Below are 57,671 nucleotides of genomic sequence, written 5' to 3'. Positions count from 1 at the left end.
CTTTGATTTCATGGACAACGGGCTGGGAAACTTCAGTTATGAAAATGATAGTGATGTACTTAATCAGAGAATACGGTGGCAATTAGAGGAATTCTCAGGTTTTTACTTTTTGAATATCCATATGGTGATGGAATATAAAATACTGTTAGTAGAATGGAACGAAAGTTTTATAAAAGGAATGATGGTTAATTCTGGAAAATTAGAAAGTGTGATCTTTGAAAAAGAGAACTGGGACATTCCCAAAAAGTATGAAAAAGAGAGGTTGTTGGTAGGGGATTGGGAACTGCAGAATTATAAACCTTCAGTTATTTATTCCAGACCTCCATTGTCTATATCTATTAGGTCCGAAAAAGAATCTCTTCCTTTTGTTTTAAAACACGTCTGTACTAATAAAGAAAGTAGTGAAAATGGATTTTTGAAGCTAAGCAAAAACACTATGGTCTTACTGTTGGAGAAAACACCTGCCCAAGAGCCTTTATGGTTTGAGATCATAGAGTTGACCCGACATAAGCTTTCATTGAGCATATCAGGAGACAGTTATATATATCGAAGAGTAGCGAATTGATAATAATTGCACTCGCAAGGACATGAAAAGTTATACTAGGAAGTAGTAGCAGAAGAGCCCGGATATTATTTTATCCCGGTACCGAGAGTCCGGCACCGTCGGAAGCGTTTCCTAAGAAAAGATCGGGACAAGCTTTTGATGATTTTAGCGTGGAGTTGTTTTGGGGTTGATCCGCAGGATCAGTTTGCCTCGCCATATTTAGCCATGGAGGGCAGAACGTTAAAAAATCCCTCCAGTGACGAGATTTAGTGAGGAGCTAGCCTGCGGGGCAGGCCGGTGATGATGGATCCGGACGGGGAGATAGCATTTCTGGCTGCCATTGCAATCGGCGCAGCCCTAGGTGGGGCAGGATATACGGCCAGTGTAGGCTTTAGTAAAGGTGGGTTTGAAAACTGGAATTGGGGGCAGTTTGGCAAATCCCTTGCAATAGGTGCAGTATCCGGCGCAGCAACCGCTGGAATTGGATCAGCTGTTGGAGGATTTGGGGGAACCGCGGGCTCTTTTGGAGGCAAGGTACTTAATGAAGTAGGAAGGGCAATGCTTCATGGACAAGCAAATTTGATGGTTGGGACCGCCTTTGGTCAAAGTCCTTCACTTTCAATGTATGCAGCAGGGGCCTTCGGTTCATTAACGGGATCGGCATTGCATAATGCTGGTCCGTTTGGTCAAATTGGGGGGTCAGCCCTGGCGGGAGGGGTTGCATCAAAAATGTCCGGGGGAGATTTTTGGAGAGGTGCAGCTGTTGGGGCGACTGTGGCTGGGTTGAATCACTTGCATACGTCCTATAAAAGGTACCTTTTTGAACGGTACGATGGAATAGAACATCCCGGAGTCCTAAACTTGAAAAATGCCGGAAGAAATAAAGTTGCTGTTCATTTATTAAAAGGTATAAAACATCATATGGTTAATGGAACAGATATAGATCTTAATGGATTATTTGACTGCTTAAGTTCAGAATGTTTGGGAATTGGAGGGACACATCTATTGTCTAGGGTAAATCAAGGTGCTGTAAATTCATTTTTTGGGCCAAGCGGTGACCAGTTTGCATCTTTTTCAATTGGTGATAGAAACGTAAAGATGTTGTATGAAATCCCATTTCATGGGTCAATCAAAGGGTTGGTTTTTCCACACCACAATTATCAAACTAAGACATTCGAAAATGGAAATTGGGGAATAAGGTGGGGTGGACCGAGTGGTTTATTTTTGAATTTTAGGAACCAAACTAAATTTATGAGTAACTGGATTTTTGGAAGATGAGAGCAATTATATTTATGCTAATGGTATTTATCCTCTGTTTTTGTTCGAGTAAAACAGAATTAAATGATGAGGAAAAGTTGATTTTTGACGCTATGAAAGACTATCAACTTATCGGAGAAAATGGAAAGGTCGCTTCTTTAATAGATCTTACGTCGGAATTTGAAGAAATTTTAATTGAAAGGAAATATCTTGATTCTGTATCAAAGGAATCTTATTATGAGTTTTATTTAAAATACGTGGTAGGAGATTATTATATAGATATGAAGGAAATATACAAAAATAATAATATATTTATAAGCATGACTTATCCCTCTAACCTGAGTAGAGGTTGGTATATTTTCGATGAAGTTCTGAAGTTACAAAATGGCAATGAACTTGAACGTTCTACCATAAGTAAACTACACCCAGTTTTAGAACAGATGCTTCTTTCAAATGTAATCGAGCCAGATCTTTTCAAAGCATATTTAGAAGCAGTAAATGACAGTGATTTTGAAAAGAAGAATATTTATAGGGTGCCACTTTTGGTTTTAATATATGATAGTTTAGTATGGAAAGAGTAAGATTTTACTAATTTAAAATAAGCTTTAGCCGCTAGAATTGGTGTAAAGGCCTGGCCACGGGATCCAAATCACGGAGGCAGGGCAACAGTACCGAGTGGATCAACAGCGTGACCTATTATGACAACTACTACCAGCCCATACAGACCATCTCCACCCATCAGCTGACGGGCACCGTAAAGACATCCTCCCTGTACGCCTTCTCCGGAGAGGTGGAGAAGACGGTGAATACCTATACCTACACCGGCAACCAGCTTACGGCCGTGGCCGATGCAGCTCCGACTGGGTGTAGAATCCTCTACACCCTCCTATTTCTAAGTTCCTTTAAAGTCGAAATCCCTTATTTGCCATTTGCAATGGCTTACTAAAGAACGTCTTAGTAAACAAAAGTCCGCCATTTTGAACTCCGTCTGGCTTAGTTTTGCAAAGGCATGCTAACCAAACATCCGTTAACAAATTAAGGTCATTTTTTTCATTGGTGATTTGTATGCAAATAAACTATTTTCAGCTATGGGAGAGGCTTACCAACCCCGAGCTATCGGGGGAGATCAGGAAATCGAGCACGAGGAAATCGTCCCCCGCGGAGATGATTGATTTAGCGAGATTCAATCTGGCCTTTAAAAATAAATATTAACAGATTAAAACCACGCGATTGAACTTTACCGCACTGAAATGATTGAAACTAGAATGAATTATATTCACGAGAATCCGGAAAGGGCAGGAATAGTGGAAATACCTGAAGACTATATATGTTCAAGCGCAAGGAATTATGCTGGGTTATTGGTTTGATAGCCGTCGATTATTGGTAATTCCGTGCTTTTCCAATTGCAAATTGGAATTAATAGAAGGGTGTAGTTGCAAACTACACCTAGCCCGAGGGTTTCAACCCGTGGCTTGACAACGAAGCCCCGTAAGCATATTTTGGCCGCTACCCTGTCAATACCGCCAACCAGTTCCCGCCAAAACCCCTTACTGCCCCAACTGGGTGTAGAATCCTATACACCCTGATATTCCTAAGCTCCTTTGCAGTCTCAATCCGTTCAATGCCATTTGCAATGGCCTACTAAAGAACGACTTAGAAATCTAACACCTTGTTTTTCTAGGCGGTACCTAACATAGAGTCCTACACCACCGCCATCTTCTACGACGAAGAAGCCCGGGTAATCCAGACACTTTCCCAGCACCAGCTTGACGTAGAGGTACAGGCCGACAAGATCGGAGGAACTGAAGCCTGCGCAACAGAAACACCATCCGCTGGGGTAAACGTAACTTAACTAAACATAAAAATCGTTAACTTTAGGAAACAAATAGAAAATCAGAATGGATATCCAATCAATCAAAGTCGACCTTATCCACTGGCTCACGGAGCTGCAGGACCGAACAATACTGGAACAGTTGCAGGCTTTCAAAAATCGGCAAGAGGAAGGCATAAGCGATGCCCACAAAGCATTGTTGGATGAGCGGATAGCTTTCTATCAAAAGGATCCGGACAGCGTATTGGACTTGGATGATGTAATGAAAGATCTTGAAAAGGAGCTATGAGCTACAAAATAAAGCTTCTCCACGAGGCTCGTTTGGATATCAAGGAAATCATAGCATGGTATAATGAAGAAAAGCGGGGATTGGGCAAACGGTTTTTTGAATCTTTGAAATCAAGGCTTAATTATATCCGAAAGTATCCAATGCATTGTCAGGTTGGCTATCTGGATGTAAGAAACATATTGGTAGACAATTTCCATACCAGGTACATTTCCGGATAGAGGAATTGGATAAATCGATCATTGTTTTTGCGGTCACGCATACCAATAGGAATCCCAGAGTCTGGAAAAACAAGAAATGAACTCTACCCGAATACGCCCGAAACCCGAAAGATCTCACCGCTTACTGTTGGGTGAGAGCCCCCGACTGGCTGTAGAATCGGCTACACCCTTTTATTCCTAACCTCCTGTGCAGTCGTAATCCCTTTTTCAATGGCTTACTAAAAAACGTCTTAGTAGACGAAGACCAGCAATTTCTATATCCATCTGGATTAGGTTCGAAAAGGCAGGCTAACCAAAAATCCGTCAACAAAATACAGTCCTATTATTCAATTTGTACATGCTACGCGGATAACCTATGCTAGATTAGGCAGTCTGATAGCCGTGGATTATTGGAATCCAAGCATACTATTGTTACCCACCAGTCTGATTATTAACTAAAAGAGGCTGTTTCATCACCTGAAACAGCCTCCTCGGAAGAGCGGATAACAATTGCTTTATTATAAGGAAGCCAAATTCGTCTTTGCCAGCTCAAAATCAGGACTTTTCTGTAAGGCTTCCTCGAAGGCTACCTTCGCTTCGTTATTACTGCCTTGATCTTTGTAAATCAACCCTTTTAAGTTTAATGCAGCCGCAATCATACTTACTTCCTGGGATTGATTATTCTCCGTAGGAAAGGTGAGATTCTGCTCCCCGGCCTTGTTATTCTTGATAAGCATATTGACAGAATTCATCGCCTCGTCGTACTTCTTCAACGTATACTGTAAGTAGGAAGTCTTGTACAGGCTGAACAGGTCTCCGGATAGCAAGTGTAGGCTCTCGAAATGCGGCAGGGCTCGCTCCAAAGCACCTACCTGCTCCAATGAGTAGGCGGCAATCTCCAACGCCGAGATGTTTTTACTATCGCGCTCAAGCATGTCCATGGCCACCAACGCGGATGAACTGTATTGCTCCATTTCAAAGTACAGGGACGCTAGCGTCTCAGGATACCGAAGGTTCCTGGGATTTCGTTCCATCAGTTCATACAGCTTCACTTTGGCTACGTTGATATCGTTGTATCGTAGCGCCATCTGGTAAATCTTCTCGTCTGCTTGGTTTCTAAGTCGGTTACTCTCAGATACTTCAGCAGGCGCTGTGGCAGAGGTCTCCTGTGCCCAAACTCCGCCTGTAATGATTAATTGTACAACTAAAATCAGAACGCTTTTTCTCATGATTACGATTAGTTATTTTCAGCTCGTTTTAATCCCTTGGCCTCTGCCAATTGGTACATTAACTCCAATGCTTGGTTTTTATTGTTTTGAATCTTACCGTCAAGAATAGCCTCCTTGATTTCCTCCTTGATCTCTCCTACTACCTTGGAGGGTCGAAGACCAAAAATAGACATAATTTCATCACCTGAAACAGGTGGCTGAAAATTTCTTAATTGATCCTTTTCTTCTACCTCGGCAAGCTTGGATTCTACTTTGTCAAAGTTGGCCAGAAAACGCTTTACCTTGGTATTGTTTTTGGACGTAACATCCGCCCTACATAGTTTCATCAGATCGTCAATGTCCTCTCCTGCTTCAAACAGCACGCGCCGCAGAGCAGAATCCGTTACTTCATCCTTCACCAAGGCTATAGGCCTGAGATGAAGTCGGACGAGCTTTTGCACGTATTTCATCCGATCGTCCATGGGTAGCTTCAGCCTGCGGAAGATACCGGGAGTCATCCTTGCCCCCTTATCTTCGTGTCCATGAAACGTCCAACCCACCTTTTTGTTAAAGCGTTTGGTAGCGGGCTTGGCAATATCGTGCATAATCGCTGCCCAGCGTAACCAAAGGTTATCGGAAACAGCAGCTACATTGTCCAAAACCTGTAGGGTATGGTAAAAGTTATCTTTATGGGATTTATCTCCGACGGAATCCACTCCCTGAAGTTCCACCATTTCCGGAAAAAACTCCTGCAAGAGCCCACTGACAAACAGCAATTTGAAACCGTAGGAGGGCTTTGGCGTCAGGATGATCTTATTCAACTCATCGATAATCCGCTCTCCAGATATAATCGATAGCCTATGAGCGTTGTGCATGATCCCGTCAAAAGTATCCGGTTCTATGTCGTAGGTAAGCTGCGTAGCAAATCTCACCGCTCGCATCATGCGGAGTGGATCGTCTGAAAAAGTGATGTTTGGATCCGTGGGGGTACGGATAATTTTTCGCTTCATGTCTCTCAACCCATCAAAGGGGTCAATAAGTGTCCCGAACGTCTTTTCGTTTACGCTTATGGCCAGGGCATTGATGGTCAGGTCACGGCGCTCCTGATCCTCCTGCAAAGTACCGGCTTCCACCACCGGCTTGCGTGAATCAGACCGGTAGGACTCCTTACGGGCTCCAACAAACTCTACCTCCCAATCTTCCACTTTGATCATCGCCGTACCAAAATTCTTGAAGACCGTTACGGGTACCTGATCTCCATAGGTTTTGGCAACCTTTTTGGCAAGGGAGATGCCGTCACCTATACAGACGAAATCAATATCTTTGCAAGGCCTTTCGAGAATCAAATCCCGTACATACCCCCCAACCACATAGGTTTCCAATCCCAGCGAGTCCGCACATTGGCCTACTCGGTTAAAAATCTCCAACCCCTGTAGTCTGTCTTTATAATTCATTTAGCTCAAATCCATTTTACCTGTCCCTCTGCGGATAGGTACAGTTGCTTCACCGACTTGCCGAATAGCGGCAAAGGATGGGGCAACTCCCAAACCTTGCCTTCGCTTAGATCAGGCAAACATACCACTATTTCACCTATTGACCGTAAACTATTCTTCCAAAAGGGATCTTTCAGTACAGCAAATTTAATGATTTCACCTGAAAAGGAGTCTTTCATGACTAGGCGGTTTACGTCGGTATGAAAAATCACCGGGTCTTCTGCCCACTCCACAATGTCTAAGGAAACCTCAGAAAAAGGCTTCGCTATTGTCCTCAATTGGAAGAGGTCGTACAATAAAAATACAGCATTTTCGGAAACGGGCGCCTTCACGGCACTCAACTTACTAAGGCATAGGATATTGCCCCCTGAAATAAGGAGAGAGACTGTACCCAATTCTTTGATTTGCTTGATCCAGGATTCGATAATGAATGGTTTTTTGCACAAAGAAAAAGGATTTTACGGGTTTTTAAAATAAATTCAGGTTATTAACCAATCCAATGGAACTCCCTAGCTGGGGAATCCATCCCAAACCAGCCTTGTCGTATGTCCACAAATTTCAAGCAACTGATATCTCCCCTAGGTATCTTACTTATAACCAACCTGTTTGCTATTTCTTCCTGCACAGAAGAACGGAAGTATCCTGAGCTGGCAGATAAAGTAACGGTCATTCGCGATCAGCAGGGAATAAACCATATTTATGCCGAAAACGAACAGGATCTGTTTTTTGCACAGGGCTATCTAGCGGCCAAAGACCGACTGTTTCAGTTTGAATTATGGAGACGACAGGCCACCGGTACCCTGGCAGAAGTATTTGGCGAACGAGAGCTAGCACGTGACATCGGTGTACGTCTGTTTCGGTTTAGAGGCGACAAACAGCTGGAACTAAACCACTACCATCCCCGTGGCGAAGAAATAGTGGATGCCTTTGTACAGGGTATCAATACGTACATCGAGGAAGCCTTGCAAGATCCAGAGGACTTGCCTGTGGAGTTTACCATGTTGGGAATCAAACCCGAAAAATGGACCTGGGAGGTAGTCATTTCCAGGCACCAGGGTCTATTGCAGAATGTGCAGCAGGAACTTAACTACTCCCGAATCGTGAGTCTCATTGGACCTGAAAAAACCAAAGAACTATTTCACTTTCACCCCTTCGATCCCGACCTGAGCATTCCTCCTACCATACCACAGGAACTATTGTTTAAGGACCTCATTGCCCCCTACACGGCATTTAGAAGTCCGGTTAAATTCCGTCGGGAAGATATAGCCCCCCCTTACCGCTTGGATCACCCTGAAGATACGCTAGCTTCTGCCGCATTCGACCTGGAGCAACTGGTACTGGAATCTGCCGATGCAGCTTCCCTAGGCAGCAACAATTGGGTAGTCGATGGAACGCTATCGGACAGTGGATTTCCTATCATGGCCAACGACCCCCATCGGGCACAGGCAGTCCCCTCACTGCGGTATTGGGTAGGACTTCACGCGCCCGGCTGGGATGTGGTGGGAGGTGGAGAACCGGAAATTCCAGGTGTCTCGATCGGACACAATGGCGTGGGTGCTTGGGGACTTACCATCTTTCAAACCGATATGGAAGATCTGCGCGTATACGATATTGACCCCAAAAACCCCTATACCTACCGCTACCAAAACCAGTGGATGGCCATGGAGCGGGTCACCGATACCCTTCGGATCAAAAACCAAAAAGATACGGTGGTGCACCATTACTATACTGTCCATGGCCCGGTGACATTTATCGATGAAACACTCCAAAAGGCCGTGGCAGTAGAATGCGCCTGGCTGCACACAGGTGGGGCTCCTTACCTTGCCAGCCTGAGGATGGCCCAGGCACAAACCTGGGAAGAATTCAGAGACGCCTGCACCTATAACCACGTACCTGCTGAAAACATGGTCTGGGCCGACAAGAATGGTACCATTGGCTGGCAGGCAACCGGAATTGCTCCGATTCGAACCACCCACTCGGGATTGGTCGTTAGCCTTGGAAATGGAATGGCCGACTGGGAAGGTTTTTTACCCATGCTGGAAAGGCCCCACAAAGAGAATCCAGCTAGTGGCTTTATTGCCACCGCAAATGAAAACCAAGTGGATGATACCTATCCGTACCCTGAGGCCCTTGGTTATACCTGGGCGGACGCATTCAGAGGGGACCGTATCCGTGAGGTATTGGGGAGTGGGAGAAAATTCACTCCAGAGGACATGGGAGCCCTGCAGAACGATTACCTTTCGCTCCCGGCAAGCGTCTTGGTACCGATCCTTGACACCATGAAACTGGAGGATGCCTCGTTAATTCGGGCAAAACAACTGTTGACCGATTGGGATTGTGTGCTATCCCCAGAGTCTGTCGCCGCAGGGGTGTATGTGATGTGGGAGCGAAAAATCAGAACCAAAGTAGCGGATTTGTTAATCCCCGGAGAGGTTAAACCTTACCTATCTGAACTGCCGATGACCAAAACCCTGACTTGGATCAAAGAGCAAAGCCCTACACTTACCGAACGGATGACTACATCGGATTTACTTACGACTTCTCTGGTGGCAGCGTTGGAAGAATTGGAAAGACGCTTTGGAAAAGAATGGAATGCATGGAATTATGGACAAAAAGACTACAAACATGCGCTGATCCGACATCCGTTGGGAACGGTGGTGTCGGAAGAGTGGCAGAAGAAGTTAGAAGTAGGGCCGGTTCCACGTGGTGGGTACAGTTTTACGCCTGGCGCCAATGCCTATGGCGACAACAATACCACGGGAGCATCTTTCCGCATCGTGGTGGATACCGGTGATTTTGAAAAGACGTTGGGTGCCAATAACCCAGGTCAGTCCGGTCGATTTGACAGCCCATTTTACAAAAACCTATTTGAGCTTTGGTGGCAGGATCAGTTTTTCCCTGTACCATACGCCAGGTCTCAGGTGGAAAAGCAAGCCTTTAGCAAGGAGGTATTGTATTGAAAAAGTGTAGGACATGATTGTTTGATCGGTACCCCTAGTATCAAGAAGTCAATAGAGGAAACCCATACCAAATACGCAAACAGGACCTTTGGAAACGATAACCTTCTCTTCTTCTCTCATGGATTTTCACAGTACACTGTGGAGATTTCATATACCTGTACCTGATCCAATTGCCAATTCCTATATGGAAGGGGACAACCGCCGGGTACTGGTTTGGGTGGAAAATTCGCCCAAGTTACATCTGGCACTGATGAAGCACAGTGACTATTGGTTTGTGTTGATTAACAAAGCCTTGGTTACCTCGCTTTCCATTCGTGAAGGACAGACTCTCCAAGTTCGTATGGAAAAGGACCGATCCACCTATGGGCATGAGATGCCGGTTGAGCTCCAAGAGATTCTGCACCAGGACGAAGCTGCCCATGCCTATTTCCATGCGCTGACCATGGGCAAACAACGCGCACTCATTTACCTGGTTTCAAAAGTCAAAAATTCCCAAAGTAGGTTGAATAAGGCGTTGGCCATCAGCAGCCACCTGGTAGAATCAAAGGGAAACCTGGATTTTAAACAGCTTAACGAAAAGATCAAATATTTCAATAATTTAGGGAGGCCTTTTCCTTAGCAAAAGACCTCCCTTGAATACCCTACCCCATCTAAATTTGCAGGCCAGTCCTCTTCGATGGGGCACAAACGGCCACCGCTGTATACCTTGAACAGATCAATAGCATCGCTGCTTACCACCTAACGGTCTCGAATTTCCACCCGGGATGGTACTTTTGCATCTCCGTTTCATCGTCTCTGTGGGTCAGTCCACACGCTAAGTAATCAGCATGCAACTTGGCCAGCATGTCCCTGTCCAACTCCACTCCCAGCCCCGGACCAGAGGGCACTGCCACGGCGCCATCAACAATGGGTAGCTTACCTCCGACTAGGACATCCTCTGATTGCCAAGGGTAGTGTGTGTCCAGTGCGTAGGGTACTTCCGGAAGGGCTGCTCCCAGGTGTGTCATTGCAGCCATTGAAATGCCCAAATGGCTATTTGAATGCATAGAAAGGTCCCTACCGAATGTTTTACACACCCTCGCCAGTTCCATGGAGGCTTTTAGTCCACCCCAAAAATGGTGATCGCTTAGTATGATGTCCTCTGACCCAAGATGCACACTCTCGGGAATATCTTCAAAGGAGGTAGTACACATATTCGTGGCTAGTGGAGTTTTCAGTTGTTTCCTCAAATCTGCCATATGCTTTTGGCTTCGCACCGGGTCTTCCAGATATTCCAAAATCGGCTCTAGCTCCTTTCCATAGGTTAGAGCCGTTTCTGGTTTCCAAATGGCATTGGGATCAAAGCGGAGAGGGACGTCTTTCCCAAAGGCATCGTACAACGCGAACATGGAATCGGTTTCCAGTCTGGGCTCAAATGCCCCTCCTTTTAGTTTTATGGATTGGAATCCAAATGCATCACACATCGCTTTGGCTTGATAAACAATCCCTTCTGGATCCACAGCCTTCCGTTGCCGGGCCGCCGCCCAACCTGTAGCATTAGGGTCCAATGATTTTCCGAGGTGTCCGCCTGCACCTTCGTATTTGTAAAAAAGGTAAGCGGCAAAAGGCACACTGTCCCGCATCTTTCCGCCCAACAGATCCACCACAGGCCTTCCTAATATCTTTCCCTGAATATCCAAACAGGCTACTTCCAATGCACTGAATACATGCACCAGCTTGCGCTGATCCCACGGCGTATTCCCCCTGGAAGAAGCGCTCTCCTTGCCAAAATAACCGGAAAGTCGATGCTGGAGCGCATTGAGATGAAAGGGATCCATGCCGAGTACCAGGGACCTTGCCGACTCCAATGACTGATTGGTTTGGACATTGCCAGGGATTTCGCTGATGCCGATTATCCCGCTTTCAGTCACCAATTCCAATACTGTGCGCAACGCAAATGGAGCATGTACGCCTGCTGCATTCAATAATGGGGGATCCGTGATGGCTATCGGCGTGATTACCATATCACAGATCTTCGCACCTGAAGATGTAACCACAGTATTTAGCTAGTTAAATTAAATTTGAATCTTTTAAACATTATTCAAGCCCGGATAGCTTTTCCATAAGTAAGGCGATGGAGCTATGGTCCTTTTCACCGTTTCCGAGTGCCAAAAGGGCGTCCATGTGACTGGCTACCAGCGCAGAGCCGTACAAAGGGACAGAAAATTCCTTCCCCGCTTCCAACGCGATATTCATATCTTTCCGATGGAGCTTGATCTTAAACCCGGGATCAAAATTTCGGTCGATGATCCGTTGTCCGTGTAAGTCCAGTATCCTGCTTTGCGCAAATCCTCCCAGTAAGGCTTCCCGCATTTTTGCCAAGTCAACTCCCGCTTTCTTTGCCAGCGTAAATGATTCCGATACGGCTTGTATAGTCATACCAACAATCATTTGATTGCAGGCTTTGGTCATTTGACCTGCACCTGCATCTCCGATCAGCACTGCACTTTTCCCCATTACCTGAAACAACGGCATCACGGCATCAAACGCCGCTTGGCTGCCCCCGCACATGATCGATAGGTTGCCGGTTTCGGCGCCCACCTGCCCGCCGGAAACAGGTGCATCCAAAGCTTCTACCCCTTTTTCCTGCAACTTGGCATAGATCTCACGAGCGGTAGAGGGTGCTATGGTAGACATATCTACGAAGATGGTTCCCTGCGAAATGCCCTCAAAAACCCCATCGGCGCCAAACACCACGTTTTTTACCTCGGGAGAATCCGGCAACATGGTAATGACCACATCGGATTTCTCCGCAAGTACCTTGCTACTCTCAAAAGTAGTTGCTCCCTCCTTTTCCAATTCGCTGGAGGCTTTGCTACTTTTTAGCACATTGAGCGCATAGCCCGCTTTAATTAAATTCAATGCCATGGGCTTCCCCATGATTCCCAAACCAATAAATCCTATTTTCTTCATCATGATGCTTTCGGTTACACAATATTTACCACCTACTCGGGCTTTTTCTACCCGAAGGCAAACCAAGTTACTAAACCCAACGTAAACGGCAAAACATAGTCACCGTATTGAATTGGATTTGGTCACGCTTCTGTATCTGCGGCGAGAAGCAAGGCACTGATATGGCCATAGGCAAAGGAGAAAGCCTGCAGATTGGCACCAGGTGCGTCGGAATAAGGCACGTGGTCAGGCATGACCATCCCATCAAATTCTACGTCCCGCAGGGCCCGGACCACGTGGAAGAAGTTCATGTCGCCATTATCTGGGTAAACTTCCTGAAAGTTATTCCACCCTCCTTTGATATTACGCAAGTGTACATTGAAAATTTGCTTTCGTTTTCCTGCCCACTCGATAATGGGAAAAATCTCTGTGGCAGGGTCTTTTAACCCTTCTGCAATGGATCCGATGCAGAAGTTAAAACCATGGTATGGACTGTCGTAAAGTTGCGCAAAACGCTTTATACCCTCAAATACGTCGGGACTGTTCCATCGAGTAATCCCCCTAAATCCGGCAGCTACCGGTGGGTCAGCAATGTGGTTGGCTAGTTTTACCTTGTATTCTTCTGCCACAGGTAGCACTCGATCCAGAAAATAGGTGATCCGCTCAAACATTTCGTCTATATCCACTGTGCCAGCAACCGTCAGCGGCTGTTCGGTTTTTAAGGCTTCTTCATAATTCCAGGTGCTGTAGCTGGCAAAACCTCTTTTGGGGTCAATGGTTCTTTCCGTGCGCAATACCGGCAAGATCGTAGTATTGTAGTTCAACACCTTGATGCCCGTCTTTGCAGACACCTCTATCATTTGCTGCACCATTTCAATCTCTTTATCCCGCTGGGGACTCTTGCCGAGCATAATATTCGGGATAATGACACGATCAATCCCTGCCGAGGTCAGCGGAAGGTGATAGGCATCTAAGTTGATTCCGTATTTTTCGCAAGCTTCGCGCTTCCGGAAGGAATCCTCTAAATCCCATCCTTTACCCTCTACAAAGGCAGGCATTCCTCCATCCAGATGAAATACGCCATGCCGCGCTTTGAAAGCCAGGTTTTCCTCTGTCGTCCCGCCGGACTGACACCCAAGCTTCATCAGCACTTTTTTTGGTTTGGTGGCTTGTGCAGAAGCCAAGCCGGTTTCCTCGGGCGGCGCGCAGCTCGAAAGGGTCTGCCCCAGTGTGATGGCACCTACAGAACCCGCAGAAAGGAGCTTTACAAAGTCTCTTCGTTGAACGGTTCCGGATTTTTTCTCGGATGAATTTTGGGTTTTCATATCTGTTTGGGTTAAATGTATCTTTGATTTTAACTAAGTGGAAATAGCTTCGCCGCCAGCATAATCACAATCAGTCCAGCGAATCCCATGATCGTAAGTAGCGGCGAAAAGGTCTTAAGGGCCTCCTTTTCGGTGAGATTGCTCATTTTGCAGACAATCCAGAACCCACTATCATTCATCCAGGGAACCAACTTGGAACCGCAAGCAATGGAAAGCCCCAGGTACAGTTGGTGATACTCCAGTGCAGTAGTCGCCATACCTGCCAAGATCCCCGAAGCCGTAATCATCGCTACCGTAGCCGAACCTTGGGCAGTCCGCACCAGGGCCGTAATAAAGAAAGCAAGTGGAATCAAGGCCATCTGATAGTTTGCTGTGAGGTCTGCAATCCGGCTACTGATACCAGTTTGTTGAAGCATCGCACCGAACGCACCGCCGGCAGCTGTAATCAGGATGATTACGCCCGCACTCGTCAATGCAGCCTGTACCGAGCTGACTACCTGATCCCGTTCACCCCGTTTGATACGGATTACGGTAATCAAGGCTGCAAGGGCGCCCAGTATCAAGGCAAGGTTTTTCTCTCCAAAAAAGAGTACGGTAGCAATGACCCATTGTCCTACTCCGGTCGTTTGCTCGATAGCCTCGGGGGTGAAAAAAGTCTCCACCCCTGCTTTCGCACTGATCAATCCCAGGGGGATGATGATCGGTCCCAACGAACTCAGTATGCCTGGCAAGTTCGAAGTGTTTTTTTCCGATAGTGCTTTGATTTCGGATAAGGGTGCTTCCAGCGAATCCCTCAGCGGGATTTCCCACCGCCGGTTTGCCCAAACGGCAAACAGGTATCCCACAGCAATGGTAACTAATCCGACCAGAAATCCACCCACCATCATCATCCCAATAGGGATATTCATCTCCGCAATCAAAAACAACGGACCTGGCGTTGGTGGCACCAAGGAATTGGCCATGGCTGCACCTGCGGTCACACAGAGCACGAGCAACAGGTAATTGCCTTTCAGTTTCATCGCCATCGCTTTGGCCAAGGGAATCATCAGGTAGAATACCGTGTCAAAAAACACGGGAATACCCAAAAAGAAGCTACCGCTGATAAAGGCAACCGGCGCTTTCTTCTCCCCTGTCACGCCTAAAATGGATCGAACAATCCGCTCCGCGGCACCACTGACCAACATACACTTTCCGATGATGGCTGCCATCGCTATCAGTATACCGATCTGTCCTGTAGTAGTACCAAACGCCGTGGCAATACGATCGCCGATGGGCCGGGCTGCCAAGGCTTCCGCAGCCGCTTGGCTCATGCCTCTGCTCAGTCCGTAGCCCACGATGGATTCTGCCGGTGTCATCCAAGCCACCACCAAGGCTGCCAACAGCAACGCCAAGAAGGGATTGAGGCGGAAAGCAATGATTCCTCCCACCACCAATACCATCCCTACCAACAAAATAACCAAAGGATCCTGTAACATATCCGTCAAGTCGAGCTGGTACTCTTTTTCAGTTGGTTTAATTTTTTGGCCAACTCCGCAGCGCCATTGGCAACGAAGGTGGCGTCAGATCCGCAGGCAATCAATTGAATTCCCATTTGCTGGTACTTGGTGAATTCTGCCGGATCAAACAGGAGTATCCCCGTAGCTTTTCCGGCACGCTTTGCAGCAGCGACGATTCTATCCACAGCGGCAGTAAACGTGGGATGATCTAGTTGGCCAAAAATCCCAAGGGACATGGAGAGATCCGCCGGACCAATAAAGAGTACATCCACCCCCTCAATGCCTGCAATCTCCTCTACTTGCTCAACCGCTTCTCGTGTCTCTATTTGGATGATTCCCACCAGATTGTCTTCTGTATGGTGGCGGTAGGCATCAAATTGCTTTCCAAATGCGGTGGCTCTCACCATTTTGGCTACTCCCCTATGTCCGATGGGTGGATAGTGAATTCCCATCACTGCTGTTTGAGCATCTTCGACCGACTTGATCTGAGGACACATCACGCCTTCTGCCCCCACATCCAACACCCGGTGGATTCGCTGTTTGGCAACACTCTCCACACGCACCACAGGTGCCGCCCCGGTATGTTCCAGTGCTTGAAGCTGATGGAGCAGGTCCTTCGGTTCCCCTGCCCCATGCTCCAAATCGATCAAAACCCAATCAAATCCGGCCAATCCTACAATCTCTGCCGTGACAGAACTCCCTAGGTTCAGCCAGCATCCGCTGAGCGTTTCCCCTGCTTTCAATCTTCTTTTTAATCCTTTCATAGTTTGGGTTTAAGGCCTTTGGTCTTTTGCTTTATAAAGTAGTAATTAATGGCAAATAATACTACTTCACATCCCACCAAACCCTCGTATCCATGATATTTGGTCCCTGACGGGCGATTGCGGCTTCCACGTTTCCTGCATTCACGTTAAGCTCCGCATCCGTGTAGCTCAGCCTTCGGATAAAAGGCTCTGTTTGTAAGTCGCTTCCCGGAAATAAATTGGGACTAAGCTGTGGATATCCGGACCTGCGGAAATTTGCCCAAGACTCCGGCCCCAATAGAAAGGTGGAGACCCAATACTGCGTATTGATCTGCTCCAATTCTTTGCCTGCTTCTAATGGATGGGACTGGATGTACTGCTGGATAGCCGCCGCATCCACAGCTGTGCTTGCACCGTAGGTGGCCAATTGCTGCATATGCGCCTCAATACCTCTCGCGTATAGGTCAGCCACGTTGCCACCAGTCCAACCCCTATGTGCAGCCTCTGCCAATAGCAGCAAGGTTTGGCTGTAGGTGATTAAAAAGCTGGGAGCTTGAATCGCGGCCATACGCGTACGATCCAGTTGGGAATAATCCCATAGACTGACTAGTCCACTTGCCTGCACAGCCGCACTGATGGTGGTATTGTCATACCCTAGCGGCATGCCTATTTGAACATCCGGGTTTCTGTTTGCATTCGCTGCTACCTGACCCGCACCACTAGCGGCGCCCACATACCTAACGGCTATTGAAGCCAGCCTTGGGTCGTTATTGTCTTTAAGAAAGGATACAAAATCCTCTGCTAAATAGAAAAACGCTGACTGACCACCGTTGAGCTGTGCACCAATATTGTTGGTGAAGTTTGCTGTGTGCCGTATGATGGCGTTATCAGCATTTGACTGCATCAATCCACCGTTCACCGCTTTGGTTACATACTCAGCGGCCTTGGTAGGATTGACTTTTGAATGCCTCATCGCTGCTCGGAGCAATAGGGAGTAGCCGAAGCGTTTCCACTTGGCCAAATCTCCGGAATACAGGATCTCCGATGCAACAGCCGGTCCCGATAGATTGATAGATGCGGAGGCATTATCCAGTTCTTTCAGAATATCGTCATACACATCTTCCTGCCTATCGTATACCGGACTCGTGATCCCGTCTAAAAACACCCTACCTGCCTCGAAATACGGTACATCTCCATAGGTATCTGTTATTATCATGAAGGTGTAAGCTTTCCAAATACGTAGGATTTGCCGTAAATTATCATACTGCGGCCTTCCTTCGGTGGCATGCAGCGCAGATACAAGGTTTTTGATACCTTCCCGGTATCCTCTTTGCCAGTTTCCGGCGGCCACATTTCGGTTGTCCTGATTGAAATTGGCCGCAGCACCTACACCGCTGAACGGTGTTATCATTTGCTTCACAATGGTCGTCTCGTAGCTAAGGTTTCCATATTGGGGAGCGGAGGCTACCATCGCGGTATTCAACATAAACACCGGCTCTACAGAGGTAAGTGCATTGGGATTGATATTCATTTCATCAAATCCGTTGTCGCAAGCGGCCCCCACAAGGAGGCAGACCAGAATGATATATTTATTGACTAATTTCATGAGATCTGAATTTTAACAAGTTAAAACTTCAAGTTTAAATTAAAGCCGATGCTGCGACTTACTGGAAGGCCCGTAGCCTCCAAGCCCATCATGTTGTCCGATGGAAACCCAAATTGGTCGGGATGGATATGGGGAACCCATTGCTTAATGACTGCCACATTGTTGGCAACGGCATTTAATCTCACACCCCTAACTGGAAAATTGGAAGGTAGCAACTTACTAAAGTCATATCCCAGGGTAATTTGTCTTAATTGCCATGACCCTGCGTTAAACACTGAAAGCTCGGAAAGTAATAAGCTGCGAACTGATTCGTAGTAAAGCTGCACGGGTGTCTGTGTAGTATTGATTTCTCCATTTGGATTAACTCCATCGCCCACCACATAGCCTACATCTCTTCCGGGAAGTGTAGCTTTATCGAGGCCATGGCGGTATGCATTGATATGTGTACCAGATATCATTTTATGGCCTAGCTTAAAGTCAATCAAGAAGGACATGTTGACCCCTTTGTAGTCAAATCCATTGGTAAAACCACCCACCCAAGTCGGTATGGCGCTGCCAAACTCCATCTGTTCCGGATTTCGAAGTGGACGGCCGTTACCGGGATCGTGAACGATCCTCCCCTGCGCATCCCTCATAAGTCCAAAACCATACAACTGGGCCATAGGTCTTCCAACTACGTGGCGAAGCTCCCCGTGAAAGTCCGCCGTACCTACGGTGATGCTGTTGTCGCTTACATCCGGCCCGAGATCCAACACTTCGGTGATGTTGTAGGCCGCGTTGAAACTGGCATTCCATCGAAAGTTTTGGGTCACAATGGGGTTTATATTAAGCAACATCTCTACGCCTTCGTTTTTGCTTTCTCCGACATTGATCAACTGACTCAAAAATCCGGTGGCATCCGAAAGCTGCGCTTGCAAAATCTGATCCTTTGACAGCTTGTGGTAATAGGTCACCTCAAAGCCAACCCGGTTGTCAAACAATTGCATTTCTAAGCCAAATTCCCTTTCCTGAACTGTCATAGGTCTTAGATTTGGGTTGGGTACCACGGAACCGGCGATGCTGCCGAGTGGTTGCGGTACTCCGTTCGAGTTGGGAAACTGCTGCGCATTGATGTTAAAAAAGAGATTGTTGGAATATGGCTGCACATCCGTATCACTACCAACTTCTGAATAGCCTGCGCGGATCTTACCAAAGGTGATCCACTCAGGAAGTGAAGAACCAAACGCCTGCGAAAAGACAAAACTTCCTGTGATGGAAGGGTAGAGAATGGAACGGTTAGCAGGCGACAGGGTGGAAAACCAGTCGTTGCGAACGGTGCCGTTGATATATAGAAATTCTCTAAACGAAATCTCAGCAGAACCATACAAGGAGTTTACCTGTCTTTCCGAAAATTGGTAAATGGGATCCCTTAACCGGCTGTTTCCGATCGTATAGAGATCTCTCGAAAAGAAATCCTGCACATACACATTGTGCCTGCTGAACCTTCTGTACATCTGATTTCCGCCCGCATTGACCAAAAACCCAAAGTCTCCAAAGGTTTTGTTCGCACTGATCAAAAAATCGGCATTGACCTCCCGTACGTTCGTAGCATCCTGTACGTATTGACCGTTCACAAAACCCGCAGGCGCCGGTACTTGACGTTGGGTTCCATGTGGCAGGTTGTATTCTTGCTCTCTTGCGAAGAAGTCCTGCCCTACCCTACCTTGAACAAATAACCAATCTGCCAGATCGTATTTGGCGGTGATGTTACCAAAAACTCGGTCCCGGTCGATCAAGTCAAAGCGCTTAAGCGCAAAGTAGGGGTTGGTTCGGTTCGTAAATCGAGACCACACATTTTCATTGCCATTTGCATCTTCCGCATTATCCCTTAGCACATGCATGGGCATGGAATTAGCCAATGTATAAATGATCACCGGGCTGTAATCCTGTTCCGCTATATTGGGCGGATTTCTTCTGTATTCTTTTGAATAGTTGATGTTTCCTGAAATGTTGAGCTTTTTCCCCACGGTTTGTGTAAACCCGAAGTTTGCAGTCTTCCGGTTAAAATCGGAATTGGGCATGATCAATTGATTATCCATGTTGGAAATCATCAGGTTGAAGCCACCATTATCGCCGGATGAGGCCACCGAAAAGGAGTTGGTCCAGGTATAGCCATTTCGGTAAAATTCCCTGAACTGATTTCGCTGCGGTTCATAGGGCACCTCCAAGTTATCAAACAGGATATGGGTCATGCCTGGCTGAAACCGCTCGCCAAAACTCCATACACCGGAGGTTGGAAAGGGAGAAGTTGGCCGAACGCCGTTTTCCCCTTGCCCATATTCGAACTGATAGTCTCGAAAATCCATGGGTGTATCGTGGGTAAAATTGGAGTTAAATTCTACCGTAACGCCACGACCGGTACCCCGGTTTTTGGTAGTAATCATGATCACACCATCTTTTGCACGGGATCCATACAGGGCCGAGGCTGCCCCTCCTTTTAATACCGTCATGGATTCGATATTATCCGGATTGATACTGTTTAAGCCATCTCCACCATCCGAGGTTCGGTTGCTACCTCTATCTGAAAAATCTCCTCTTGCCCCGAAATTGGTATTGTCCAATGGAATGCCATCCACAACAATCAGTGGTGAGTTGTTTCCGCCAAAAGAGGACTGACCCCGGATTCTGATCTTACTGGTTCCGGAAGGACCTGTGCCCAGTGAGGTAATATTTACCCCCGCCATTTTACCCTGCAGGGCATTCATGAAGTTTGGCGTACGGTTAATGGTCATTTCATCCTGACTGACGGTACTGGTAGCATAACCCAAGCTCTTGGCTTCGCGCTTAATACCCAAAGCGGTCACCACCACTTCGTCCAATCCGGTAAGATCCTCCTGCATGGTCACATTAATAAGCGTTTGAGTACCTATCACAATTCGTTGGTTTCGAAAACCGATAAAGGAAAAGACCAAAACACCGGCGTCGGGTGCAGTAATGGTATAATTTCCATCCAAATCTGTCACCGTACCCTGTGTAGTGCCCTCTACCAATACCGACACTCCGGGCAGTGGTAGGCCATTTCCGTCGGTAACTTTTCCACTCACTGTAATGTCCTCCCGCGGGGTGTTTGCTACTGCTACAGGGATATCCAAGCGCACATGGATATTTTGATTCACCAACTTAAAGCGCAACCTAGACTGAAGTGAAATTTCATGAAGTAAATCGTACAGGGACACATCCTTTCTCTCAATGGAAAAACGTTCCTCTGACTGCAAAACCCCCCGATCGAACACAAATCGCAGATTCGTTTTTGCCTCTAGACTTCGAAAGAGTTCTCTAGCTGTGACATCCTGAAGGGACATAGACACCTGCCGGTCCATCGCAGGCACATCAACGGTTTCTTGGGAATTGTTTCGGGCTATCGCCAAAGAGGCAATTCCCTGCGAATAGACGACAAATGGCATGCTTACAAAAATAAGAAGGCCAAGTAGGACTGTCCGTACGCAGTTTAATTTGGGTGGTAAATGATCTTCCATGGTTATTTTAGGTTAATTGGTAAATTGGATTTGTGAGTGTTTCTAGGTCATTCGTCAATCAATAAATTTTATTATTACATTCCTTCCTTTTATCTGATAATCAATCGGGTAAACAAACTGTAAACCCACCAATATATCCTCGAGCAGCTCGTTGTCGTAGCGTCCGTTCATCTGCCATTCTTTTTGAGGCGATCCAAATAGCTGAATATTGACACCATACCATTTTTCCAACACTTCGAAAAACTCCAACATACCTGTGTCTTTGAACAGCAGCACGCCATCTTTCCATGCAATGGTAGCTTCCACATTGAAAGACCCCACTGAAAAGGTTCCCGATTTTCGGTCCAAGGAAAGCTGCTCGCCGGGTACCAACAAGTGGTTTTTGCGCTGCAACCGATTATCCATTAAGTTTACCCTCAGGCTGCCAGATACCAAAGAAACTTGGGTATTGAACTCTTTTTTGCTCGCCTTTACATTGAAGCTAGTGCCCAACACATCGAGTTGAATACCATCGGCTACCACTTGGAAAGGCAGCGAATCTATATGGGCCACATCAAAAAAAGCCTCCCCACTTAGCTCCACCCTTCGGATAGCACCTGTAAAGTGTTCGGGAAAAACCAACGAGGACTCATAACTCAGATGGACAAGGGTACCATCAGGTAACTTGAGAATTGATTTTCGGCCCTTGGGGTTATTCACAGACACCATGGTCGGTGCATGGACGGCCGGTTCTTCAACCGATGTAGGGAGCAGCTGATCAGCACCAAAGGCACCCATAAAGCTTACCAACAAGATAGCAGCTACCCTTACCCATTGTTTGGCAAACCACTCACGGACATGACCGCCGGAAGGTGGTTTCCTAGGCGTCCTGCTCGTCTCGGCATTCAGAATCAACCCCAGCAACTCATTGCATTCGGATTCGCTCAATTGCTGATTTCCGAAATCCAATCGCTTTATAAATTCCACCGCTTTCTCAAAATCGGACCGGTATATGGTATGATTTTGACGCCAGTTATCCCAAAAAAATGTGGTTTCCCGATTAGGCTCACGAACCCAACGGACAAACTCTTCGTCCGAGATCAGTTGTATAAAAATGGGGCTATTTGGGTTAGTCACGAGTCAATCATTCATTTATATATTTACAAAGAGCAGTTTGTTTCAAATGATACCAGATTTACAAAACTTTTTTTATTTTTTTTAAGCGAGAAATAGCCTGAATACGGGGTAGTAGAGAGAGATATCGAAGTGCTACAGATCTCCTCGTATAAAATCCGCCCCCGGCTTATGGCCTTGCAAAGGATATTTAGTAATTTTAGTCTTCTGAATTATGCTTTATTATGAAAATCAAACTATTTGGCATCGCGCGGGAAATAGTAGGAAGCGCAGAATTAAAGCTTCCAGACGAGGTCGAAGTGAAAAACGTGCAGGAATTCAAAGAGTGGCTGTTTGAAAATTACCCGAAATTTGCGAGCCTTAAATCATTGGCGGTAGCTGTAAACCAAGAATACGCCGATGACCATTCACCATTGGACCAGAATGCAGAAATCGCTCTTATACCGCCAGTAAGCGGAGGCTGAACCTATGATCAAACTTGTAACACATATAGATCTCAACGAATCCTATCTCTCCCTACACCATCCGGAAGCCGGGGGAATGGCGATTTTCGTGGGCTCTGTAAGAAACCATGCCCATGGAAAAGGCGTTATCCAACTGGACTTTGAAGGGTACGAACCCATGGCGCTGAAGGAAATGTCGGCTATAGCCGAGCGAGCCAAGGTATTGTGGCCTATAAAGAGGTTGGTGATGATCCATGCCCTCGGTATGAAAAATATCGGAGAACCCGTAGTGGTTGTTGGCACGGCCACTGCACACCGCGATGCAGCCTTCGAGTCCTGTAAATTTCTGATCGATGAACTCAAAAAGACGGTGCCGATCTGGAAAAAAGAATACTTTCAGGACCAATCTGTATGGGTAAATGCCCATCCTTAAACTGAACCCCATGCCAAAGCAATTTATAGACCCATATGGTCGCGTCTTAAGTTACCTTCGCCTTTCTGTTACGGATAGATGCAATTTTAGATGCTATTATTGCATGCCGGAGGAAGGGGTCAACTTCGTGGACCGCAAGCAACTCCTCTCCTACGAGGAATTGGAATTTTTGCTCGATGTGTTCGCGGAATACGGAGTGAATAAAGTGCGGATTACCGGGGGCGAGCCTTTTGTAAGGCGCGGACTGGTGGATTTTTTGAGTCGTATCAGCCAACTGAAAGGACTGTCAGAAATAGCCATCACCAGCAATGGATCTCTTTCGTTTGCCCAGATTGACGCACTGGCTGACATGGGCATCCGCAGCATCAACATTAGCTTGGATTCGTTGGATAAGAAGCGGTTTTTTGAAATCACTCGAAGAGATAAATTTGACGAAGTATATGCATCTATCATGTATATGATAGGTAAGGGCTTTGAAGTCAAGCTCAATGCGGTGATAGCAGACGGTAAAAATACCCAAGACATCCTGCCGTTTATCGAACTGACCAAACACCACCCGGTGTCAGTCCGGTTTTTGGAGGAGATGCCATTTAATGGTACCGGCACGTTCGAGGTTCCGACCTGGAACCACGTGGTCATCAAGGGACATATCCTGAATCATTATCCCACCATGCAGCGTTTGACAAGCGAAAAAAGCAGCACCTCGGTAAACTATCAGATTCCGGGATATCAGGGCACATTCGGCATCATTGCCTCCTACAGCCGAACATTTTGTGGGACCTGTAACCGTCTTCGTTTGTCTGCCACCGGCGAGCTTAGAACCTGCCTTTATGGCGCCCCAGCGTTAAACCTTCGAGACCTCCTTCGGTCGGGTGCAAGCAGGGATGAGGTGGTACGTGAACTGATCCTAGCAGTAGCCAAAAAAGAAAAAGACGGTTTTGAGGCGGAAGCCATCCAAGCGCAAACACCCAAAAAGTCCATGTCGTTTTTAGGAGGTTAATCGATGCGTGACAGCAACAGGTACATTCGGCAAATACAGTTACCCGGATTTGGGAAGGATGGGCAGGAAAAACTTGCCCGATCCAGCGTCTTGGTGATTGGTGCGGGAGGACTGGGCGTCCCTGTTATCCAATACCTATCTGCAATGGGCGTGGGACATCTGGGAATCATGGATGCCGACTCCATTGATATCAGCAACCTGCACCGACAGGTAATTTACCAAAGTAGTCAAGCAGGTATGGACAAGGTTACCGCATGCCGGGAGTGGGTCGAAAAACAAAACCCCGATATAATCCTTCAAACCTATGCAGAATTCCTTTCGGTATCAAATGCCCTAGCTACCATTGCTTCCTATGATCTGGTTATTGACGCCACGGATAATTTTGAAGCGCGTTACCTGATCAACGATGCATGCGTCCTGCTTGAAAAACCCTTTGTATACGGAGCATTGCAGGGTTACGAGGGCCAGGTGAGTGTTTTCAACTACCAATCGGGACCAACCTACCGATGCCTATACCCTATTCCTCCAGATGCCGGCCAAATCCCCGATTGCAATCAGGCGGGCGTATTGGGTATCATTCCGGGAATCATTGGCTCCTATCAAGCTTTGGAAGCGGTAAAGGTCTTGACAGAGTGCGCAGAGCCATTAAGTGGCAAATTGTTGGTTCTCGACTTCAAAGACCATCATCACTACGCTATCAACATCCGCACCAATCCCTTAAGCAGGCAAATAAAGGCGTTACAATCGTCCTACGCCTTGGATTCCTGTGCGATAGAGGATGAAATAAGTGTGGAGGAACTCGCCAAATGGCTTTTGGCGGATAAGGAGTTTGCATTACTTGATGTACGGGAAACCTCTGAATTTGAAGCAGAAAGGTTGGAACAGGCGGTGTCCGTTCCTCTTTCCGAAATCTATAACCAGACCATCCCCTGCTCCACACATCAACCTTGGGTGGTCATGTGTCAACTGGGGAGTAGAAGCAAAAAGGCCATCCAGATTTTAAAAAGTCGATTTCCAAACGCCAAATTGATCAACCTAGAGGGGGGACTAGCGCAATGGTGTTTGGAGATGGGTAATTTACACCTAAATGAATAGCATGATATCGGTAAAGCAAGCACTGGAAATTATCAATAATCAACCGCTACCCCTGGGGTTTGAAGAAATTCCCATCCACTTGGCGGTAGGCAGGATACTTGCGGTAGATGTTTTGGCCGATCGGGATGCTCCCCCATTTGACCGGGTAACTATGGATGGAGTCGCTATTCAGGCTGCACATTTCAAGCCAGGATTTGCCTACCAGATAGCCGGTACACAAGCGGCCGGAGGTGTGCCACAATCTATCAAAGACCCCTCCCATTGTCTTGAGGTGATGACAGGTGCTATGTTACCCATGGGCGCCGATTGTGTGATTCCCTACGAGCAAGTAACTATCCGGGACGGATACGCCACGCTTCAAATAGACGCTGTGGCACCCTATTTGAACATTCATAGAAAAGGCATGGACACAATAATGGGGAATACTCTCATCCCCAAAGGCAGTCGACTGAGTGCAGGCAAAATTGGTGTGATGGCCGCGGTAGGGGTATCGAAGGCAACCGTAGCGTGCCTGCCCAAGGTAATTGTCTGCTCTACCGGGGACGAACTGATACCCATTGAAAAGGAGCCACTTCCCCACCAAATCAGAAACTCTAACGCCTCCATGTTGCAGGCTGCATTGAATCATTGGGGCATCCGAGCAGATTCGATACATCTCCCCGACGAGAAAAGCGCCCTGTCAGAAAGCCTGGCAAAGCTCAAAGAATCCTACGATATCTGGATGTTTTCGGGCGCTGTATCCAAAGGCAAATTCGACTACCTTCCGGAGGTCTTGCAGGAGTTGGGTATGAATAGCCTCATTCACGGAGTGGCCCAACGGCCGGGAAAACCATTTCTGTTTGGCGCGTTCGATCATTCCATCGTATTTGGATTTCCGGGAAATCCGGCATCCACGCTAATTTGTTTTCACACATTTTTTACTCCGTGGCTAGCAACACAGCAGGGATCGGCTGTTGATTCGATGGTAGCGGAATTGGACGCTGATATCGTCTTTAAAAAACCCCTTACCTATCACCTGCTGGTGTCTATTCGCCACGAGGGCCAACGTGTAATTGCTAGCCCCGTCGCCAATTCGGGCTCAGGCGACCTGATACATCTTGGTGCTGCCGATGGGTTTGTCAGTCTACCACCGGATACAGACACGTTTAGCAAAGGTCAAATGTTTCCCCTTACCCGTTGGAGTAATGTATGGTGAGGAAATACAGCTATTGAAATACGAAGTATACCATGAAGGAAATCAAGGAAATCATCAAAGCATTTGATCTCGCTCAGGAAGCAGGCGAACAGACCGCCCTCGCAACCGTGGTCAAGGTGGACGGATCATCCTATCGCAGACCTGGTGCACGCATGCTGGTGACGGAAAGTGGCATGTTGACCGGTGCCATCAGCGGCGGGTGCCTGGAAGGCGACGCACTGAAAAAAGCGCAGTTGGTCATGTTCAGGAATCAATCTATGGTGGTGACATACGATACAACAGATGACGATGACGCAAAATTTGGTGTAGGGTTGGGGTGCAACGGTATCATACATATTTTGATTGAGCCGATTGATTCTTCCTCGGAAAATCATCCTATTAATCTGCTGAAAAAACTCGTTGCGGACCGCAAAGACCATGTTTTGGTTACGTTTTTTGACTTGGAGAATAAACGGGAGCGCCAGTTGGGTACCTGTCTGCTATACAGCGGAGGTCCAGTAGCCCTGGGAGGTATCGAATTGCCCCATTTGCCTGAACTAATCGAAGATATAGCGTCTGTCTGGGAGGAGGGTCATTCACTTATCGCAGAATACGGTAGGGATGCACCGTTACATGCCTTTATCGAATGGGTTCCTGCCCACCTCTCCTTGGTGGTAGTAGGCGCGGGAAATGATGCCATTCCCCTTACGCGATTAGCTGAAGTGCTTGGCTGGGAGATCACCCTGATTGACGGAAGGGCTGCGCAGGCTACCAAGGGGCGTTTTCCGTCCGCTGATCACATCCATGTGGTTCCTGCCCCGGAGGACGCCCTCTCACTATTCTCCAGAGACCATAGAACAGCGGTGATATTGATGACCCATAACTTCAACTACGACCTAGCGGTGATGGAAGGGCTTCTTCCTCTTAAAATCGCCTATTTAGGCGTGCTAGGTCCAAAGAAAAAGTTGGAAAAAATGTATGAGAACCTCCGCGAGAAAGGAATTAGAATCACCGAGGAGGACCGAAAACGTATTTTTGGTCCTGTCGGATTAAATATTCATGCGGAGGCACCGGAGGAAATTGCCCTCTCTATAGTTAGCGAAATTAAGACCGTCCTAAGTGGTGGAGACGGTTCGTTTCTCCGTGACAAAGAAGGACCCATCCATACCGAAGATAGACACCGTGTAAAGAAACGCTAACAGCAGCTGTCAATTGAATCGATCGTAGACGCCAGCCTAATACGCCCGCATGTGGGACCTTAATTCATCTAGGGTGTCTTCGTAGTCGTATTGAATGTCTTCATGCAAGGACTGCAGGGCTTTTTCCAGCTTCCTCACCTGTTGCGCATACAAATTGTCGATTACTGGATGCCTAAAATCAAGGTAACCGTACTCCTCCATGGATTTGCAAAAAGAAATCAGGAGCTCCACATGTACTGCTTTATCCTTGTTTATAGACAGTAACTTATTAAGTGTACGCCTTATTTTTTGGGCAGATTTTTTCGCGGTATGATAATTGTTGCTGTAGTAGCCACTTGCAAATTCGGCATCCAACTCTTCGATGCACTCCTGTAAGAATAGACCGGGTTCATCCTTTTCACGTAGCTTGAAATACAGGTAGGTTTTGTTATCCTTATTTAATTTGGCTAAATCTCCAAGGAATCCGATCAAGGTTTTGTGGTCCAAAGATGACAACTCCTTTTTCAGCTGGGCCAAGGTTGGTAAGTTCATACAGAAAAAACGTTATGGTCTGTTAGGATTCAAAGATAACCAAAACCCTACTTTATAAAAACAGAAAAAAAAAGTACCTTTGGAAAGCATGAACGGTGAGAAATCAATCGGTTTAGGGATATTTTCAAAGACGTTTTCCGGAAGTCCAGACGTCATCTTTCAGAAAGCGAAGCTTTTGGGATTTGATGGACTGCATTATAATATGGTCAGTTCCGGTCTTCCTGCCCTGCCTCCTGCGGTTGCACCGTTCAAGGTTGATGAAATTTTGTTGGCAAAAGGGCGGTATCCATTGGATCTATTGGGTCTCTCCGCGACATTCAACCTGATTCATCCGGACCAATCTGATAGAGAAGCTGGCTTTGCCTCGCTAGAGGTGCTATCAAAGATTGCCAGTGAATTGGAGATTACGATGGTAACTCTTTGCACTGGAACACGTGACCCACAGGATATTTGGAAATGGCATCCTGATAACCAATCCAAAGAAGCTTGGATTGACCTGCTGTCCATGCTGGAACGCTGCATTCTTGTGGCGGAAAAACATGGGATTAAGTTAGGTATTGAACCCGAATTTGGCAACGTAGTGAACGATGCTACTAGTGCCAAAAGGCTATTGGATGAACTACAAAGCCCAATGGTAAGCATCATTTTTGATCCAGCAAACCTGTTCGAAAAAGCCAAATCGCCCGAAGAAGTGCGTGATAAAATCGATCAGGGTTTGGATCTACTTGGGGATCAAGTAGGCGTGGCGCACCTGAAAGACAAAGGACAAAGCGGTGTTTATACCTCCCTTGGAAAAGGTATTATCGATTTCCCGTTTTTTCTAAAAAAATTATCTGAAATAGATTTCTCCGGTCCCTTGGTAATCCACGGAATTACCGAGGACCAGATCCCCGAATCCCTGACCTACCTTCATCCCTTATTGGAGGACATCCGTAAATAATAGGCGCATGGACAATACTTTTGAACACAATCAAATCCATTTCCACTACACCGATAAAGGCAAGGGCCCCGCACTTATTTTTTTGCACGGTCTAGGAGCTTCCTTACAACAGGCCAAAGAAATCACCTCCCGAATAAAAGGCCATCGAATCGTATCCATGGATTTCCGCGGGCATGGAAAAACCAAACGATTTGTAACCGCCTCAGACGCTCAAATGGAGGTTTTCGCCAAGGACCTTTCCAACCTGATGGAATTTCTGGGGATTCACGAATGTATTCTGGGAGGGTTATCACTTGGTGCAGCCGTGGCTATGAAATATGCCTTGGCTAATCCGGAAAAAATCAAAAAACTCGTCTTGGTTCGTCCTGCTTGGGTCAATCAGCGCGACCCGGATCACTTTCACCTCCTAAAACTGGCGCATGACCTAATCCAAAAATACGGTATTGTCACAGGAAGAGAATATTTCACGGAGTCACCGGATTTTGTCGAGGTAAAAGAAAAATTTCCAAATTATGCCGAGTCGCTGCTTGGACACTTCTCACGACCACAAGCGGACACCTCCTATGCCCTGCTCAAATACCTGCCAGAAGACCGGCCAATAGACGACCTAACCCAACTAACCCAACTTTCCATGCCAGTACTGGTAATTGGTAGCAACGACGATCCACTGCACCCCTTCTCCTATGCAGAGACGATCCACAGCCACCTACCCAACGCTACGTTGGTGCCTATAATTTCAAAGTACCTGAACATGGAACAACATAACCGGGAGTTGCAGGCATTGATGGCCTCCTTTATTTCGTCGTAACCTGAAAAGGTCGCCTCAAGGAATTTGATCAAATAGCTTTTCTACACCTCGTACGATCCGATCTCTCATGCGATTCGGGTTTTGTAAAATTACCTCCTCAGCGGTAGCTATCCATACTGCGGAGTTTTTAGATGCATCCACTAAATGTAAGGTCACCGTGCCCTTTTGATAGGTCCCGACCTCAACCGTTTCTGACTTCCAGGTATAGCGCCGTTGCCCAATATAATTAAAGCTGCCTGGATCTGTGATCAGACCGGTCTCTCTGGTCTGAACGCGTTCTTCCACCCATACGCCGAGATTAACCAAGATTTCCGGGTTGTCATCTTCACGCAACAGGCCCCGAAAAGCCATTTGCTTTGCTATTTCCTCTTGTAAAAAAGCTATGTTTCCTTCATAGGATTCGCCTATGCCACCGGAAGCTTCTGACTGATAAAAATTAAAAGATTTATAGGCTTCTAGCCTAAAATCCTCTTTCCTGTCGACCACCTGTATGTTGACAGAAGTACAGGCCGTAAGAAAAACCACCACGTAAACGAAAAACAACAGTTTATACATCATATACGGATTCTTTTACGTATTTCGAAATAAAACCGTATGAATATACCAAAAAATACCAAAAAAAACTAATCTGCCGAAACCGACAGATTAGCCTAGTACTTTTATACCTTGGGGGCTAACTTGACGTCAACCGCACTCAGCCCTTTAGGAGTTTTTTCGGTGTCAAAAACAACCACATCTCCCTCGGCTACTTGGTCTACCAACCCATTCACGTGAAAAAATATACTTTCTTGCGTGACCTGGTCCCGGATAAACCCATATCCTTTGGAGGTATTGAAAAACGAAATTTTCCCCTTGCGGACTGCATCTTCGTCTTCTTCTGATTCGGATTTTCTGGATACGCTGATTTCGATACTCTCCAACTCCACTTCTTCCATTTTTCTCTGGGGATCTGGTGGAGTATCGGTAATATTTCCCTCTGCATCTACATAAGCGATCATATCGGAAAGCTCTCCCCCTTTGTTGGAATGCGTTTTCCTCGCTTCTTTCTTTTCCTCTTTATCCTGTTTCTTCTTAAGTCTTTTCTTTTCTTTTTCCTTTTTGTTAAAAGTCTCTCTGGATTTTGCCATTAATGTGATTTTGTTTCTAATTGATCTTTGGAACTATGACAGGCTTTCCCTTATCTTGCAGCGCATTTGCTGCGGAATTAGCCATAAATACTGAAATGGAGAAATGCCGGACACTGGGGGAAAGAAGTGTCGGTAGGCTTCATTCAGGAAGTATTTTACAAATTAGCAGATTTTTCCGGTTTATTCCTATCATTTCCCAAATAAACGGTCAAAAATTCAGTCCACTTCCAAGGACGCCCCTATCACAAATAGGTACCAAGCAAGTTCCCTGACCAGGACATTATTTCCCAAAGTTTCTGACGCGTTTTGGCCTTTGCTCGTCTTTTTTCATTTCATAAGGTAGGGACCAGGCCCTACCTTTGCTGTCGCCAAAATACAACTTAGATTTACTAAACTCATTGGGATTTCCGTCTGCCCAAAAATACAGGAATGGATCTGTGCCGTTAGCCACCCTTCTCGCGTAATTATGGTTTCTGGCGCTCTTTCGGGTTATTTGCTTTACCCTGTTCCATGTTTTTCCTTTGTCTGTAGATTTCCACATCACCAACTCACCCCCTGCACCCCAGATCTGAGGACTGTTTTCGGTAGGCCCAATGACCGTCCACTCATTTCCCTCTATCCAAAGACTCCCGCTGTCGTAATTCTGGTCAGATTCAGTGATTTTGTGGATTGCCCAAGATTCCCCTGTCCAGTGAATGACGCTCCAAGACCTTGGCCCATTCTCCGGTCCGGGCTGATGACCAGGCCCAGAAACGAATAAAGCCACCGGATTGCCGTTTTCATCGAAATTGACATCTTTGATATATACATTTACCTCTTTACTGAAAAACTCCGCGGCGAGCGCAGGCGTGCTGAGGTCTGATACCGGAACATTCAAAGTTTCACCCGTAATGGTAGTCCAGGTGCTTCCAAAGTCGGTCGTCTGTAAATAGTAAATATTGGTTCGCTTATCCACGTTTCCATCCGGATGCCAGTTGAAAAAAAACACTACCTTTTCACCGAGTTGACCCGAAATCTGATAATGCCCCCCCTGCTTGTCTTCAGGTCGCTTAATACCTACCAGTTTTTGGTCCTCCGTCCAAGTTACTCCATCCCTGCTAGTCTCGTAATACAACTCCCTCAAACCTGTATATTTTGTGAAGAGGTTAAGAAATCCCTTCCCCTCTATAAATTTAGGTTGCGGATAGGTCATTTCTTCCTCCGTAATGAGTTCAAAGGAATCAATCTCGTAAGGTTTTGTACTGCGGTACTTAAATCCCATCCTTCTTCTGCCTCTTCCACTGACAAACACCCAAATGTATCCCTTGTCATCCATCGCCAAACTGGGGTTATCGTGAGGGTCGTCAACTCCCTCCTTGTCATGGACAACGATCGGACGGGATACCTTTTTGGTTCGATGGTCGTAGCTACCAATCATGCAAAGTAGGTACTTTTCGTCCTCCGAACGCGTCCCTCCATACACAAAAAATGTCTTTTCAGCCTCTGACGAGTAAATAGCCAATGGAATGTGTTTAGCCGTGTAGGTTCCCAATCCACCGGAGTACTTGTCCCCGTACTCTGAAAACTGGCCTAACGTAAACCAAATTCCTTTGTATCCTGTAAACATGGAGCCATTCAAACCAGTATCCTGACCATAAGTGGGTCGTGAAAAAGCAGCGACTAGCAGAAAGACCAACCAGATTCTCTTGGGCAAATTGTTAATAGACATCCAACCTTTTAAATAAGTGAGTAATCCAAAATTACTCAAATTACCGGTGCATGACTACAAGGAACCTATTTTTTACCCCAAAAAATCTAGTGGTAAAAACCATCCAACTCCCTCTTCTGCTTCAGCTTTTGAAAACTCTCCACACTGAAAGGTTTGATCCAAAAATCGATGATCTGCTCGTACTCTTCGGATTTGTCTTGCTCAGCTTGCTCTATAGACGAAGTGATGATCACAACAGAAAAGTCGACCGGCAGTTTCAATAGGTTTAATTGATCCAAAAACTCCCAGCCGGACATACCGGGCATATTGATGTCTAAGAAAATCAGAAACCGCTGATCGGCTGAGTTGCTATCCTTTAAAAATCCAAGCGCGTGCTCCCCGTCACTGAAAGCTTGAATTTCACCTATATACCCCGCTTTTTCCATCAGCTTCCGTTGCAACAGAATCACAATAGGATCATCATCAATCAACAATATCTTCACAGCTCTAAACGTTTTAAAAGGAGAAATTTAGCCTTGCACGCGTTCTTTATTCTTTTGAATCCTGTACTGGTTAAATTTTAACCAACATTTTTGTATATTTAAAATACATTTTTTCAAATGTAAATCAACTTTTGAAATAAAAAAACGTTCGTTGAACTTTTTTTAGCTTACATGTTTAGATTCTTTTTAAAGTTTAAATTTGTATGTGATTGATCCTAATAAATGAGCTCGAGTTCTTTTACTTCTGTAGTGTGAATAGGCAACACACGGAATAAACCGAAAACGTAGATACTTATACAATTTCGTCAAATACCGATTCATAGTGCGGAGAATTAATCAGTATTCCCCCACTGTGTGCGTAAAAGCTTGCATCGGTCGGATACACCCCTTGATGGGTTTTAACCCAAGAACCGTCCGCCATCGGATGATAGCTGAGCATTCTATCCCAATTTTTATAATATTGGTGTCCATTGGTTTCCTGTAGACCTAGATTCATCTCCGGAAAAGGCGCCAACCTGGCGGCGACGTTCTTATTCCAATCTACTAAAATGGGATTGACTGTTAAATCCGCGCAAAAACAAGGCACACCTTTTTCATAGGCCGCCTGCGCGATTTTCATGGTCATACTAAGTGTTTTTGCAATGGCTTTTACGGCAATTGCGGAATACCCCTGCTCAATTCTCGCCAAGGCATCTTCTACCGTGTGGGCACTTTCGTCAGCAGCTACACGAACACCAAGGTCTCCCACATAAGTTTCGTTGTCTTCGCCAAAAGGCTCCTCAATCACAGCAATTTGCTCAAAAGCACCAATCTTCTTCGCATGGTCTAAAAACCGCTCCAAGGTATCTTTAGACTCGTACCGTTCATTGGCGTCAAAGTAATAAGGAATTTTCCCGTTACTCGTATGCGGTGTCTCAAAATGGCCAATGGCCTTGTGCACACCTGTCAAAAATGCGATATCCTTTTCCAACATTTCTTTCTGTGTACCTGCAGATCCTGTCTTTAATTTCATGATAAAATGCCCACGTTCAGCGGCCGCTTTTACATCTTCAACCTTTGCCCCTACGCTAAAAGATGGTATACTGGCCACCTTGTCGTGCTTATGTGATAAGCCCGGACGATAGGCCTCCGGTATCATCTCATCAAAATTCCGCATGCCATTTTCCGCCGCATACAACATCCATAAAGCGTTATCGACGCTTACCAACGCGTTTAATGCAAAGGTTTTTTTCAAATCCGGTCTACCGGTAATCTTCTGCCCATACGCATAAACCTCTGGGAAAATTTCATCCAATACCGTGATGGGATCTGTAAAGCTGTTCCCCTTGAGAAGTTGCAATGCACGCTCGGTCATAGCATACATCAGCGCATTTCCCCCATTCACGGAATGTGAAAAGAATACCCGCTGATCAGACCAAAGAGTACCCTGGGTCCCAATACCTATCTTATGCAAACCACTCCCCGACTTAATATAGGAGAGCACTTGCCAAGCCTCTGAAATTGCACTGCCTTTAAATCGATACGGGGTAAGCAGTTCCCGTTCAAAATTCGAGTTTACTTCAGCGATTTGGATATTTTTTGGTGTTTGCTTCATGGTTCCTGCTGTTGAAAATGAAAAAGCGGGTATTCCGGTGGTACCGAGCGCAAGGGCTGCCCCAGTTTTTCCAATAAATGCTCTTCTATTCATTCCTGTTGGTTTATTGCTATTCATGGGTTGGTGATTGATTACTTATCTGGGATGGAATTTAGGGTATACCATGCTTCACCGGACCAAAGCGGCCTACCCGACTCGCTCTCCAAACCAGCGTCTATTGAGAAATAAACAACTCTTTCGGGGATCAAACCGGGAATTTCTAGGTACAGGCGTTTTCTATCTGCGGATACTTCCCATACAGTAGGCTTCAGTTCCTGCAAGTCCATTTTTGGTCCTCCATAGGACTCCGTTGGCAGGTACCACCATTGCTGTAGCTTAATTAGCGTCGGATCAAAATGGGATACTTTCAAAGGTTCTGTAAATTCAATCTCAAATCCTTTCGGCTTGGCCCGGATCGCCAACATCTCAAAGGTAGGCTTTCCGTTGTAGGTCAGTTTTTCTAAGCCGTATTGACGTTCCTTCCAGCTCCAGCCACCTACCATACCCACTTCCCCTACAAATAAAGCCTCATCCGGACCCCATACAAGTCTATTTACTCCGGCATGAAAACCTTGTGAGAAACGAAATACCGCCCCCTGATAGGAGCCGTTGATTTTTTCCAAGAAGTCCCGTTTGATGCCACCATGGGTTACGTCCCCATGCACCAACTGACCACTGTAGGGACCGTGCCGCATCAAAATCGGCTCGCTAGGAGAATTCCCGATTTCCTTGTCCGGCAGCCAAATGGCGGGTGGAACCATTTTTGGTGCGGTGGCCAAATCGGGAGACAGTCCCCAAGCCATCCCGTTGTAAGCTCCAAGTTGCACATGGAGGAGTTTGTTTGCTGGCAGCCACTGTCCTTGATTGTCGGCAACGAACAACTCCCCGTCGGGTCCGACACCGATACCATTGGGCGTTCTTAGACCATAATCCAAGGGCTCGTAATTGCCATCCATGGCAATTTTTAAGGTCCTTCCCCGGTCCTTCGCCTGCTGTTCGCCTGTAGCCAATCGCATCGCCATGGATAAGGTCGCGTAGAAATAGCCATCCCTATAGACCAAGCCAAAAGCAAACTCGTGAAAATCATCTGTGACGCCCCAGCTATGGCAGATCGGATAGTACTCATCCATAACGCCGTCTCCATCCAAATCCCTCAGCCTGGTTAATTCGTGTTTTTGTAAAACATACAGGTCGTCGCCTACCACCTCTAGCCCCAAGGGCTCGGCAAGCCCGGCAGCAATCCGCTTTAACGCGTATTCTCGAGGATCTGCACCATCCGCCCAGGAAAGATGGTATACCCCTCCTACACTGTCCCAAGTGGAAACCAGTAATCCACCATCCGGTGCAATGGCCAGGCCCGCGACGCGAGGCTGAAAATCATCCCTGTGCAAGGTTGTCAGATCAAAACTGGGATGTACTCCTTCCAGTGGAGCCCCAAAACCCGGCTTTGCAGGTGCTTCGGCAGCGGTTTGTAAACTAACCTTGCGCATGGGCGAAGACGTAGCTTTAGAATCCGGTGGCGAGAAGGTCATGATGTAATCCAACATAGGCCTAATATCCGCATCCGAAAGTGGAGGATGAGGATTCATCGGTGTATCTCCCCAAACACCCGCCCCTCCTTCTCGAATCTTCTGCGTCAAATAAGGGTAAACTCCCTTATTTCCCTCGTATTTTAGCGCAATGTCTTGAAAAGAAGGCCCCACCATTTGATTTCTTTCCTCATGACAGGTATAACAATCGCTATTTTCCATGCGAAGGATTCCAAGATGATCGTATTGATCCTTTAATGGCGGCATTTCGGTTGATGGCAACACCGCTAGCTCTGTACGAACCTGGTGCCTGCCATTCGTAGACAGCTCGTATACGTCAGAAGCTCCAGACAACACCAACTTCATGCCTGGCTCTAACCCTTGCACGGTAAACGTACGCTCAAACTGGGGCGACTTGCCTTGAGCAGGAATAAACTCCGGAGTTTCATTTAGGTGAACCTTTAGCCCTTCGGAGGTACTGAGCTCAAAGTGAAGCGTAATCTGCCCATTGGTAAATGTATACCCTTTTTGTTCGATGGAAAAATCTAGGATGTCACCGCTTGAAGAATAGAGGCTCCAACGACGAGGCAACTCAGCATCCCCAAAATAACTTGTTCCCCAACTAGTGGGTTGAATATTTTTTTTATTGGTGTAGACAGTACCTTCCAGTCTCACCCCACCTTTCCAAACTTTATACAGAGAGCTTTTTGCCAGATCGTAGGCTACGTAGCACTCCGGGTGTAGCGCCAGGGTCAGCATCCGTGGTTTCCGGTCAAGTACTGACCGAAAAGCCCAAGGGTCCAATGGCCGCTCATAGGTGATTGGGTCATTTCCGCAGGCAAAACATACCCAAACCCCTGCCAAAATAACCAAAAACTGACGAGATCGAAGAAACCAGTGTTTCTTCCCAAACCAGTGGGCTATCACTGTGCTCGGATGTTGGCCAATTTGCATCATATGGTTAAAAGGGTCCTTTTGAATTCACAAAGATGGCATCTACCCCCCCGGGCATTTCTCCGCGGGTTCTGTTTATATCCAATGCCTTCCCGTTTTCTTTATTGTACCAATCGGGTGTTAGTGAAGACGGGTGGGTATCCCCGGTTTCAGTAATCCACTGGGACAAAGTTAATCGAAGTATTCGAAGTATTTCACGATTTTTCGGATCGGCCGCTACATTGTGTAACTGTTCTGTGTCAGCAGGAAAGAAAAGTTCCTCGTAAGGTCTAGGCGCCAAAAAGACGTCTGCTTGGGCTGCATTCAGCCTGCCCGTTTCCTTTAAAAGCACCAAATCCCGGTAAGAATCGCTGGAATTTGAATCCGCGGGACCATTTTGGCTGTTGTTGGGTCGAAGGTTAAGCACGTATACGTGATCCTTCGTACGAACCATACGCTCCAAAGCCTCGTGATCGTGCCAATTATGCTCGGAAAAGGCGTAGTTTCTAAATTCTCTCTCCGGTGAGACAATAACTGGTAAAAAACTCTTTCCCTGAAAACTGTCATCAATATCCACTCCGGCAATGTCCAAAATAGTAGGCGCAATATCTATGGCACTAATCAGCGCCTTCGAACGCTTGCCGGCGTGATCGATGCCTTTGGACCATTTGATAATCAGCGGGGATTTGATGCCGCTGTCATACATCCTGGTTTTACTTCTTGGAAATGGCCTGCCGTTATCCGAGATAATAATAATGACTGTTTGATCCAATACACCTTGTCTACTCAACTCTTTTTCCACCTCCCCAATGTAATGGTCAAAACGGGTGATCTCGTCGTAATACCGGGCCAAATCTATCTTTGTTGGCAGCGTATCCGCCAGATACACCGGAGGTACAACCTCCTCGGGCTTGTGAGTCCCGGAAAATGGATTCGGCCCCCATGGACGGTGTGCATCCAGCGCCGCAAACCACATGAAAAACGGCTGATTGACCGGACGCTCCCTTAACGAGGGCACCCACATGTCTTCACCCCCATCGCCTATTTCGCTTCCCTTATCGTGAATCACATCAAAATCTGCTTTGGCCGCATCACCAAGATGCCATTTTCCAGCTTGAGCGGTGTAATAGCCTGCTTCCTTCAAACGACGCGCAAAGGTTATGATCTCTTTTGGAAGAGGTGTGTGGAGCTCAGCCGCGCCGGTATTGTGTGGGTACCTGCCGGATATGATGCTTGCCCGACTGGGACTACAGGAACTGGTGGTCAAATAAAAATGATCAAATACCAGCCCCTCTTCGGCTAAGCGGTTTATGGTAGGGCTTTGAACCTGGGGATGGCCGTAGCAGCCCAAGTCATTCCAACCGATGTCGTCTGCGATTATCAGGACGATATTCGGTCGATCCGAAGCCAACAACGGAGTCAAAAAGGACCCCATTGCGCACAGGCTGATCAGGATATAGAATATGCACCGGGACATGTCAGTAATCGATAGGTACTGGTTCAAAATCAGACTCATTCACCCAGGGTGCTCGCAGCTTTTCCCCCTGCTGAAACCTTTCGAAAAAGTTGGCAGTAGCAGGTTCTGCGTACGGGTATGCATCAAAAACGTGCCCCTTCCCAAACATTCTGGGATCACCTTCGGCCCCCAATTGGTCAAACAACTGCGTTTTTAAATTTTCTTTCACTGACTGATACTCGGGATGTTCGGCAATATTGTTCATACATTCTGGATCGACAGACCTGAGGTATAACTCCTCTTGAGGGCGCTTTCCAAAGGACTGGTACCAATACTCCTGATCTCTATCGGTCCGCATACGCTGCAAGATCACGGTTTTGGTGGGGCTCCCGTCGGTATTCAAATAGCCAGTTTCTGGATTTCCTGCCGGCCAGCGTTCGGTTTCGAAGTTGTGTAGGTACAGGTATTGTTCGGTCACAATGCCCCGTACGGGATAGCCCTGATCGTGGGGTCTTCCTACATCGTGGCGCTCCTGACCAATGACTACCCTGTCGCGGTTTTTTGAAACCAATCCCGCCTTATCTGAAAAAAGAATGTCTGAAAAACTTTTTCCGGTAATGGGCGCCATGCCTTCTGTTGGTTCCACTCCGGCCAATTCTAGGATTGTTGGAGCGAAATCAATAAAGCTGATAAAATCATCGACTACCCGGCCGGGGTTCTTTAAGCCTTTTGGCCACATGATCGCCAAGGGCATGTGATGGGACCATTCGTACGGATTACCCTTTACTCTGGGAAAAGGCATGCCGTTGTCTGAGGTGATGATGATGACGGTGCGGTCAAGCTCACCTTTTTCCTCCAATAAGGCGATCATTCGACCCAAATGCTGGTCAAAATACTCTATTTCAAATGCGTAATCGAGCATATCATGCCGAACAGTATCACTATCCGGCCAAAATGCCGGTACCCTTTCCAAGTCTGTAAGCTCCTTTCCCCCCTTGTTTACACCCGATTGAAACTCATAGGCCCTGTGGGGTTCCGTGGATCCGTACCAAAAGAAAAACGGCTTGTCAGGCTCTCTGTCATTTAAAAAATCCTCAAAATTAGCTGTGTAATCATTTTTACTGATAAACGAAGTGGGTGGCTCCAGGGTCTTGGCCTGATAGCCTTTGCCAGTCAGTAGACGAGGGTTGCCGTCCCGGGTACCCGGATTGCCGGGTGCCCACCCCTTTCCGGTAAATCCCGTATGGTATCCTTGGTCACCAAGTACTTCGATAAATGAGCCGAATTTGTCTGGAAAGAAAGGCACGTGGTTAGCGGCTTCCTCTAACTGCCAAGAATTCCTACCGGTAAGAATAGCCGACCGAGAGGGAGCGCATTTTGCATTCGGTGTATAAGCCCTAGTAAATAAAATCCCATCTTTAGCCACTCGATCAAACGCAGGCGTTATCACCCACTCCGTTCCGTAGGCGCCCATGTGAGGGAAAGAGGCGTCATCTGCGATTGCAAATAGAAAATTTGGCACCAAATCCTCGTCCACTTCTTGCCGATCGGTACAAGACATCAGCAAAATGGCAGCGATTCCGGCTAGAACTATGGAATGCAGTCTCTTGTTTTTCACGTTGTGGTTTTCTTGGGTGTACCAATAAATCAATTGCTGGAAACGCAACGAAATCCCGTATGCTCCAGGCCGGTATCGGGAGAGGATTTCATCTTAGCACTCACCCTATACCCCTCGCAATAGGAAACATTACACAGAAAGGAGCCACCCTTAACTACCCGCTTGGGCACGGTAGGTTCCATCGGATCAAAGCTGCTTTTTGGTCCCTGCGGGTTTATTGTCAAGGGATCCTGTATACTGGCATAGTAGTTTTCGTGATACCAATCGGCCGTCCATTCCCACACATTGCCCGCCATATCGTACAATCCATAGGGATTGGGTTCAAAGGATTTCACTGGCGCTAGACCTAGAAACCCGTCGTCTCCTGTATCCTTAAGGGGAAATTCACCCTGCCAGATATTGGCGCGAAATCCCTCACTTTCAACCGGAGCTCCACCCCAAGGGAACGACTCGTTTTTCAACCCCCCTCTCGCAGCAAATTCCCATTCTGCTTCTGTCGGCAGTCGCTTTCCTGCCCATTTGGCGTAGGCCACGGCGTCATCCCAAGCAATGTGGACCACTGGATAATCTTCCTTACCGACAATAGTACTGCCTGGGCCTTGGGGATGTCTCCAATTGGCGCCCTCCGTCCATGCCCACCATTGGGCAGCATTATTCATAGATACCCGTTGGTTGGGAGGGTTAAACGTCAAGGACGCGGCCACCAATACCTCTTCGGGTGGTTTGGGGGTACCCGGAGGGAGTTGCTTTTTGATTTCTTCCCAGTCAGGCTTTTGCTCTGCAATGGTAACATATCCGGTAGCAGTGACAAACTCGGCAAACTGTCGATTGGTCACTTCGGTCACATCCATCCAAAATCCGTCTACTTTCACCTTGTGGGCGGGCAGCTCGTCTTTCCTGCCCCGTCCATCGTGGGCACCCATCAGGTATTCTCCTCCCTCTATCCAAATCATCCCTTCGTGGCTGAGCTCCTTAGCAGGAGCTATATCGGCGTCTGAAGCCGATTGGGACTGGGTTGCAGAAAATCGGTCCGGTATATTGTCATGGCAGGAGGTGAGATCCTCGCCTAGCACTTCACTCGATTCACTTTTCTCGCTTCCACATGCTACCCATACCCAACAGGCAAGGCAGCACAGGAAACCTTTGTTAACGGTCATTCGCATGTATATTTTTAGGTTTCGGTTTCCAATTTAACTAACTCCTCCAAATTAGTCTATGGAATCACTGTTTTTTTGACCTGTGGTGCAAGGGAAAGAGGGACGACAGACGTCCCTCCAGCTTTGGTGCCCCTATTGCTGTCTAAAACGCAGTCAATTTAAAAAAAAAGGAAGACCAGCCACACTGGTCTTCCACATTCATCCACTATACATCCCTCAAAAAGAAATACTAGATTCCTTAGTACCCCGGATTTTGCGGCAGCAAATTGGGGTTTACGTCCAATTCTATGCGAGGCAACGGCATGAGGTAATCCCTGTTTGCATCGAAGTTTGCATGGGGTTCCAAGGAATTCGCACCCTTGAATACTACGTCACCTAGATTTCTACGCTGAATATCATACCACCTCTTGTATTCAAAGGCGAGTTCAAGTCTACGTTCATCCAACACCAAGTTGATAAAATCCTCCTTGCTTAGTCCGGTAGGCACATCTTCGGGAAACGTTCCCTGAACGCCCGCAGCATTTCTGGCCCGTGCTCTCACCTCATTCACGTATCCGATGGCTTCAGCCGTAGGCCCATTGTTCACTTCTGCCGCCGCTTCTGCAGCTGTCAAGAGAACTTCCGCAAATCGCATAGCCGCATAATTGTGATCTGAATATCTACCCTCCGCATTGCTGTTACCGGGATAACGTCTGTACTTGGCGATGTGAGGCCGCTGAGTATTCTGAAATTGGGTATAAGGCGCCATCACCCCCCCAACAGGGGCCTCATGGGCGAAGCTAACCGCTTTGCGGTAATCTCGATCATCCCAGGTGTTGAACACGTTCATAGACGGCACACATACACTCCAACCAAGCTCATCAGCTCCGCGTATGCCAGTCATGGCTGCCATTAAGTCATCGTTGGCGCCGCCGCCACCGGATTGCTGCCCCAGAAACTCCACCGCAAAGATGTGCTCCCGCATATTATTCGCAAGTTCAGCCCTGAATAGATCCTGGAAATCATTTTCCAGCTCGTAACCAAATCGGCCCCGGTTGTCAATAACCCATTTAGCCTCCTCGTGGGCTTTTGCATAATCCTGCAGGGTTAGGTGCACTGTGGCCAAGTACGACGCTGCCGTGCCTTTTGTGGGTCTAGAACGGATATTATTCGGTTGCTGATCGGGCAGGTATTGCTTGGCAAATTCCAAGTCCGCCAAAATACCCGCATAAACCTGTGCTGTCGGTGTCTTTGAAATATCCTTTACAGATTGTGGGTCATCGATAAAATAGTCGATATAGGGAATGTCTCCAAAATTCCTGACTAGGTGAAAATAGCTGAATCCCCGGATAAAGCGAGCCTCAGCCACCAAGCGGTTTTTCATATCCGCATCCATGTCCACTATTTCTGCGCCCGCGATTCCCGCATTGGCCGCACTGATAACCTGATACCAATAAGGCCAAAACTGATTGACCATGCCGTTGTTATCATCCATATTGAAGTCATTCACCTGCTGCCTCTCAGCCGGGGTTCCTCTATCTCCAATATCTACCATGTCACTGCGAAGCATGATCGCTGTAACAAACTGCCTTCCATACAGGCGCTCGGATGCAATCCATCCATAGGCACCAAAAATGGCAATTTCCACATCCCGTGAGGTGTTAAAGAGGCTTTCGGGAGCCAATAACCCCACAGGCCGTTCCTCCAAATCGGTACATCCTATACATGCCGCTGTCAGTACCAGGGCAAGTGATTTTATGATTGTATTGTTCATGTGTTTCTAGCTTTAAAGTGGGAATTAAAAGCCTACATTCAGACCAAACGTGTAATTTTTCGCATTTGGATAGCTTCCGTAGTCCAATCCAAGATTACGGTTGCCATTCGTAGCTCCTCCAGACTGGTAATTTACCTCCGGATCATACCCTCGGTAAGAGGTGAAGGTCAATATATTCTGGGCGCTGGCGTACACCCTCAACTTACTTACTTTTAGCCTACTGGTGATCGACTGTGGGAAGTTATATCCGAGTGAAAGGTTCTTCAGTCGGGTGAAGGTACCGTCGTAGATCCATCGGGTAGATACTCTGCGGGTTCTTCCAAGCGCCGCCCTAGGCACATCTGTATTGGTATTGGTGGGCGTCCATCGGTTCAGTGCCGCCGTGGTGGCATTGTTGATGCCAGACAGTAAGTCCAATTCCATCAGGGTGTAGCTGAGGATGTCGTTTCCATAGGAGCCTTGAAAGAAAATGTTCAAGTCGAAGTTTTTCCAACGGAAGTCATTATTCCAGCCCCAAATAAAATCCGGGTGGGGATTACCAATGATATCTCTATCAGACGCATTCAATACCCCATCGCCATTGATATCCCGAAACTTCTCTCCACCAAGAACCTGCTCAAATCCGCCGCCTGGGATAAAGTCGTCTCCTTGCTGGTATACTCCCTCATAGATCCATCCATAAAAACTTCCTACAGGATACCCCTCGCGTAGTACTTGGGTGTCACCCAGTCCTACCATGTGGCCAGGTCCCGATCCATATCGAATATCGGTACCCTCCGGTAAGGTCAGTACTTTATTGACATTTCTGGATACGTTTAAGTCCATATTCCATTGAAACGGCCCCACCAAATTTCGGGTAGTCAACGTCATTTCCAATCCCTTGTTTTCTACCTTGCCGATGTTTTGAAGCTGGGTGGTGTACCCTGAATACCTCGGAAGCGGAACAGAGAACAACAAGTCAGAGGTAACCATGCGGTAATACTCCGCCGAAAGAGTCACCCGGTCATCCCATAGACCAATGTCCGTACCGATATTCAACTGTGCGGTGGTTTCCCAGGTAAGGTTGTTGTTTGCAACGGTCGTGGGTCTTACTGCGTTAACGGGCACATTGTTCAATATGGTAAATACGGGAGAGAACCTCGCCAATGTCTGGAACGGTGAGATGGCTTGATTACCGGTGATGCCATAGCTTCCTCTCCACTTCCAGAAGCTTACCAAATCAGAGGTCTCCAAGAATCGCTCGTTCTTCATATTCCATGCCACTGCACCGGAGGGGAAAAACGCCCATTTATTGTTCCGGCTAAAGGTGGACGAACCGTCGTATCGTGCGTTAAACGTAAACAGATACTTGTCGCTAATGGAATAATTGGCCCTACCATAGAATGAAGATATTCTCCAGTCGCTGAGGTTTGAATTGGGGGTTTGCCATACCGCCGCTGACCCCAGATTCCAGTAGGAAAAGGCGTCCGTGATGAAATTCTGCCCTCGGGCACCCCAACTTTCATTTTCAGACGACTGATAGGAATATCCTCCCATAAAGGACAAGTTGTGGGTTTCGCCGAGTGTCTTCGTGTAGGTCAGGTAGTTTTCATTCAGCAACAGGGTACTTCTCGATGCATTGATACTCGCATCGCCGCCTACATTTCTGCCTTCTGTCACCGTGGTTGGTGAATGAAGTCCATTCCTGCCAGAATTCGTAGTTGCTCCAAAAGTGGTTCTGAATTTCAAGTTTTCAGCGATGTCGTACTCGGCAAAGAAGTTACCTTGAAAACGGTCATTTACATTTTGGTTTACCAGTGAGGTAGCAACCGCATAGGGGTTGTCGTGCGGGTCGTTTAGCCTGGCTACGGTAAACGTACCATCCGGTCTGCGTATTGGCTGATCTGGTTCAAATTTAAACGCCGAAGCTACTACTCCAGGTGTCAATCCCCCCGACCCCTCTTGGGTACGTACGCCGTCACTTTCACTTCGCTGAGCGAAGATGTTTAATCCGATCTTCAGCTTCTCGGTGGCTTGAATATCCAGATTGCTGGTGATAGAAAAACGGTTGAAATTGGAATTAATGATTACCCCTTTTTGGTCAAAGTAGGCACCTGAAACATAATAATTCACACCATCGTTGCCTCCAGAAACAGAAAGTTGGTAGTTTTGAATTCCTCCCGTACGGAAGATCTGATCCTGCCAGTCGGTATTTCCACCGGCCGACTGGATATTTGGTCGCGCCTCTTGGATATAGTCAATAAATTGATCGGCATCCAATAAATCCAAGCGGTTGATTTCATTTTGCATGGAATAGGATGAATTAAACTCAATTCTAGGCTTCCCTTTTGATCCTCGTTTGGTAGTGATCATGATCACACCGTTTGCACCGCGAGACCCGTAGATGGCGGTAGCTGAGGCATCTTTTAGCACCTCCACAGACTGAATATCCTCTGGAGGAGGCATTGCAGCACCAATGAACCCATCTACTACAAAAATGGGATCACTGCTGGCATTGATAGAGGTACCGCCTCTCACCCGTACTTTCATTGCAGCACCGGGAGCGCCGTTCGTAGCTTGAATCTGCACACCAGCAGCACGTCCCTGAAGTGCCTGCACCGCATCAATAGCCGGATAGGCCGTCAATTGCTCGGATTTGACCGAAGATACTGCCCCGGTTAGATCACTTCGCTTCGTTGTACCATACCCTATCACCACCACTTCTTCCAACGATGACGCGTCCATCCGCATAGTTACGTCTATCTCTGTGCGGTTTCCGATCTCAATACGGGTACTTTCGTAGCCGATGTACGAAAACACCAACACCGCATTGTCAGGTACTGTAATAGAATAGGATCCATCCAAGTCGGTTACGGTTCCAATGGTAGAACCCTGAACCGAAATGGTCGCACCGGGAAGCGGATCACCGTTTTCGTCCCGTACTATCCCGCGGATCGTCACATCTTCCAAGGTTACCTGCTCTACAACCGGTGTATTGACCTTGCGAACATCGATTTGATCGTTTACCTGGCGAAACCCTAAGGATGCCTGTGAAGCGACTTCCTTCAGCATTTCCTCGATGGTACCCTCGGTAGCAGTAATTCGTACCTGTACGGACAGATCTATCTGCCGATTGTCGTAGGAAAACTTGAATCCTGACTTGGATTCCACTGCTCGAAAGAACTGTCTGAGTGAAAGGTCCGTTTGGCTTAGTGTCACCTTTACCTCGTCAATTCGCTCAAATTGGGCATTTACGTTTACTGCCAACACCACATTGAGAATAAAGAGCTGTAGCAAAAACCCGGATAGGAAAAACCTGGACAACATATATATTGTCTTTTGTAATTTTAAATACATAACTTTAACTGGTTTATTGTTTTACATAATAAGCTGGGTTCAGGGTGTTCTCATTCCCCAATGTATCACACCCTGGACCACCTTTTTTTGGTTGTTTTTTCTATGAGCTATTCATCGTTTTTAAATGTTAGGTTTATTGTTTTTTGATGTATGGAATAGGTAAAATCCTCGATATAGGCCATTCGGCCTAGGACCATGTCCAAGGTTTGATTGTGGTATTCCCCTGTAAGTCTCCAGCCATCCTTTGGTAAGCCAACTACCTTAAAACGGACACCATACCAACTTTCCAGCGTCCGTACCACCTCCCAGAAGGAGGTTTGCCTAAAAATTAGCTTACCATCTTTCCAACCGGTCACTTCCTCAGCGTTAAATTTACCGAGTACCGTTCGCCCAGACTTGGTGGCATAGTTTAGCTGCTGCCCTGGAACTAGGGATATTTCTTCTTCGGTAATTTTATTTACAACCGCTATTTTTCCCGAAATCAAACTGATCTTATGTTGATCGGGGTGCATCAGGTTAATGTTAAAGGAAGTACCCAGCACCTTGGTTCTGAGATCTCCGGTCTCTACATAAAAGGGCCGCAGGGAATCTGGTGCCACGTCAAAGAAAGCCTCACCCCGTAGCACTACGGTCCGGTTGCTGCTGTCGAAGCGTTCAGGAAAACGGAATTCGGTAGCAGAGTTTAACCAAATAGTAGATCCATCTGCCAGTGTAAAGCTCAATTTCTCTCCAGGGGCGGTTTGCTTAATAATCCAAACCGTTTCCGCTTCTGCAACGAGCTCTTCACCGACCTCCGGTGCTACGCCCATCCTGTATAAGCCGGCAACCAGAAATACCAATGTCAAGATTGCTGCTACCTTGCTCCATTGCCCCAGTTGTTCCCAGGCAAACCAATGAAAAACTGTATTTCGTCTTGAACGCCTCGTTCCTGTTAGTTGAGAACTGTTCTCTTTGATGATTGCTCCCAAAATCCGGATTTTACGATCGCTCGTTTCAGGAATGTGCTCCAAGTTGATACCCAGTAAAATAGACTTTGCTTTGAGCATATCCGGGTAGGCCTCAGGATGCAGGTCCAGCCACTGATTCCAAAAATCATCCAAATGCCTGTCCGGATGCTTTACCCACCGAACAAATTCGGAGCTCGCCAATAAAAATGCCAAGTGGTCCTGCCGCTTTTTCATGTGTTAATAATTTGTTCTTTAACGGTCAGATGGAATCTCGCACGTATTACAATCGTTCCTCCGTGTGTCGCTTGCGTCGTGCTCGATTTCATGTGTCTATAATTGTTTTTCAGCGGTCACAACTTGTCCCGGTATATCTGACTGGAATCCCTGTCCCAATCCATCGGGATAGGGTGTAGCATCGTCATTCAACTGTGTGTCGCTTGCGTCTCGGCTGCACGTATCTTATAGGCAGACTCGACTTCCTGTTTTTTTGTCTATTCAACCTTAAAAGACAGAAACACCCGAAATGACCTGAAAAAAAAGCAGCTTTTTTTTAAGATGATCAAAACAGGCTATTTGGGAAAGGTCGATCGGAGTATCCCGATGGTCTCGTAAAGCAGATTCCGGACAGACTTTACTTTGCGAAAATCCATGATCTCCCTGATTTGCTCGTAGGTAAGATTCTCATAATAAAAGTAGTATAAAATCTCCCGCTTCTTTGCCGGCAACCTGCTTACTGCCTTGCTAAGATTCTTGGCGGTTTGCTCATCCAATTGCTGCTGAATCAAAAATTGCTCATGCGGAAGACTGGCCTGAAAAACGATTTCACCGGAAAAACCCTCCCAACGGTTGTACCATTTGGAAAGCTCCCGAACAAGCCGTCTCTTTAGACTAACAAATAAATAGAACCGTATATTGTCTGTATCTCCCAACTTTTCCCTACGCCTCCTAAGGTCCAAAAAAAGATCCTGCACCGCATCTTCTACCAGTTCCTCCCGTTTGGTGAATTGGCATCCGTACACGAACAATCCATCAAAAAACTTTCTATATATCTCAATAAAAGCCGATTCACTACCCGATTTAAACCTACGCCAAAGCACCGCATCATCCACGCTATCGGGAAATGGGGTCTCTGAGAACGCTTCATTTCCCAGGTTTACGGTCAATTTTGGGTCTATCTTCATTATCGGCAACTACTCAACCAATTCCTAAAAATAGTCTATTTAAATACAAATAAAAACCTAGTAGGAACTTAATCCCTCTAGGCCTACTTCTGTGGGCCTATTTTCCTACAAGTTCACCTACCAGAATCTTCCGCTACGGCTACGGCGATTTTGGAATCGGCAGTTCCATAATACAGAAACCAACGGCCCTGAAAAGGTACCAATCCTTCGATAAAACAAACCCGGTTAATCTGACCCTCAATTTCGTAATCTTTCTCGGGAGTGAGAAAATACTCTTCGCTACGGGCCAGAACCACACTAGGATCTTCCAAGTCAAACAATACCTGCCCAGCAGAATAGGTACCAGGGGCCAGACTTGGGTCGCCACCCTCATCTAAATTCATACCATTGTACAGCATCAAAATCCCGGCTTCCCGAACCAGTGCAAATGGGCCGGGTTCCACCAAGCGGCTATCAAAGTATCCCGGACGTGGTTTTAATACAGATTTCAATCCTCCATTCTCCACCAAGGGCTCCCAGTCAATCAGGTTGGTTGACCTTGCCAAAAACAGGTCCGTATCCCCAAAATACATCCAGTAATAGCCGTTTATTTTTTCAGCAATGATTTCTTCGCCGGCCTGTCTCGCCACAATGGCACCGGATTTACTCCACGTATCGGAAAATTCGCCAGTGAGAACGCGTCCGTATTTATCCCATTTCTTTAGGTCCTTGGACAAGGCCAGCATTAGTCTCGCCGTCTGTCCATCGTAAGAAGTGTAGGTCATGACATAGTGTCCGTCGGGGCCTTTTACTACGCGCGGGTCTTCCACACCCCCATCCCACTCCAAGTGCTTTAAACTATCATTTTCGGGATAAAATACCGGTTCAGGTAACTTTTCAAAGCGCATGCCATCACTGCTTGTAGCCAACCCTATCCGGGAAGTGCCGTTGTTTGACCCGATCAAGTCCTCTGCCCGGAACAGTAAATTTACCTGACCGTGCATCACTACTGCTGCCGGATTGAATACATCCTTCTCCTCCCAGGAGACGTTTTGGCCCAAGACCGGACATTCAAAGGTCAAATCACCCGGCAATAAGATAGGGTTGAGACTGTCTACTTTTACAAAGGGGCCAAGCTGCCAATCACCTAATTCAACATCTGAATGATCTTCTTTTGAACCCGAGCAGCTCAAAAACACACTAAAAGTCCCTATCAGAAGGAAAAGCCCGATTCGGGATTGTAAACAGCAAAGAAAATTGAAACAATTGCGATTTGGCATGGAAAGGATGAAGGATTTGGTATCTATTCTTCCAAAATTACCATTTCCACTCTTCTATTCAAAATACGGCCTGCTTCGCTTTGATTATCTGCCACCGGTCTGCTACCACCAAATCCACTCACACGAATGCGCTCAAAGGCGATCCCTTGAGATACAAGGTGCTCCCGAATGGCATTTGCCCGGTCCAAGGAAAGTTTTTTATTGAGTTCTACATTGCCATAACTATCCGTATGCCCCTCCAATGAAATTTTTAACGTGGGATTTTGATCTAAAAACAGCGCTAACATGCGTAGTTCGCCTGCTGAATCCGCGTCTAAAAATTGTATATCCCCTCGTTGAAACCGGATATTGTCTAGAGTCAGTCGTTCACCGGGTCGGGCCGGAATGAGTGCGGGAATTTCCCAATCGGTACCCGTACCCCGAAGATTTACCGGAAGGTAGCCCGCAACTACCAAAACAGCGTGACTCAGGTCTCTCTCAAACGCCTCCTCAGCACTCTCAGAACTGAGGGTATGGATGCCGTCATTTTCGAGGAGTATCAGTTGAAAATCTGAATAGCGCTCGGTCAAGCGATCTTTCCAAGACACTTTCACTTGAGTATCCTCTTCCGCTGCCTCCAGTGGCTCCATGATCACGGAATCACGTGGTATATTTTTCACCAAAAGATCTTTTGCCAAGGGTACCTCCTGTTCAGGTTCCGGGATGTTTTCCACCCTCTCAACGGCGGCCAGACGTTGACTTGCCTGTAGCTCGCTCTGTAGCGATGGTATTAGCCCGTCGCCGATCAAGAAGATATCACCATAGCCCTCGCTACTTGTAGTACTGGTTAGGTAGGTTTTATCCTGCCGAAAATCCGTGAAAAAGGACAGTGTGATCCCGAACGTCTGTAAAATGGAAACGGGCAATGGGGTAGTCCAACGCAGGAAGGAATCGTCCAGTCGAAGGGAAAAATAGATCTTTTGGAGGCTTTGATCCCCATGCCCATTGGAGGAGAAATAAAGAACTTGCTCGTCAGCACTCAAAAATGGAGTTAGCTCTTGGTAGGTTGTATTGATCTCAGGTCCGAGATGCAGTAGCCGGGACCATGCGCCATTTTCGGATTTGCGGGTGATGTACAAATCTTCGTTTCCATACGCATCAAATGAGGCCATAGAAAGGACAATGGTATTGCTGTCTTTACTCAGGCGCCCACTGACTTGCGGCCCTGTAGGCCTAAATCCAGGTATCTCCAGCTTTTCTCCATCCACCCATCCACCTTCACTCCGGCGATAGCGGTAAATACCTTGGGATTGGTGGTGAATGCTGTGGTACACGTAAAGCCTATCCTCCCCCGAAAAACCCAACACCACGTCCAAGCCATCAGAAGAAAGGTCGGCTACGCGAATAGCTGTTTGATATTCTCCCGAGGGTAGCGCTTTACTCATCCATATGTCACCTAAATTCGCTGATCCGGCCGTGTTTTCTGGATGAAATGCCCGTGTAAAATATAAATCCCCCTCGGGAGAGAGCGCGGGATGCATCTCGTCAAAGGGAGAATTGGCAGCGGAAATTGGGATCAATGCCTGCGCCGAGGATTGGGTGAATGCAAAAAAAGCAAAGACTATCGCTAGTTTTGCTTTTTTTGCAGTCAGCTGTACGAATACAATCATTTATTTTCCTAAAATTATCGCAAAGATCAAAGGGGCCACAATAGTTGCATCGGACTCAATGATGTATTTGGGGGTTTCCAACCCGAGTTTTCCCCACGTAATTTTTTCGTTGGGAACAGCACCTGAGTAGGAACCATACGAAGTGGTAGAATCCGAAATTTGACAGAAATATCCCCAAAGCGGCACGTTATCCCGCTGAAGATCCTGATGTAGCATGGGGACGACGCAGATAGGAAAATCCCCTGCAATGCCTCCGCCGATTTGGAAAAAACCGATGGTACTATCCTCCTGCGCATTTTCGGTATACCACTCTGCCAAAAACATCATGTATTCAATGCCACTCCGTACGGTATGAACATTTTGAATGTCCTTGGAGATACAATGGCCCGCATACATATTTCCCAACGTGGAATCCTCCCAACCGGGTACAATGATGGGGAGATTTTTTTTCGCAGCTTCCAGCAGCCAGCTATTTTTTGGATCTATCTGGAAGGATGCGTCTAACTTTCCGGAAAGGAGAATCTTATAAAAAAATTCGTGCGGAAAAAAGCGCTCTCCTGCCTTATCCGCTCTTTGCCACTCTTCCAAAATCACGTGCTCAATACGCCGCATGGCTTCCATCTCAGGGATACAAGTATCCGTTACCCGGTTCATGTGCCGCTCTAGTAGAGCCTGCTCCTGTTCTGGAGACAAATCCCGATATCCCGGAATCCGCTCGTAATAATCGTGAGCCACGAGGTTAAACACATCTTCTTCCAAATTGGCACCTGTACAGGTGATAATCTGCACCTTGTCCTCGCGGATCATTTCTGCCAGTGAAATGCCCAGTTCAGCCGTAGACATGGCTCCAGCGAGGGTTATCATCATTTTCCCGTTGTTGTCCAAGTGTGCGCGGTATCCTTCTGCGGCGTCGATGAGCGCGGCAGCGTTGAAATGTCTGTAATGATGCTTCAAAAACGATGTAATCTCCATGGTCTCTCTAGTTGTTTCAATTTATGTCACAAAAATACACAGGCTGGCACAAACAAAAAAACCCGGATTTCCCGGGCTTAATGCTGATGTTTGGGCCATTAATTGCCTTCCGTCTCGGCAGGGGCAGGTTGTGGGGCCGCTGGTGCAGGGGTAGTAGATGCCGCGCCAGACTTATTCTTAAAGTCGTCATTGATTCCTTTGATCACGGACTCGGTTACATCCAACGCCTTGTCTGCATACCAAACGCCTCCTCCCCGGGTGTAGGAAAGGATCATTTCCAAGTCGTTCTGCGCCGCATATTTCGCCAAATATTCCTGGATCAGATCATACACTTCATTGTACAGTCTGGTTTCATCGGCAGACAGCTCCTGCATCAGGTTGTCCCGAAAAGTAACCAGATTTCGTTCTTTGGTAACCAACTCCTCCTCTTTCGCCCGCGCTTGGTTGATGGTCATGGTATTGGCAGACTGCTGAAAATTGGTCACTTCACGCTCAAAGCCTCTGGCTCTCGAGGCTAGCTCTTCCTCAAACTTGCGGCCCTTATCGGAAATTTCTTTGGACTTATTTATAAAGAAGTCAAACTTGTTGATCACGCTGTCTGTGTGAACATAGGCGATTTTCAAATCCGTCATGTTTATTTCTCCGGTGGATCCTTCGGCGGCAGGGCCAGAAGGAGCATTTGAATTGCAGGCTCCGAATAAAAGACCTGCCAGGGATAAGATCCCCACTGCGTTAATAATTCTTTTCACTTGCTTTAACTTTTTTACGATTCGGGGCAAATATAAACAATCTTGGCTATCTACAAATTTAAAATACGCGATAAACTATTAAAATACCTGAGACATACCCCATATGTACCCCTTGGGACACCTTTAATCCGATCCGTACGGTTTACTATACTGCTAAAAAAAAAGCTCCTGCGCCAGGCGAAAGGTATTGGCGTGAGCTTCTACGATATCCCGAATTCGCTCTGAATAACCACCCCCCATGCAGCACATAATGGGGATATGATTTGCTTTGGCAAGTGCTAGGACCGTTCGGTCTCGTTCCATACAACCCTGAAGGGACAAGCCCAGACGCCCTAGCTTATCTGTCTTCAGCACGTCTACCCCACTCTGATAGATGATAAACTCTGGCTGAAAACGATCAACCAGTGGAAACAGCGATCGCCCTAGTGCGTTCAGATAATCGGTGTCGCCTGTCCCATCCGGCAGGGCTATATCCAAATCCGACGTTTCCTTGTGCATGGGGTAATTGGATGCACCGTGCATGCTAAATGTAAACACTTCCTCCATGCCGCGAAAGATTTCGGCGGTACCATTTCCCTGATGAACATCCAAATCGACCACTAAAACCCGTGAGACCAACTTTGATCGCAATAGGTAGTTTGCAGCGATCGCTATGTCGTTAAGCAAGCAGAAACCCTCGCCTCTATCCGTAAATGCGTGATGGGTACCTCCGGCAATATTCATCCCTATGCCATGGTCCAAGGCAAACAAGGCAGCCTGCACGGAACCATCCATGATATGGATTTCTCGCTCCACCAGCTCCTTGCTTAGTGGGAAACCAGTCCTTCGGATCTCCGACTTGGAAAGCTGAAGTGCAAGGAGGCGATCTACGTAATCGGTATCGTGGGTGGTCAACACCCATTCTTTGTCCAATTTTCCCGGTTGAAAAAAATTAGCTGGAACTACCGTCCCTTCGTATACAAGCTGCTCGGGAAGTAGCTCGTATTTTTCCATGGGAAAGCGGTGTCCTTTGGGTAAGGGATGCGCATAGCATTCTGACCAAGCTATTTTTAGCATGGAGACGGTTTTTTAAAAAGCAAACTGGAGTTATCTATAATTGTTGCGAAAAATGGCCGGGTTAATCCTCCTCGGCTTCTTCTTCCTCTTCTGACTGGAACGAATAAAAGGTGTCGTCAAGGGTAAGTGTATCGTTGTTGAAATCCCTTACAAATCCTGCAATGATTGCCTCGTCGATCACATCCACATTCAGTGCCGCATCCAGGCCAATGCCAAAATCGTGGTGGGTGTCCAAGTCGATGAATTCCTGTACTTTCACGGTCTCCTCCTCTTCCATCTCCATGATCATCTCGGTAATAAACCAGCCGATTTCCTCTTCGTCACTTTTTAGGGGCTTCAGGTTGCCATTTTCATCCTCCTCGTAGTGGATGCCTTTGAAATTAGGGAACTTCTTCGCCGCTTCGTGCTCGGCTATCTCGTACAATTCGCTGGAGTGGTGTAGCCTCAAGGTATAGAGCGCTGCATCGTATATGACTTCCTTTCCTTCGTAAAGACCCACGAAATAAAAGTTTACAAACTCATCCGAGTTATCTTCACTGGGAACTATCTTGAAGTTCTTACCTGAGGATGTTAGTTCTTCTTTAAGGACTGCGATGGTTTCCGGGTCAAATCCTTTGTTTACTGCTTGCATGCTGGGGTTTCGTTTAGCTAAAAGAAAAGGGCACTGAATTTGGTGAAGTAACAAATTTTAAGCTTAATTCAGCCATATTGCTCATTAATATAGTAACTTTTATAATTTCATGAAATGGAATCACCAAAAAAAGACAACGATTTTGTAAAAAAAATAATTTCCCAGCCCGAAGGAATAAATCTGGACTTTAAGCAAAGCATTAGTAATCAGCAAAAAATTGCGAAAAGCATTGTTGCCTTCGCCAATACCTTTGGAGGAACGATCGTAGTAGGAGTCTCGGATCAAGGACAAATTACCGGTATTGACCCGGAGGAAGAAAAGTTCATGCTAGGCGAGGCCATCGCAAATTACTGCACGCCGCCTATCACCCATCGCTTTGAAACCTACGAAATAGCCTTTTGGAAGGATGAAAAGCTGGAAGAGGAAAAGTACATCTTACTGCTGCACATTCCCGAAAGCCAAGCCAAACCGCACTATGTGGTTGACAGCGAAGGCACCCGCACGTACTATCTCCGCAAAGAAGACCGGAGTGTACCTGTATCCAAAGATGCTGAGGGGGAGTTTTAGAGAGTGGAAGTCTAAACCGAAAACATCCACCCCCTGAGACCGGAAACTGCGACCGCAGATGGACAATATAGTATACCCATGTACCCAAAAGGTACGACAAGTGAGTAATAAACGGCACCTAGCCCAATAGAGGCCGTGAAATAAGGCTTAACTCTACGAAATCCGCTCGAATAGGCAGATTATCGGTTAGAAATTACATTTCCAAGATCTCTATTTCGAAGAGAACCGCGGCGATCTGCACCCATGATGTAAACAAGCCGGACATCTCATGCTTTTTGACCGTACCAACGAGGGTGTCAGGCAAAGGTATCCCATAAGTATCCTCCACCAATTTAGCACAAGGCATAGGAAAAATATGAGGGTTCATCGTATTTTTTAACTGCAATTTTCTAAAAAACCACTCATTAATAAACACTTAATTATTATACCTCACAATTTTCTTCTTTTTATCAGAGTATACTTCATTAAGTCTTCGCGTATAAGCCTCCAATTCATCAGCTACTGTTTTGATATACCCATAGTATTCTAAAAGTTTCTCACTTGATACTTCCTGTTCAGAGTTTATTAAATCAATTATCCCCAGTAAAGAGGTCACAGGTCTTCGCAAAACATGGGAAATGTCAAATGAAATTTGTTCTAAAATCGCTCTATATTCATGATGGTGTGTTATATCTGAAATTGAACCATATAGAAAAATCTCACCAAAACTATTTTTATAGATCTTTCCTCGAATGGCATGCCATTTATAACTATCATTGATCTTTACCCTGTATTCATGGTATAGAAGTGCATCTTTTTCTATTGAATCTACCAGAACTTTTCTTAAAGGCATAATATCATCAGGGTGCAACAAGGAAAAGAATATTCTTGAATCTCTAAGCAGTTCTCTTACGCGAAGGTTTGGATTAATCATTTTGGCTCCTGCACTCAAAAATAAAAGCTTTACTTCCTCAGCACGATTATCAACCTTGACTTCAAAAATACCAGCGGGAATATTTTCTGTTATCCTAACCAACCTCTCCGTACTTAATTTTACATTTGAATTCAAACTTCTAAGAATCTTTTGATTTTCTAAAAAATCCATAGCCTTTCTTGCAAGAATTCGAAGAGCTTTTTCTTGATCTTTACTGATACTTCTGGCCATTTTATCAATAACACATAAGGTCCCCAAGACATTATTATTTCTTGTAACCAAAGGAGCATCGGCATAAAAGCGAATTTCAGGATAACCAAGCACCAACTTATTTTGCCTAAAACGTTTATCTTTTAACGCATCATTAACTACAAGTACCTCATGGGGCGAATGCAAAGTATGTTGACAGAATGAATCTTCGACTTTTGTTTCACTCACATCGACCCCTTTCTTAGACTTAAACCACTGCCTCTTATCGTCTAGTACAGTAATTAACGCAATCGGTGTACCGCAAATTAATGAAGCCAATTCTGCAATATCGTCAAGTTCCTTTTCTGGAAAAGTGTCAAAAAGTCCATAAGACTCCACATCTTCTAACCTATTCTTTGAATTCATAAATAAAATTTATTTTAATCAAAAGACATTTTTATATATTTTAACATTTTAAGCATGGGAAAATGTAAAAACCGTTTGCACATAAAAGATCTGATAATCTATTTCGAACTCCGCATCGGAATTTACGGTATTGAATTAGGCATTTTGAAAATGGCTAAAATCTACCTACATTGCTCTGAAACACGGTTTTCATGGAAAAAAGGTATAAGAGTCTCTCCATATTCGAATTTCAGGAGAAGTTTCCCTCGGACAGGGAATGCTATAAGTAT

Annotated in this window: 50 protein-coding genes (1 of these 50 running past the window's edge); 17 read left to right on the top strand and 33 right to left on the bottom strand. The window is 46.6% G+C overall.

From position 1 onward, the window contains the following. The 6 genes from JJU34_RS16375 to JJU34_RS16350 all read left to right on the top strand — a co-directional run. Positions 1-565: the 3' portion of a hypothetical protein gene (locus JJU34_RS16375; RefSeq protein ID WP_228693484.1), read on the top strand. 419 nt of this gene lie to the left of the window's left edge; the window shows 565 of its 984 coding nt (coding positions 420-984); its start codon lies off the left edge, out of view; the stop codon is at positions 563-565. A 279-nt stretch (positions 566-844) separates the two neighbouring features. Next, the gene (locus JJU34_RS16370) at positions 845-1,822 is read left to right on the top strand and encodes a DUF637 domain-containing protein (RefSeq protein WP_228693483.1); all 978 of its coding nucleotides are present in this window, start codon (positions 845-847) and stop codon (positions 1,820-1,822) included. Continuing rightward, positions 1,819-2,382, top strand: coding sequence for a hypothetical protein (locus tag JJU34_RS16365; protein ID WP_228693482.1), 564 nt, complete (start codon positions 1,819-1,821; stop codon positions 2,380-2,382). Before JJU34_RS16370 ends, JJU34_RS16365 begins: the two co-directional genes overlap by 4 nt. A 107-nt stretch (positions 2,383-2,489) precedes the next feature. Further along, positions 2,490-2,747 (top strand): hypothetical protein, encoded by a 258-nt coding sequence (locus tag JJU34_RS16360; RefSeq protein WP_228693481.1) that lies wholly within the window; start codon positions 2,490-2,492, stop codon positions 2,745-2,747. A 952-nt stretch (positions 2,748-3,699) separates the two neighbouring features. Continuing rightward, complete coding sequence (locus tag JJU34_RS16355; protein ID WP_228693480.1) at positions 3,700-3,921, top strand: addiction module protein; 222 nt, start codon at positions 3,700-3,702, stop codon at positions 3,919-3,921. Further along, positions 3,918-4,139, top strand: a complete 222-nt coding sequence (locus tag JJU34_RS16350) for a hypothetical protein (protein WP_228693479.1) — start codon at positions 3,918-3,920, stop codon at positions 4,137-4,139. Before JJU34_RS16355 ends, JJU34_RS16350 begins: the two co-directional genes overlap by 4 nt. A gap of 497 nt (positions 4,140-4,636) precedes the next feature. On the opposite strand, the gene JJU34_RS16345 is transcribed toward JJU34_RS16350, so the two are convergent. From JJU34_RS16345 to JJU34_RS16335, 3 genes are read right to left on the bottom strand one after another with little or no spacing between them, the layout of a single operon-like run. Beyond that, complete coding sequence (locus JJU34_RS16345; protein WP_228693478.1) at positions 4,637-5,347, bottom strand: hypothetical protein; 711 nt, start codon at positions 5,345-5,347, stop codon at positions 4,637-4,639. An 8-nt stretch (positions 5,348-5,355) separates the two neighbouring features. Then, positions 5,356-6,780 (bottom strand): HD domain-containing protein, encoded by a 1,425-nt coding sequence (locus tag JJU34_RS16340; protein ID WP_228693477.1) that lies wholly within the window; start codon positions 6,778-6,780, stop codon positions 5,356-5,358. 5 nt (positions 6,781-6,785) lie between these two features. Next, a complete protein-coding gene (locus JJU34_RS16335; RefSeq protein ID WP_228693476.1) occupies positions 6,786-7,265 on the bottom strand; it encodes a hypothetical protein in 480 nt (159 codons plus the stop codon). A 99-nt stretch (positions 7,266-7,364) separates the two neighbouring features. Here JJU34_RS16335 and JJU34_RS16330 point away from each other — a divergent pair, with 99 nt between their 5' ends. Together JJU34_RS16330 and JJU34_RS16325 are read left to right on the top strand one after the other, a co-directional pair. Next, positions 7,365-9,779 carry a penicillin acylase family protein gene (locus tag JJU34_RS16330; RefSeq protein ID WP_228693475.1) on the top strand — a complete coding sequence of 805 codons (2,415 nt, stop codon included), beginning with the start codon at positions 7,365-7,367 and terminating at the stop codon, positions 9,777-9,779. Positions 9,780-9,867: 88 nt separating this feature from the next. Next, positions 9,868-10,398 carry a YdeI/OmpD-associated family protein gene (locus JJU34_RS16325; protein WP_228693474.1) on the top strand — a complete coding sequence of 177 codons (531 nt, stop codon included), beginning with the start codon at positions 9,868-9,870 and terminating at the stop codon, positions 10,396-10,398. 112 nt (positions 10,399-10,510) lie between these two features. On the opposite strand, the gene JJU34_RS16320 is transcribed toward JJU34_RS16325, so the two are convergent. The 8 genes from JJU34_RS16320 to JJU34_RS21875 form a co-directional block, all read right to left on the bottom strand. Next, on the bottom strand, positions 10,511-11,815 hold the full coding sequence (locus JJU34_RS16320; protein WP_228693473.1) for an enolase C-terminal domain-like protein: 1,305 nt from the start codon (positions 11,813-11,815) through the stop codon (positions 10,511-10,513). Positions 11,816-11,855: 40 nt separating this feature from the next. Then, on the bottom strand, positions 11,856-12,797 hold the full coding sequence (locus tag JJU34_RS16315; RefSeq protein ID WP_228693472.1) for a 2-hydroxy-3-oxopropionate reductase: 942 nt from the start codon (positions 12,795-12,797) through the stop codon (positions 11,856-11,858). A gap of 56 nt (positions 12,798-12,853) precedes the next feature. Further along, positions 12,854-14,035, bottom strand: a complete 1,182-nt coding sequence (locus JJU34_RS16310; RefSeq protein ID WP_228693471.1) for a mannonate dehydratase — start codon at positions 14,033-14,035, stop codon at positions 12,854-12,856. Between the two features lie 29 nt (positions 14,036-14,064). Beyond that, a complete protein-coding gene (locus JJU34_RS16305) occupies positions 14,065-15,510 on the bottom strand; it encodes an SLC13 family permease (protein ID WP_228693470.1) in 1,446 nt (481 codons plus the stop codon). A gap of 5 nt (positions 15,511-15,515) precedes the next feature. After that, positions 15,516-16,295 (bottom strand): aldolase/citrate lyase family protein, encoded by a 780-nt coding sequence (locus tag JJU34_RS16300; RefSeq protein WP_228693469.1) that lies wholly within the window; start codon positions 16,293-16,295, stop codon positions 15,516-15,518. Positions 16,296-16,356: 61 nt separating this feature from the next. Next, on the bottom strand, positions 16,357-17,880 hold the full coding sequence (locus tag JJU34_RS16295) for a SusD/RagB family nutrient-binding outer membrane lipoprotein (RefSeq protein ID WP_228693468.1): 1,524 nt from the start codon (positions 17,878-17,880) through the stop codon (positions 16,357-16,359). Positions 17,881-17,900: 20 nt separating this feature from the next. Further along, a complete protein-coding gene (locus tag JJU34_RS16290; RefSeq protein ID WP_228693467.1) occupies positions 17,901-21,395 on the bottom strand; it encodes a SusC/RagA family TonB-linked outer membrane protein in 3,495 nt (1,164 codons plus the stop codon). A 54-nt stretch (positions 21,396-21,449) separates the two neighbouring features. Beyond that, entirely contained in the window at positions 21,450-22,511 is a 1,062-nt protein-coding gene (locus JJU34_RS21875) for a FecR domain-containing protein (RefSeq protein WP_228693466.1), read from the bottom strand. Positions 22,512-22,732: 221 nt separating this feature from the next. Here JJU34_RS21875 and moaD point away from each other — a divergent pair, with 221 nt between their 5' ends. From moaD to JJU34_RS16255, 6 genes are read left to right on the top strand one after another with little or no spacing between them, the layout of a single operon-like run. Continuing rightward, positions 22,733-22,972, top strand: coding sequence for a molybdopterin converting factor subunit 1 (moaD, locus tag JJU34_RS16280; protein ID WP_228693465.1), 240 nt, complete (start codon positions 22,733-22,735; stop codon positions 22,970-22,972). A 4-nt stretch (positions 22,973-22,976) separates the two neighbouring features. Beyond that, on the top strand, positions 22,977-23,384 hold the full coding sequence (locus JJU34_RS16275; protein WP_228693464.1) for a molybdenum cofactor biosynthesis protein MoaE: 408 nt from the start codon (positions 22,977-22,979) through the stop codon (positions 23,382-23,384). Positions 23,385-23,394: 10 nt separating this feature from the next. After that, positions 23,395-24,384 (top strand): GTP 3',8-cyclase MoaA, encoded by a 990-nt coding sequence (gene moaA, locus JJU34_RS16270; RefSeq protein WP_228693463.1) that lies wholly within the window; start codon positions 23,395-23,397, stop codon positions 24,382-24,384. 3 nt (positions 24,385-24,387) lie between these two features. Then, complete coding sequence (locus tag JJU34_RS16265; RefSeq protein WP_228693462.1) at positions 24,388-25,479, top strand: HesA/MoeB/ThiF family protein; 1,092 nt, start codon at positions 24,388-24,390, stop codon at positions 25,477-25,479. 1 nt (position 25,480) lies between these two features. Further along, the gene (locus tag JJU34_RS16260) at positions 25,481-26,674 is read left to right on the top strand and encodes a molybdopterin molybdotransferase MoeA (protein WP_228693461.1); all 1,194 of its coding nucleotides are present in this window, start codon (positions 25,481-25,483) and stop codon (positions 26,672-26,674) included. Positions 26,675-26,706: 32 nt separating this feature from the next. Next, positions 26,707-27,852, top strand: a complete 1,146-nt coding sequence (locus JJU34_RS16255) for an XdhC/CoxI family protein (RefSeq protein ID WP_228693460.1) — start codon at positions 26,707-26,709, stop codon at positions 27,850-27,852. Positions 27,853-27,888: 36 nt separating this feature from the next. Here the strand turns inward: JJU34_RS16255 and JJU34_RS16250 are convergent, their stop codons facing one another. Next, positions 27,889-28,383: a hypothetical protein gene (locus tag JJU34_RS16250; protein WP_228693459.1), complete on the bottom strand. Its 495-nt coding sequence runs from the start codon at positions 28,381-28,383 to the stop codon at positions 27,889-27,891. 88 nt (positions 28,384-28,471) lie between these two features. Between JJU34_RS16250 and JJU34_RS16245 the strand changes: the two genes are divergently transcribed. Both JJU34_RS16245 and JJU34_RS16240 read left to right on the top strand, forming a co-directional pair. Then, entirely contained in the window at positions 28,472-29,323 is an 852-nt protein-coding gene (locus JJU34_RS16245; protein ID WP_228693458.1) for a sugar phosphate isomerase/epimerase, read from the top strand. A gap of 7 nt (positions 29,324-29,330) precedes the next feature. Then, positions 29,331-30,131, top strand: coding sequence for an alpha/beta hydrolase (locus tag JJU34_RS16240; protein WP_228693457.1), 801 nt, complete (start codon positions 29,331-29,333; stop codon positions 30,129-30,131). 15 nt (positions 30,132-30,146) lie between these two features. On the opposite strand, the gene JJU34_RS16235 is transcribed toward JJU34_RS16240, so the two are convergent. The 19 genes from JJU34_RS16235 to JJU34_RS16145 all read right to left on the bottom strand — a co-directional run bounded on the left by JJU34_RS16235 (position 30,147) and on the right by JJU34_RS16145 (position 55,307). Continuing rightward, positions 30,147-30,689, bottom strand: coding sequence for a DUF4136 domain-containing protein (locus tag JJU34_RS16235; RefSeq protein WP_228693456.1), 543 nt, complete (start codon positions 30,687-30,689; stop codon positions 30,147-30,149). Between the two features lie 101 nt (positions 30,690-30,790). Next, positions 30,791-31,258, bottom strand: a complete 468-nt coding sequence (locus tag JJU34_RS16230; protein ID WP_228693455.1) for a cold-shock protein — start codon at positions 31,256-31,258, stop codon at positions 30,791-30,793. A 280-nt stretch (positions 31,259-31,538) separates the two neighbouring features. Beyond that, complete coding sequence (locus JJU34_RS16225; protein WP_228693454.1) at positions 31,539-32,966, bottom strand: BNR-4 repeat-containing protein; 1,428 nt, start codon at positions 32,964-32,966, stop codon at positions 31,539-31,541. An 86-nt stretch (positions 32,967-33,052) separates the two neighbouring features. Continuing rightward, positions 33,053-33,448, bottom strand: coding sequence for a response regulator (locus tag JJU34_RS16220; protein WP_228693453.1), 396 nt, complete (start codon positions 33,446-33,448; stop codon positions 33,053-33,055). Positions 33,449-33,740: 292 nt separating this feature from the next. Next, positions 33,741-35,135, bottom strand: coding sequence for an enolase C-terminal domain-like protein (locus JJU34_RS16215; RefSeq protein WP_228693452.1), 1,395 nt, complete (start codon positions 35,133-35,135; stop codon positions 33,741-33,743). Between the two features lie 38 nt (positions 35,136-35,173). Further along, the gene (locus tag JJU34_RS16210) at positions 35,174-37,567 is read right to left on the bottom strand and encodes a c-type cytochrome (protein WP_228693451.1); all 2,394 of its coding nucleotides are present in this window, start codon (positions 37,565-37,567) and stop codon (positions 35,174-35,176) included. A gap of 4 nt (positions 37,568-37,571) precedes the next feature. Then, positions 37,572-39,020, bottom strand: a complete 1,449-nt coding sequence (locus JJU34_RS16205; RefSeq protein ID WP_228693450.1) for a sulfatase — start codon at positions 39,018-39,020, stop codon at positions 37,572-37,574. A 1-nt stretch (position 39,021) separates the two neighbouring features. Beyond that, positions 39,022-40,617 (bottom strand): sulfatase-like hydrolase/transferase, encoded by a 1,596-nt coding sequence (locus JJU34_RS16200; protein ID WP_228693449.1) that lies wholly within the window; start codon positions 40,615-40,617, stop codon positions 39,022-39,024. A gap of 29 nt (positions 40,618-40,646) precedes the next feature. Next, on the bottom strand, positions 40,647-41,774 hold the full coding sequence (locus JJU34_RS16195; protein WP_228693448.1) for a formylglycine-generating enzyme family protein: 1,128 nt from the start codon (positions 41,772-41,774) through the stop codon (positions 40,647-40,649). A gap of 238 nt (positions 41,775-42,012) precedes the next feature. Next, complete coding sequence (locus JJU34_RS16190) at positions 42,013-43,527, bottom strand: RagB/SusD family nutrient uptake outer membrane protein (RefSeq protein ID WP_228693447.1); 1,515 nt, start codon at positions 43,525-43,527, stop codon at positions 42,013-42,015. Between the two features lie 24 nt (positions 43,528-43,551). After that, positions 43,552-46,833 (bottom strand): TonB-dependent receptor, encoded by a 3,282-nt coding sequence (locus JJU34_RS16185; protein ID WP_228693446.1) that lies wholly within the window; start codon positions 46,831-46,833, stop codon positions 43,552-43,554. A 137-nt stretch (positions 46,834-46,970) separates the two neighbouring features. Continuing rightward, the gene (locus tag JJU34_RS16180) at positions 46,971-48,044 is read right to left on the bottom strand and encodes a FecR family protein (protein WP_228693445.1); all 1,074 of its coding nucleotides are present in this window, start codon (positions 48,042-48,044) and stop codon (positions 46,971-46,973) included. Positions 48,045-48,379: 335 nt separating this feature from the next. Continuing rightward, entirely contained in the window at positions 48,380-48,991 is a 612-nt protein-coding gene (locus JJU34_RS16175) for a sigma-70 family RNA polymerase sigma factor (RefSeq protein ID WP_228693444.1), read from the bottom strand. A 113-nt stretch (positions 48,992-49,104) separates the two neighbouring features. Then, positions 49,105-50,250 carry a glycoside hydrolase family 130 protein gene (locus JJU34_RS16170; RefSeq protein ID WP_228693443.1) on the bottom strand — a complete coding sequence of 382 codons (1,146 nt, stop codon included), beginning with the start codon at positions 50,248-50,250 and terminating at the stop codon, positions 49,105-49,107. A gap of 23 nt (positions 50,251-50,273) precedes the next feature. After that, on the bottom strand, positions 50,274-51,899 hold the full coding sequence (locus JJU34_RS16165) for an OmpA family protein (RefSeq protein ID WP_228693442.1): 1,626 nt from the start codon (positions 51,897-51,899) through the stop codon (positions 50,274-50,276). Next, positions 51,900-52,871, bottom strand: a complete 972-nt coding sequence (locus JJU34_RS16160; RefSeq protein ID WP_228693441.1) for a deoxyhypusine synthase family protein — start codon at positions 52,869-52,871, stop codon at positions 51,900-51,902. Between the two features lie 98 nt (positions 52,872-52,969). After that, complete coding sequence (locus JJU34_RS16155; protein ID WP_228693440.1) at positions 52,970-53,620, bottom strand: OmpH family outer membrane protein; 651 nt, start codon at positions 53,618-53,620, stop codon at positions 52,970-52,972. 153 nt (positions 53,621-53,773) lie between these two features. Beyond that, entirely contained in the window at positions 53,774-54,676 is a 903-nt protein-coding gene (locus tag JJU34_RS16150; RefSeq protein WP_228693439.1) for a histone deacetylase, read from the bottom strand. Between the two features lie 61 nt (positions 54,677-54,737). Further along, positions 54,738-55,307 carry a hypothetical protein gene (locus JJU34_RS16145; protein ID WP_228693438.1) on the bottom strand — a complete coding sequence of 190 codons (570 nt, stop codon included), beginning with the start codon at positions 55,305-55,307 and terminating at the stop codon, positions 54,738-54,740. 114 nt (positions 55,308-55,421) lie between these two features. Here JJU34_RS16145 and JJU34_RS16140 point away from each other — a divergent pair, with 114 nt between their 5' ends. Then, the gene (locus tag JJU34_RS16140) at positions 55,422-55,874 is read left to right on the top strand and encodes an ATP-binding protein (RefSeq protein WP_228693437.1); all 453 of its coding nucleotides are present in this window, start codon (positions 55,422-55,424) and stop codon (positions 55,872-55,874) included. Positions 55,875-56,067: 193 nt separating this feature from the next. Here the strand turns inward: JJU34_RS16140 and JJU34_RS16135 are convergent, their stop codons facing one another. Together JJU34_RS16135 and JJU34_RS16130 are read right to left on the bottom strand one after the other, a co-directional pair. Further along, positions 56,068-56,220: a hypothetical protein gene (locus JJU34_RS16135; protein ID WP_228693436.1), complete on the bottom strand. Its 153-nt coding sequence runs from the start codon at positions 56,218-56,220 to the stop codon at positions 56,068-56,070. Between the two features lie 69 nt (positions 56,221-56,289). After that, positions 56,290-57,402 (bottom strand): GAF domain-containing protein, encoded by a 1,113-nt coding sequence (locus tag JJU34_RS16130; RefSeq protein WP_228693435.1) that lies wholly within the window; start codon positions 57,400-57,402, stop codon positions 56,290-56,292. Between the last annotated feature and the right edge of the window lie 269 nt (positions 57,403-57,671).

It is taken from the genome of Lunatimonas sp., assembly GCF_020832325.1.
Lineage (GTDB): Bacteria > Bacteroidota > Bacteroidia > Cytophagales > Cyclobacteriaceae > Lunatimonas.
This window is presented reverse-complemented; position numbering and strand designations above follow the sequence as displayed.

What these genes read in the sequence shown, in the direction of transcription:
- JJU34_RS16370 (WP_228693483.1), top strand. Translation starts at nt 845, where the DNA reads ATGATGGATCCGGACGGGGAGATAGCATTTCTGGCTGCCATTGCAATC.
- JJU34_RS16365 (WP_228693482.1), top strand. Translation starts at nt 1,819, where the DNA reads ATGAGAGCAATTATATTTATGCTAATGGTATTTATCCTCTGTTTTTGT.
- JJU34_RS16355 (WP_228693480.1), top strand. Translation starts at nt 3,700, where the DNA reads ATGGATATCCAATCAATCAAAGTCGACCTTATCCACTGGCTCACGGAG.
- JJU34_RS16350 (WP_228693479.1), top strand. Translation starts at nt 3,918, where the DNA reads ATGAGCTACAAAATAAAGCTTCTCCACGAGGCTCGTTTGGATATCAAG.
- JJU34_RS16345 (WP_228693478.1), bottom strand. Translation starts at nt 5,347, where the DNA reads ATGAGAAAAAGCGTTCTGATTTTAGTTGTACAATTAATCATTACAGGC.
- JJU34_RS16340 (WP_228693477.1), bottom strand. Translation starts at nt 6,780, where the DNA reads ATGAATTATAAAGACAGACTACAGGGGTTGGAGATTTTTAACCGAGTA.
- JJU34_RS16330 (WP_228693475.1), top strand. Translation starts at nt 7,365, where the DNA reads ATGTCCACAAATTTCAAGCAACTGATATCTCCCCTAGGTATCTTACTT.
- JJU34_RS16310 (WP_228693471.1), bottom strand. Translation starts at nt 14,035, where the DNA reads ATGAAAACCCAAAATTCATCCGAGAAAAAATCCGGAACCGTTCAACGA.
- JJU34_RS16305 (WP_228693470.1), bottom strand. Translation starts at nt 15,510, where the DNA reads ATGTTACAGGATCCTTTGGTTATTTTGTTGGTAGGGATGGTATTGGTG.
- JJU34_RS16300 (WP_228693469.1), bottom strand. Translation starts at nt 16,295, where the DNA reads ATGAAAGGATTAAAAAGAAGATTGAAAGCAGGGGAAACGCTCAGCGGA.
- JJU34_RS16295 (WP_228693468.1), bottom strand. Translation starts at nt 17,880, where the DNA reads ATGAAATTAGTCAATAAATATATCATTCTGGTCTGCCTCCTTGTGGGG.
- JJU34_RS16290 (WP_228693467.1), bottom strand. Translation starts at nt 21,395, where the DNA reads ATGGAAGATCATTTACCACCCAAATTAAACTGCGTACGGACAGTCCTA.
- moaD (WP_228693465.1), top strand. Translation starts at nt 22,733, where the DNA reads ATGAAAATCAAACTATTTGGCATCGCGCGGGAAATAGTAGGAAGCGCA.
- JJU34_RS16275 (WP_228693464.1), top strand. Translation starts at nt 22,977, where the DNA reads ATGATCAAACTTGTAACACATATAGATCTCAACGAATCCTATCTCTCC.
- moaA (WP_228693463.1), top strand. Translation starts at nt 23,395, where the DNA reads ATGCCAAAGCAATTTATAGACCCATATGGTCGCGTCTTAAGTTACCTT.
- JJU34_RS16265 (WP_228693462.1), top strand. Translation starts at nt 24,388, where the DNA reads ATGCGTGACAGCAACAGGTACATTCGGCAAATACAGTTACCCGGATTT.
- JJU34_RS16260 (WP_228693461.1), top strand. Translation starts at nt 25,481, where the DNA reads ATGATATCGGTAAAGCAAGCACTGGAAATTATCAATAATCAACCGCTA.
- JJU34_RS16255 (WP_228693460.1), top strand. Translation starts at nt 26,707, where the DNA reads ATGAAGGAAATCAAGGAAATCATCAAAGCATTTGATCTCGCTCAGGAA.
- JJU34_RS16250 (WP_228693459.1), bottom strand. Translation starts at nt 28,383, where the DNA reads ATGAACTTACCAACCTTGGCCCAGCTGAAAAAGGAGTTGTCATCTTTG.
- JJU34_RS16245 (WP_228693458.1), top strand. Translation starts at nt 28,472, where the DNA reads ATGAACGGTGAGAAATCAATCGGTTTAGGGATATTTTCAAAGACGTTT.
- JJU34_RS16240 (WP_228693457.1), top strand. Translation starts at nt 29,331, where the DNA reads ATGGACAATACTTTTGAACACAATCAAATCCATTTCCACTACACCGAT.
- JJU34_RS16235 (WP_228693456.1), bottom strand. Translation starts at nt 30,689, where the DNA reads ATGATGTATAAACTGTTGTTTTTCGTTTACGTGGTGGTTTTTCTTACG.
- JJU34_RS16230 (WP_228693455.1), bottom strand. Translation starts at nt 31,258, where the DNA reads ATGGCAAAATCCAGAGAGACTTTTAACAAAAAGGAAAAAGAAAAGAAA.
- JJU34_RS16225 (WP_228693454.1), bottom strand. Translation starts at nt 32,966, where the DNA reads ATGTCTATTAACAATTTGCCCAAGAGAATCTGGTTGGTCTTTCTGCTA.
- JJU34_RS16215 (WP_228693452.1), bottom strand. Translation starts at nt 35,135, where the DNA reads ATGAATAGAAGAGCATTTATTGGAAAAACTGGGGCAGCCCTTGCGCTC.
- JJU34_RS16210 (WP_228693451.1), bottom strand. Translation starts at nt 37,567, where the DNA reads ATGATGCAAATTGGCCAACATCCGAGCACAGTGATAGCCCACTGGTTT.
- JJU34_RS16205 (WP_228693450.1), bottom strand. Translation starts at nt 39,020, where the DNA reads ATGTCCCGGTGCATATTCTATATCCTGATCAGCCTGTGCGCAATGGGG.
- JJU34_RS16195 (WP_228693448.1), bottom strand. Translation starts at nt 41,774, where the DNA reads ATGACCGTTAACAAAGGTTTCCTGTGCTGCCTTGCCTGTTGGGTATGG.
- JJU34_RS16190 (WP_228693447.1), bottom strand. Translation starts at nt 43,527, where the DNA reads ATGAACAATACAATCATAAAATCACTTGCCCTGGTACTGACAGCGGCA.
- JJU34_RS16185 (WP_228693446.1), bottom strand. Translation starts at nt 46,833, where the DNA reads ATGTTGTCCAGGTTTTTCCTATCCGGGTTTTTGCTACAGCTCTTTATT.
- JJU34_RS16180 (WP_228693445.1), bottom strand. Translation starts at nt 48,044, where the DNA reads ATGAAAAAGCGGCAGGACCACTTGGCATTTTTATTGGCGAGCTCCGAA.
- JJU34_RS16175 (WP_228693444.1), bottom strand. Translation starts at nt 48,991, where the DNA reads ATGAAGATAGACCCAAAATTGACCGTAAACCTGGGAAATGAAGCGTTC.
- JJU34_RS16170 (WP_228693443.1), bottom strand. Translation starts at nt 50,250, where the DNA reads ATGCCAAATCGCAATTGTTTCAATTTTCTTTGCTGTTTACAATCCCGA.
- JJU34_RS16165 (WP_228693442.1), bottom strand. Translation starts at nt 51,899, where the DNA reads ATGATTGTATTCGTACAGCTGACTGCAAAAAAAGCAAAACTAGCGATA.
- JJU34_RS16160 (WP_228693441.1), bottom strand. Translation starts at nt 52,871, where the DNA reads ATGGAGATTACATCGTTTTTGAAGCATCATTACAGACATTTCAACGCT.
- JJU34_RS16150 (WP_228693439.1), bottom strand. Translation starts at nt 54,676, where the DNA reads ATGCTAAAAATAGCTTGGTCAGAATGCTATGCGCATCCCTTACCCAAA.
- JJU34_RS16145 (WP_228693438.1), bottom strand. Translation starts at nt 55,307, where the DNA reads ATGCAAGCAGTAAACAAAGGATTTGACCCGGAAACCATCGCAGTCCTT.
- JJU34_RS16140 (WP_228693437.1), top strand. Translation starts at nt 55,422, where the DNA reads ATGGAATCACCAAAAAAAGACAACGATTTTGTAAAAAAAATAATTTCC.
- JJU34_RS16135 (WP_228693436.1), bottom strand. Translation starts at nt 56,220, where the DNA reads ATGCCTTGTGCTAAATTGGTGGAGGATACTTATGGGATACCTTTGCCT.
- JJU34_RS16130 (WP_228693435.1), bottom strand. Translation starts at nt 57,402, where the DNA reads ATGAATTCAAAGAATAGGTTAGAAGATGTGGAGTCTTATGGACTTTTT.